Genomic DNA, 53,570 nt, shown 5'->3' with positions numbered 1-53,570 from the left:
CGTACTTTGATCGGCTGGGGGTGCCAAGGCTGTCCTGACCTCAAGCGCTCGAACCGCCCGGTGCGGACCCGCATGCCGGGTGGTGTGGCAGGGGTGCCTCCCATCAGGGAGGCCCCCTATGCCGATGTGCGTAGTTCGCATGGCTAAAGCCAGGTGCACGCGTCATGCGTACCTTGCCCGTGTCCCCCAAGCATCAGCCTGACAGGGCTGTGCCCGGTGTGTGGACATTACACTTCGGCCATTGCGGCGAGCCATGGCGGCCAATGCCGACGTTTGCAACAAATCGAGGTGTGCATGAAGTCTTACTGGATGAACATCAGCAACGGCCAGGGTCACATGGAACTGCGCGAGGTGGATGTGCCTGTGCCCGGTCCAGGCCAGGTACTGGTCAAGTTGCATGCCGCTTCGCTGAACCGTGGCGAGTTGATCGTGGGCCAAGGCTTGAATGGCCTTGGGGGCAGCAAACCTGCGGGCATGGAAGGGGCCGGACAGATTGTTCAGTTGGGCGGCGACACAGGTATCTGGCAAGTGGGCGACCGTGTCATGGGGCGTTGTCCAGGGGCCTTTGCTGAATACGCCTTGATGGATGTGCGTGAAATCATGCCTGTGCCGGCCCAGCTGTCTTTCGAAGAGGCCGCATCGATTCCGCTGACATTTTTGGTGGGCTATGACTTGCTGGTGTTGCAAGGGCATTTGCAACCCGGGCAATGGTTGCTGATCAATGGTGTGTCCTCCGGGGTGGGCGTGGCTTGCTTGCAGATGGCCAAGGTCTTGGGCGCGAAGGTCATCGGCACCTCGGGCTCGCAGGCCAAGCTGGACCTGCTGAAGCCCTTGGGGCTGGATGTGGGTTTGTGCACACGCGCTGCCGATTTCCATCAGGATGTGTGGCAGGCCACCGATCAAAAGGGTGCCAACTTGGTGGTGAACACGGTGGGGGGTACGGTGTTTGCCGAAAACATGCGTTGCATGGCTTTTCAGGGGCGCATGGGGTTTGTGGGTTATGTCGATGGCACCCTTGAAGCCAGCATTGACCTGCAAGCGCTGCATGCCAAACGCCTGTGTTTGTTTGGCGTGTCCAACAAGCTGCGCACACCGGCTCAGCGTGCAGATGGCATTGCGCAGTTTGCAGCGCAGATCCTGCCCGCTTTCGCAGATGGCCGCATCCGTCCGTTGATTGACCGGGTGTTCGCTTTTGACCAACTCGACCAGGCCAAGGCCCTCATGGAGAACAACCAGCACAAGGGCAAGATCGTGCTGAACATTGCAAACCATGCTTGATGGACTGAACAAATACCTCAAGGAGATGTCATGGTTGACAACGGATTTCTGAAAATCGAATCGATGCAACCGCGCTGCACGGCTGCCGAGTGGCAGGCCCGTGTGGACCTGGCTGCCTGTTACCGGCTGGTGGCCATCTACGGCATGTCGGACATGATGGCCAACCACATTTCTGCCCGGGTGCCGGGCGAAGACGGCGCATTCCTCATCAATGCCTACGGCATGATGTACGAGGAAATCACAGCCTCCAGTCTGATCAAGATTGACCACGATGGTCGCCTCCTGTCCAAGCCGGACTTTGGCGATTTGAACTACGGCATCAACAAGGCGGGCTACGTGATTCACAGCGCCGTGCATGCCGCCCGTCCCGAGGTGGACTGTGTGATCCACACCCACAGCTGGGCGTCCATGGCGGTCTCTGCGCTCGAGTGTGGCTTGTTGCCGATCACCCAAACGTCGATGCGTTTCCTCAAAATCGGCTACCACGATTACCAGGGCGTGGTGCTGGATCTGGACGAGCAGGCCTCGTTGGTCAAGGACTTGGGGCAGGGCGAGGCGCTGATCTTGCGTAACCATGGTGCGCTCACGGTGGGGCGCAGCATCGGTGAGGCCTTCAATTGGATGCACCGGCTGGAGTTGTCGTGCCGCGCCCAACTGGCCGCGATGGCCTGTCAAACCCCTTGGGTCAAAGTGGCTCCGGAGGTTTTGGAAGAGACTTGGAACAATTACCAGCCGAGCACCCGCAGGCCTTACGGCTTGATGGAGTGGCCGGCCTTGCTGCGCAAGCTTGACCGCCTGGACCCCAGCTACAAGACTTGATGCCCCGGATGAACCGAGAGCCAGCCCAAGCCTTGCGCATTCTGATGTCACCAGCCAGCCTGAAGCAGCTGGGGGGTGAGGTGGCAGATGTGATGGGTGTGCGGCCTTATGAATTGCTGGCATTGGATGAAGCGGTGGCCATGCAGCGCACCGATGCCGATGTGGCATTCATTTCCCGCGAAGTCACAGGCACGTCGACCAAACACGAAATTCATCCTGCTTTGCAGCAGGTGTATGACTTGCTGCGCCAATCGCCCGGTTTGAAGTGGGTCCATATCCATTCGGCCGGTGCTGATCGCCAGATTTACCAGGACTTGCGGGACAAAGGCGTGCAAATCACCACCTCGTCCGGGGCCAATGCGCAGGTGGTAGCGACGGTGGCGCTGGCTGGCGTCTTGGCGCTGGCCAGAAAGTTCCCCATGCTCTGGGCCGAGCAGCAAGCGCGCCAGTGGATTCCCATGATGGGCCCACGCATGCCGCGCGACCTGCCCGGCCAGACTGCCACCATCGTGGGCTGGGGCCCGATTGGCCAGCAACTGGGGCGATTGCTGCAGGCGCTGGGTCTGAACGTGGTGGCGGTGCGACAGAAGGTGTGCCCCCTTGTGTATGGGCAGTTCAACGCCCCGGTGCAGGCGAACACGGTTGTGCAGGTCACGTTCGATGATCTGCACGATGTCCTGCCGCGCACCGATTGGCTCATCCTGGCCTGTCCCCTGACCGACAAAACCCTTCAACTGGTCAACGCCCCTGCGCTGGCAGCGCTGCCCCCGGGGGCACACCTGGTCAATGTGGCGCGTGGCGAAGTGGTGGACCAGGACGCGCTGGTGTCAGCACTGCAAAGCGGCCACTTGGGCGGCGCATTTCTGGATGTGTTTGCGCATGAGCCCTTGCCGCCCGAGTCGCCCTTGTGGGCCATGCCCCAGGTGATGGTCACACCCCATGCGGCAGGGCATTCGGACGGCAATGAGGCGCGTGTGCGTCAGATGTTTCTGGACAATTTGCGCTGCTGGACCTCGGGGCAGCCGCTGTGCAATGCGGTGGGCTCAAACTGAGTCTGGTTCAGGTCAGCTTCAAAACTGCCCGGGAAACACCCAGAGCAGCAAGGCGGTCATGGTCAGGTAGCGGAAAAACTTGCCAATCGCCATGTACAAAGTGCAAGGCCACAGCGGCATCTTGAGCCAGCCGGCCACGGCGCACAGCGGATCGCCTACGCCGGGCAGCCAGCTGAGCAAACACGCTTTAGGGCCCAGTTTTTCCAGCCAGGCCAGGGCACGAATATGTGTGCCGGAGTCGCGCCATTTGTCCACCGCATGGTGCGTGCCCCAGCCCATCCACCAACTGAGCATGCCGCCCAAGGTGTTACCTGCGGTGGCCACCACAATGGCCAGCCAGAACATGTCGGGATTGAGTTTGACCAGGCCGAACACGGCAGGTTCAGAGCCCATGGGCAGCAGCGTGGCTGAAATGAAGGCCACCACGAACACGGTGCTCAGGCCGTGTTGCGGCAAGGCCAGCCATTGCAGTATTTCATTGAGCCAATTTTCCATGCAGGCAGTGTAGCGGGACGGGTCGCTCACTCCGGGCAAAGATTCGCTTCAAAAAAATGGGAGGGCGTCGCGATTCGGCAAGCAAGGTGCCTTGGGCAGTGAGTCACCGCAAAGCAGCGCTCCGGGTTGGGATGAACTGAAAAAAAGACAAGTTGTTGAAGACATTAAAATAAATCTTAAGAATATTAAAAAATAATAAATGTAGAATTTAATAGTTGATACTTCTGAACGCTGGTTTCATCCAAGGGGCAGGGCAGTGAAAAACATAAAAACGAGGCGAAGCAGTGTCTGGAAATGGTCATTGCTCGCGTGTGCCGTGCAAGCTTCATGCGCTTGGGCGGCAGGGGCCGACGAGTTTCTGGACATGTCCCTTGAAGAGTTGGTGGATTACCGCATCACCTCCATGTCGCGCAAAGAGCAACGCGTGGCCGACATGGCCGCAGCGGCCTACGTGATCTCCGCACAGGACATACACCGATCAGGGGCCCAGTCGATCCCGGAAGCTTTGCGTCTGGTGCCTGGCCTCAATGTGGCCCAAATCTCGCGCAGCCGCTGGGCCGTCAGCTCCCGCGGCTTCAATGACCGCTTCTCCAGCAAATTGTTGGTCCAGGTGGATGGCCGCAGTGTGTACTCGCCCTTGTTTTCGGGTGTGCTTTGGGAGTCACAGTACACCGTGATGGAAGACATCGAGCGCATCGAGGTCATTCGCGGACCCGGTGCCGCGCTGTGGGGAACCAATGCCATGAATGGCGTGATCAATATCGTGACGCGTTCGGCCGCTGCCAGCCAAGGCAGCATGGTGAGCGCCGTGTTGGGCACGGGCGCACTGGCCTCGGCGTCCATGACCCATGGCGGTGAACTGGCGCAAGGCGGACACTTCAAGGTCTTTGGCAAAACCAGCCGCATGGATGGTTCGCCGGTCCGCGCGACAGGTGAGCCCGGCAACGATTCGGCCACGCAGCAGCGGCTGGGTCTGAAGATCGAGCCTCGTCTTGACAGCGGTAAGTTGAACATCAAGGCCGAGGTGCACCAGGACCAATCCCATGACGTTTGGGTGACGCCCGCCTTGCTGGCCTACAGCGATCAAGGCACGCCTTTTGTGCGCGAGAGTTTTCTCAGCAGCAAAGGTCAGGGCATGGCCTTGCAGGCCCGATATCTTTGGAAAGACGATCAAGGTGCAGACAATGCCTTGCAAGCTTCAGTCGACCAGGATCGATCGACTTACGCGGGTTTGTGGGGTTCGGGCACAGGCACCGGTGCGAACAAGCCGCTGGGTGAGGCGCCACGGGTGCTGAGCATGGGCGGTCGCAAGACCGACATCGATCTGGATTTTCAGCAAAGGCGTGTGGGCGATGTGCACGATTTCATCTGGGGGCTGAACCTGCGCCACACCTCTGACAACCTGATGCTGCCCAGTGCGCCGTATTTGTTGCTGGATGGGCGCAGCAAGCGACTCAACTACAGTGCCTTTGTGCACGATGAAATCACACTGGCACCCGAGCGCTTGAAGCTGATCCTGGGCTCCAAGTTTGAAAAAGATGGCCTGACGGGTTTCAATATTCAGCCCAATGTGCGCATGCTCTACACCCCGGCCCAGCAAGAGGCTTACTGGGGCGCGCTGTCCCGCTCGGCCCGGTCCTTGCGACGCACCGAAAGCCTGGGCACGGTGGACATCAGCGCGCAAGATGCCAACGGGGTGATCCCCAGCATCCCGCCCCACCTGATCACGGCCGTGACGACCTTGTCGCCGTTGGCCGATGCGCCGCTCAAAGCCGAGGAGGCCATCAGCCTGGAAGCGGGTTGGCGCAAGCAGTTTTCCAATTTCCTGAGCATGGACGTGGCGCTGTTTGTGACCGATTACAAACATTTGCGCGGGGGGCGCGCTTTGCCCAACCCGGTGTCTGCTGCGGGTGTGCAGCAGGCCTTGGCCTGCCTGGCGGCATATGGGCCTGGTCTGTGTTATTTCACGTTGGACGCACACAACGCCAATGTCGAAAAGGCACGCGCTTATGGCGGTGAGGTGGCGCTGGAGTGGCATCCACAGGCCTGGTGGAAACTGCAAACGGCTTACAGCCATTTGCGTGTCAAAGGGGTGCACACCGATGATTTTCTGGGCCAAGCCCAGGTGCAGGCCTTTGAAAACAGTGCACCGAAACACCAGTTCTCGCTGAACAACAATTTCAGCCTGCCGCACCAATTCAACCTGGATGTCCGCCTGCGCTACAACTCGGAGACTGGCCATTTCACCTTGACCAGTTCAGGCTTGACCCGGTTGCCCTCCTACACAGGGCTGGACATGCGCCTGGCCTGGAAGATGGATCGTCATACCGAGCTGTCCGTACAGGGGCGTAACTTGCTCAAGCACCGACACAGCGAATTCATCAACATCTTCCCGGTGAGCCGCGCCCACGATGTGCAACGCAGTGCGCTGGTGCAAGCGGTTACCCGTTTCTGAAGGACATGACCATGCGCCTTCAATTTATATCTTTCTCACTGCGAACACGATCAGGGCGACGGGGCGTCCTGGCGGGTATGCGTCATTTTGTGTGTGTGTTGGCACTGGGCGTGTCTGGGTCGGCCTGGGCGCAAAGCCCGGCGCAGACGGTGGAGCGCATCAAGGTGGCTTATTTGTACAACTTTGCCAAATTTGTGGAACTGCACGGCACCGAAGACAAATCCATCAGGGTGTGCATTCTGGGCAAGGACGATCTCAACGGCACCATGCTCAGCCTGAACCGCCGCACCGCACAAGGTCGGGAGATCGTGGTTCGCAAGGATGTGGCGCTCGATCAGCTCAAGGATTGCAGCATGGTGTTTGTCACCGAGGCCGATGCCCGCCAGCTGCCCGCCGTGGTCCGCCAACTGGGCAATGCCCCGGTGTTGCTGGTCAGCGATGGCCGTCAAGCCGTTGACCAAGGGGCGCACCTGGCGCTGTTGCACAACGATGACCGTGTCGAATTTGATGTGAATTTGCTCAACTTGCAAAAGTCAAACATCCGCGCCAGCAGCCAGATGCTCAAGCTGGCCCGCGTGGTGGTTCGCTAGGGAAGAGCCAGATGTTGCTCTCTGTTTTTTGGCGTCGCGAGAAGTTGCTGCATGCGCCCATGCGGGAAAAGCTCAACCACATTCTGGGGCTGGGCATCTGGTGTGTGCTGATTTTGTTTTTTGTGGTGACCACGCTGTGGCAGGCCTCGCAAACCTTGCAAGCCACGAAGGCCGAAGCCAAAAGTCTGGCTGAGCTGGCGGCCGAGAGCAATGCCGCTGCCGTGCGCTTCGAAGACCGGGCGGGGGCCCAAAAGCAGCTGGAAATTTTCCGGCACATCCAGACCATCGAAACCGTGGATATCTACACCGAAACACCGAGCCAGCAGGCTTTTGCCCACTACCCGGTGCGCACGGATTCGGAGCGCCATCCAGAACCCCCGCCCGAGCTTGTTTCAGGCATCCAAACCGCCCAGCTGAGTCTGAGCCGTTATGCGATCCGTTTGCCCATCGTGCAGGACGGCGAGCGCATTGGTGTGGTGGTGGTGCAGACCCGGCTGGATGCCTTTTGGTGGAGCATTGTGGTCACCCTGTTGGTGGCTGTGGTCGCCATGCTCCTGGCCTATGCGGTGGTGCGCCAGTTCATGGGCCAGTTGATCGCCATCATTGTGCAGCCCGTGCTGGATTTGGCCGATGTGATGCGGCGCATCACCACTGTGCACGATTACAGTCAGCGCGCTCAACGTCAAAGTCAGGACGAAATTGGGGAACTGGTGGCTGGCTTCAATTCCATGCTTGACCAAATTGAGCACAAGGACAAGGCCTTGGGTCAATACAGCCAGCAGCTCGAATCCGAGGTGCAAACGCGCACGGCCGAGCTGTTGTTGGCCAAAGAGCATGCCGATGCTGCCAACCAGGCCAAGAGCCAGTTTCTGGCCAATATGAGCCATGAAATTCGCACGCCACTCAATGGCCTGATTGGCGTGTCCGAGTTGCTGGATTCGACCCATCCGACCGAGCAGCAGAAAAAACTCATCAGCATGATCACGTCCTCGTCCTCGACCTTGCTGTACTTGATCAACGATATTTTGGATTTTTCCAAGATCGAGGCGGGCATGCTGCACCTGGAAAAAGTGCCGTACAGCCCGGAACACGCCGCCCGCCAGGTGTGTGCCTTGTTCGAGTCGCATGCGCAGGACAAGGGCCTGCAACTCGTGTTCGAGCCACCCGTTGATGGCGTGCCCTGGATGATTGTGGGCGATCCGCACCGCTTTACCCAGGTGGCCAGCAACCTGATTTCCAACGCCGTCAAATTCACCAGTCAGGGGCAAGTCAGTGTGAGCCTGAGTTGCACCAGCGAGTCCGACGGCACAGCGCGTGTGCGTTGCATGGTGCGAGACACGGGCATCGGCATCAGCCAGGAGGACGGGCAGCGCCTGTTCAGCGCATTTTCGCAAGCGGACATTTCAATGGCCCGCCGATTTGGCGGGAGTGGTTTGGGCCTGGTGATCTCGCGCCAGTTGGCCGAGCTCATGGGCGGTCAGGTGGGTTTCAGCAGCCAACCAGGCAAAGGCTCTGTTTTCTGGTTTGAGGTGTGCGGCACCCGGCTCAAGGACATGCCATTGGACGCTTCCGCCCGCACGGCACCCGTACCGCAAAACCTCGATTGCACGGTGTTGATTGCCGAAGACAACGACGTGAACCGTGAAATTCTGGTGACCATGCTCAAGACCTCAGGCTGTCGCGTCTTGCAAGCCCGCAATGGGCTGGAGGCCGTGCACATCAGCGCCACCGAGCCACATGACATTGTGCTGATGGACGTGCAGATGCCCGAAATGGATGGCATCTCGGCCACACGCAGCATTCGGGCGCGCGAAATCACCCAAGGGCTGCAGCGAAAACCCATTTTGGCCCTGACGGCCAATGCCCTGGCCGACGACAAAGCCAATTGCCTGGCCGCTGGCATGGACGACTACCTGACCAAGCCTTTCATGCGCCGACAGATTCTGGAGTTGATGAGCAAGTGGCTCAGCCGTTGCCGCGATTAAGGCACTGCGGTTCGTCTCAGCCGACGGGACAAGCGGTTCCGGCAACCCGTACTTTGCTAACACACTCGGCTTTCATTTGCTGAAATATTAAGCAACTACAATCGGGCCTCCTGTTCAGGATCCCCCAAATTACAGCACCACCCAGTCATGCAGATTGGTCCTTACCTATTGCCGAACAACTTGTTTGTCGCCCCCATGGCGGGGGTGACGGACCGGCCTTTCCGCCAGTTGTGCAGGCAGTTCGGGGCGGGTTATGCGGTGAGCGAAATGGTCACGTCGCGTCCCGACTTGTGGGCGTCTTTGAAGACTTCACGTCGGGCGAATCACGATGGCGAGCCTGGCCCGATTGCGGTGCAGATTGCCGGCACCGAAGCGCAGATGATGGCCGACGCTGCGCGCTACAACATCGACCGTGGCGCGCAGATCATTGACATCAACATGGGCTGCCCGGCCAAAAAAGTCTGCAACAAATGGGCAGGTTCTGCCCTGATGCAAGACGAGCCGCTGGCGCTGGAGATCATTTCTGCCGTGGTGGAAGCCGCCTTGCCACACGGCGTGCCGGTGACCCTGAAGATGCGCACCGGCTGGTGCGATGCCGAGAAGAATGCCCTGAGCTTGGCCCGCGCTGCCGAAAGCGCTGGGGTGCAGATGGTCACCGTGCACGGGCGCACGCGTGAGCAGGGCTACAAAGGCATGGCCGAATACGACACCGTGGCCGCCGTCAAAGCGGCGTTGAACATCCCGGTGGTGGCCAACGGCGACATCGATTCGCCCGAAAAAGCCCGCGATGTGCTGAAGTTCACCGGGGCCGATGCCGTGATGGTCGGGCGTGCCGCGCAAGGCAGCCCCTGGATCTTTCGCGAGATCGGCCACTTTCTGGCCACGGGCGAACACTTGGCCCCGCCGCTGGTGGCCGAGGTGCGCCGTGCCCTGCTGGAGCACCTGCAAGACCATTACGGCCTGTATGGCGAATACACCGGTGTGCGCTCGGCCCGCAAACACATCGGCTGGTATGTGCGTGCGCTGCCTGGCGGCGATGCATTCCGTGAACACATGAACACCCTTGAGACGGCTGAGCATCAGCTCGCTACGGTGGCGCATTTTCTGGATGGCCTGGCCAGCCAGATGGACCGCCTGCCAGTGGCCAGCGCCCAGCCGCTTGTGGAGACATCCGAATGAGCGAACCCCAATCCATCGAAAACTGCATCCGGGCCAACCTGGAAACCTACTTCCGCGACCTGGACGGCACCGACCCGACGGGTCTGTACGACATGCTGGTCAAGCTGGTGGAAAAACCCCTGCTCGACGTGGTGATGACCCAATCGGGCCAGAACCAGTCGCGCGCTGCCGAATGGCTGGGCCTGAACCGCAACACCTTGCGCAAGAAATTGCTGGAGCACGATCTCCTCAAATGAATGTCGGTGGCCGGACAGATACCGGCCCATCTGGATAAACGCCGAAACCCTGTACCTCGGCCATTGGCTGAACACCCTGAATTTTGAAGAAAGTCCCCCTATGAGAGCCCTCATTTCCGTCTCTGACAAAACCGGCATCGTCGAACTGGCGAAAGACCTGCACGCACTGGGCGTGAGCCTGATCTCTACCGGCGGTACAGCCAAGCTCTTGGCCGAACAAGGCTTGCCTGTGATCGAAGTGGCCGAAGTCACCCAGTTCCCCGAAATGCTCGATGGCCGTGTGAAAACCCTGCACCCCAAAGTGCATGGCGGCCTGCTGGCCCGTCGCGACACGCCCGAGCACATGGCGGCTTTGCAAGCGCATGGCATCGACACGATTGATCTGTTGATCGTCAACCTCTACCCTTTCGAAGCCACGGTGGCCAAGCCTGGCTGTACGCTGGCCGACGCCATCGAAAACATCGATATCGGCGGCCCCGCCATGGTGCGCTCTGCCGCCAAGAACTGGAAAGACGTGGGCATCGTCACCGATGCCAGCCAATACCCGGCTGTGATGGCCGAGTTGAAAGCCAACGGCAAACTCAGTGACAAACTGCGCTTTGCCTTGTCCGTGGCCGCGTTCAACCGCATCAGCCAATACGACGGCGCGATCAGCAACTACTTGTCGAGCGTCAACTTTGAAGCCGAGAAGCTGAGCGAAGACTACGTGCCCGAGCGCGCCCAATTCAGTGGTCAGTTCAACGAGCAATACGTCAAAGTGCAAGACCTGCGCTATGGCGAAAACAGCCACCAGCAAGCCGCTTGGTACCGCGACCTGGCCCCTGCTGTGGGTTCATTGGCCACGGGCGTGCAGCTGCAAGGCAAAGAACTCAGCTACAACAACATCGCCGATGCTGATGCTGCTTGGGAATGCGTCAAGAGCTTTGAGACCTCTGCTTGCGTCATCGTCAAACACGCCAACCCCTGCGGCGTGGCCGTGGGCGCGAACCCGCTCGAGGCCTACAGCAAGGCTTTCCAAACCGACCCCACCAGCGCATTTGGCGGCATCATCGCCTTCAACCGCCCTGTGGACAAAGCCGCTGCCGAAGCGGTGAGCAAGCAATTCGTCGAAGTGCTGATGGCCCCCGACTTCAGCGCCGAAGCACTCGAAGTGTTCAAGAGCAAAGTCAATGTGCGCTTGATGAAAATCGCCTTGCCCGCCAACTATGGCGACGTGCGCAACGCGCTCGAAACCAAGCGCGTGGGCTCCGGCCTCTTGCTGCAAAGCGCCGACAACCACGAGCTGGCGCTGGCTGACTTGAAGATCGTCACCGTTAAACAACCCACACCTGAAGAACTGCACGACTTGTTGTTCGCCTGGAAAGTGGCCAAGTTCGTCAAGTCCAACGCCATCGTCTTCTGCAAAAACGGCATGACCATGGGCGTGGGCGCAGGCCAAATGAGCCGCCTCGACTCCGCCCGCATCGCCAGCATCAAGGCCGAAGCGGCCAAACTCAGCCTGCAAAACACCGTGGTCGCCAGCGACGCCTTCTTCCCCTTCCGCGACGGCCTCGATGTGGTGGTGGACGCAGGTGCGACCTGCGTGGCCCAGCCCGGTGGCTCCATGCGCGACCAGGAAGTGATTGACGCGGCGAATGAGCGTGGCGTGGCGATGGTGTTCACGGGCGTTCGCCATTTCCGCCATTGATGCGCACAACCGCTTATCCCTGTGGGAGCGAGCCCCCGCTCGCGAAGGGTTCGTTTCCGGCATCGATTGACACCCGCACCGAGCCCCTTCACCATTCGGCCGCAGGGGCGGCCTCCCACAAGAAAGCGTTATTGAGCTACCTGGATGGCCTCTGACAGAAAGATCGCATTGACATTTGACACTCTCGGCCTGACCCCCGCGCTCTTGCGCGCTGTGGGCGACATGGGCTTGTACGCCCCCACCCCCATCCAGGCCGAGGCGATTCCTGCTGCCTTGAAATCTGCCGATGTGTGGGCCACCGCGCCCACCGGCTCGGGCAAAACGCTGGCTTTTGCCTTGCCGCTGTTGCAGCACTTGCTGGCCGCGCCGCGCCAGACCAACTTTCGCCGCCCCGTGCGGACGCTGGTGCTGGTGCCCACGCGCGAGCTGGCGGTGCAAGTGGGCGATGTGCTGGCCAACTTGGCCTACAAGCTGCCGCAGTCGCTCAAGGTGAACACCGTGTTTGGCGGCGTTTCGGTCAACCCGCAAATGATGGCGCTGCGCGGCGGTGCCGACATCGTGGTGGCCACGCCCGGCCGCTTGCTCGATTTGATCGACCAAAACGCCGTGCGTTTGGCCGATGTGCAGCACCTGGTGCTGGACGAAGCCGACCGCTTGCTGGACCTGGGCTTTGCCGACGAGTTGCAACGCGTGCTGGCGTTGTTGCCGCCCAAGCGCCAGACTTTGCTGTTTTCAGCCACGTTTGCGCCCGAGGTGGAAGCCTTGGCGGCCAAGTTGCTGCACGATCCGGCGCGCATCACGGTGGAGGCCTTTGAAGGCCACCAACCCGACATCACCCAGCGCGCCATTGCGGTGGACGAAAAAAGCCGCACCGCTTTGCTGCGCCATTTGATCCAAGAAAACGGCTGGAAGCAGGTGCTGGTGTTTGTGGCCACGCGCTACGCCTGCGAGCATGTGGCGAACAAACTCTACAAAGCGGGCGTATTTGCCACGCCCTTCCATGGCGAGATGAGCCAGGGTGCACGTCAGGAAGTGCTGAGCGAATTCAAGGCGGGTCGCTGGGATGTGGTGGTCACCACCGACTTGGCCTCACGCGGCATCGACATCGCCATGCTGCCCGTGGTGGTCAACTACGACCTGCCGCGTTCGGCCACCGACTACACCCACCGCATTGGCCGCACGGGCAGGGCCGGGGCGCACGGGGATGCTGTGAGTTTTGTCACTGCCGCCGCCCGGACGCACTGGAAGTTGATCCAGAAACGCGAAAGCCTGGAACTCGCTTTGGAGCAAATCCCAGGCTTTGAGCCCACCGAAACCCCGCCACCGCCTTCGCCCGGCAATGGGGGCATCAAGGGTTCGCGTTTGAGCAAGAAAGACAAGCTGCGGGCGGCCAAAGCGCAAAATTCGTCAGACCCCGATCGCCATTAATGGCATCGGGGGAAACTGCAAACTGTCGATCTGATGGCATTTACAAAACCCGATGCTGCTGAATGATCTGGATAATGGTTATTGATTACTGAAAAGTAAGCAGATGTTTTTTGCTTTCTGAACGATCATTTTGTTGTATATTCCAATGATTCAAATAATTGATTGGGGTATTCACATGACACAAACCTATAAAGAGTTATTGCTTCAGCGTGAAGCTTTGGAACAAGCGATTGCACTGGCACGTAAAAATGAAATCTCCAGCGCTTTGGCACGGGTGCGTGAGTTGGTGGCTGAATATGGTTTGACAGCGCAGGATATTTTTCCTGGACGTGGTGCAAAATCTACAGCACCTAAAGCCGTGAGCAAAGTGGCTGCCAAATACCGTGATCCTGCAACCGGCCAGACGTGGACCGGCCGCGGTAAAGCGCCTAAATGGATCGAAGGCCGAGATCGCGAGCCTTTTGTCATCGCCTGAGGGCGGTTTCTGAATCCATCTGCTTGCACCGCCCATGGTGCAAGCAAGTTTGAGTTCAGACAAATATCGGGACCCTGGTGGTCCCGTTTTTATTTTTTGAAACTTTTCAATTATTCAATTGAAAATGAAATCCATCAGTGGGTCCAACGTGGGTCAAAGCGGTGCGGATGAACCAAATCGCCTGTCGCGTTTTGAAAACCATTGGATCGCTTGTTGGAGTTTTTCCTCGGTGAAATCTGGCCACAGGTCTTCACAAAAAAACATTTCCGCGTAAGCCGCTTGCCAAAGCATGAAATTGCTGATTCGCGATTCTCCACCGGTGCGCACCAATAAATCCACCTCGGGGGCATCCGCGGTGCTCAGGTAAGGTGCAAGGCTTTCTTCGGTCAAGGCATCAAGCGGCAAATCCGGGTGTGCCCGCTGCCACGCTTTGGTGGCTTGCACCATGTCCCAGCGTCCACCATAGTTCGCGCACACATTCAGCGTGATGGCTTGGTTGCCTGCCGTTTTTTCTTCGGCCATGGCGATCAGTGCCTGCAGGGGCGCGGAAAATCGCGAAGTATCCCCAAGCACTTTGAGCCGAACCCCGTTGCTGTTCATGCTGTGGATTTCTTTTTTCAGATAGATCATGAACAAGTTCATGAGGCTGCTGACTTCGTCTTCCGGGCGCTTCCAGTTTTCGGTGCTGAAGGCAAACAGACTCAGCTGGGCAATGCCCAGTTCAGCACACATCTTGACGATGTCGCGTACCCGTTGCGCCCCTGCTGCATGGCCTACAGCGGCGGGCATGAGCCGTTTTTTGGCCCAACGTCGATTGCCATCCATGATGATGGCAATGTGCTGAGGCAATACTGGGGAGGACAAGTTGGACAACGGGTGACTCAGTAGCTGATTTGTTTTAGATTTTAGTGGCTTTGGTGCACCTTTCTGATTTTTCCGTGTTGCTGTTGGGGTGTTTGGTCGTGGTGTGGGCCAATCGGGCCGTCGCGTCGCCGTTCATGACTTTTGTGCAGGAGCACTTCTGAAAAAATGAATGAGAACTGACTTCACACCCATTGCCGCGGGCAGGCTGAGCAAACCCCATCCCAAGGCAAGCCCCAAATAAGGCAGGGGCAATGGCGCGAATTGAAGTATTGCGGACAACCATGGCCAATAAATGGCCAAGAGCACCAGTGCCCCAGCTGAAGCGAGCAGCGCATAAGCCGTCCAGTTCGGTCGCTGCCAGATGGCCTTCCAGCCCGGGGTCCGCGTGCGGCTTGACAAATACAGCACAGCATTGCCAGTGAGCAAGGTGATGAAGACCATGGATCGGGTTTGCTCCAGGCTCAGCGCATTGCTGCCGCCTTGTTGTGCCCAGGCAAAACTCAAGCCCACACAGATGAACAAGCAAAGACCCAAGGCCAATGACTGCAGGATTTCTTGCGAACCCAATAAGCTGGTTTGAATGTTGCGTGGTGGGCTCTGCATCATGTGGGCTTGCTCGGGTTCATTCTCAAAGGCGATGGCACAGGTGGGGTCAATCACCAGTTCCAGCAAGGCCACATGCAGGGGCAGCATCAAGGGTGGCCAGCCCATCAGCATGGGCACCAAGGCCATGCCCGCAATCGGGATGTGGATGGCAAAGATGTACTGCATCGACTTTTGCAGGTTGCCAAAAATGCGTCGACCCAAGCGGATGCCCCGAACGATCGAGGCGAAGTTGTCGTCTACCAGCACCAGGTCGGCGGCTTCTCTCGCCACATCGGTGCCGCGTTCGCCCATGGTAATGCCCACGTGTGCGGCCTTCAGGGCGGGGGCGTCGTTCACGCCATCGCCCGTCATGGCCACCACCTGACCCTGCGCCTGCAGCGCCTGCACGATGCGCAGCTTCTGGTGCGGGGAGATGCGTGCGCAGACTGTGACGCGGCGCAGCCGCTCGCGCAAGGCCGCGTCATCCAGGCCTTCCAAGACATCACCGGTCAGGGTTTCACCCTCGGGCAGTCCGGCTTGCCGGGCGATTTCGCGGGCCGTGGCCGGGAAGTCGCCCGTGATCACGATGACCTGAATGCCGGCCGATTGGCAGTCGGCGATGGCTTGCGGAATTTCGGGGCGCAGGGGATCGGTCAGCCCGATCAGGCCCAGCCATTCAAAGTCAAAGTCGTGCGGGGTATCGGGGTAGCTTTGGCCGTCGAATCGGCCGTGTGCCACCGCGAGCACGCGCAAGCCCTGTGCGGCCATGTCTGCCACGCGGGCCAGCCAGTGTTGACGTGCGTCGGGACTCAGGTGACACAGGTCCATGATGGCTTCGGGTGCGCCTTTGGCCGAGACCACATGCGGGTCATCCGGCTCGAACTGCCAGACATGCGACATGGCTTTGAGGCTGGGGCTGAGGGCGTAGGTTTGTACCAGCTGGCCCTCACCGAAAGCCCGATCGGCCGCGTTCAGGTGGTGTTGGCCCATCGCGTGGAAGGCGGTCTCCATCGGGTCGAAAGGTGTGGGGGCACTGGCCAAAATGGCGTGTTCAATCAGGGGGTGAAAAGCCGCTTCCAGGGGCGTGTCGGGGTTGGGCGATGCCGATGGGGACGTGCCCAGTGCAGGCGTGCGCCATTGCAGGACCTCGCCGGGCTCTGCGCTGCCAGCCATCGGGGGAACCGCCAGTGCGGTCACGGTCATGCGGTTTTGCGTCAGCGTGCCGGTTTTGTCGGTGCACAGCACGCTGATGGCCCCCAGGGTTTCGATGGCGTTGATGTGCCGGGTGAGCACGCCCTCACGCGTCAGGCGACGCGCACCCATGGCCGGAAACAGCGTGAGGACCACGGAATACTCTTCGGGCAGGATGGCCATGGCCAGCGCGATGCCCGACAGCAAAGCGGGCACCCATTGACCGGTGCGCCAGACCAGGGTCAGCACCATCACCACGCAGAGCACCGCCACCAGAATGGCCAGCACCTTGACCAATCGGGCGGTCTGTTGTTGCAAGGGGGTGTCGGCTTCTTGTACCTGGCCCAATGACAGACCAATTTGTCCGATCTGGCTGCGCATGCCGGTGGCCGTGACCAGCACCTGGCCGCTGCCGCGCACAACAAACGTGCCGCCATGCACGCAGGCCTGGGGTAGCGGCTTGGGCATTGGCGACCCCGAGCCGCCTGGCTGTGGCTCCAGCGGGCTTTTGTCCACGGCCACCGATTCGCCCGTCAACAGGGATTCGTCCATTTGCAGGTTGTTGGCCTGCAGCAGCCAACCGTCTGCAGCCACCCGGTCGCCTTCTGACAGCAGCAAACAGTCGCCTGCCACGACCTCGCTGGCGGGAATCAGCTGTGTTTGGCCGTCCCGCAGCACACGGGCCTGGGCTTGTGTGAGTTGGCGCAGGGCCTCGATGGCGGCTTCGGATTTCCCCTCCTGGTAAAAGCTGAGCACCAGCACGGCCAAGACAAAGACCGACAGCGTCAGGCCTTCCGTCAGGTCGCCCAGCAGCACATACAGCAGTGCTGCCGCGACCAGCAAGGCAAACATGGGCTGGCGCAGCATGTCGGCCAGCCGTCGCCAAACGGTGCGACGCGTGCCCTGCGCCACTTCGTTGGGGCCATCTTCAGCCAGCCGTGTGCGGGCTTGGTCTGTTGTAAGCCCTTGGGGAGTGTTATGGTGATCGGGTGTCATGGTCATCGTTCAGTTTGCTGTCACGGATGACTGTAAGTCTTGACGAACATCAAGTGAAACCGACGATGTGGCCTTTTGTCCGCTTCAGTCTGTCCAAGGAGGCCCCATGAACCCCAAAATTCAGGAATTTTTGGACCGCATTCAGCAGCTGGAAGCGGCCATTGAGCAAGAAGCCAAGAGCCGCCGACAACAGTGGCAGGCCGATTTTGAAGAACACAAGGTGCGCTTTGAAAAAGAGGTGCTGGCGCAGCAAAAGCGCTTCAAGGAGGGCTTGCTTGGCTATGTGCTCACGGCCGAGTGGCGGCATGTGCTGTGTGTGCCCTTCATTTACCCGGTGCTCTTGCCCATGCTGCTGTTTGACGCGTTTGTCACGCTCTACCAATGGGTGTGCTTTCCCCTGTGCGGTATGCCCCGCGTCAAGCGCTCGGACTACTTTGTGTACGACCGCACGCACCTGGCCTATTTGAACTGGCTGGAAAAAATCAACTGCGCCTACTGCTCGTATGGCAACGGCTTGATGGCCTATGGCCGTGAGGTCGTGGGATTGACCGAAAAATACTGGTGCCCGATCAAGCACGCACGCCGCATGATGCAAACGCATGCGCATTACCACGGCTTTGCCGATTACGGCGACGCCGAAAACTACCGCGCCGAATTGGCCCGTTTGCGGGCCGAACTGATGCAGATGCGCAAGGACGCCTCGAACTCAGACCTCTGATGCTGCAGCAGGTGCTGGTGGCCGCAGGAACGACATAGGTTGTGTGCGGATGCGCTGCACAATGGCTTGGCGGATGCGCCCCCGGTTGGCCATGCTGACACTTTGTGAGGTCAAGGCCACGCGGAAGGCCAAGTAAAAACTCACGCCCAGGTTGAGCGGCCCGATCACCAGCAAACCCGCCAAGGCCCCGCCGAAAGCCGGTGTGCCGAGCGCGGGCAGGCCCAGCGTGAACGCTGCCGCGGCGATTTGACCGGCCGAGAGGGTCACGTGCCGGACGTCCAGACCCAGTCCAAAAAATTGGGCAATGACTGGCACCAGCCCGAGCATCAAGCCCAGCGAGATGTTGGCGGCCAAGCCTGAGATGTGGTTTTGCAAATACAGACCCAAGCGCGCTGCCCGCTGCACCCCGATCCCGCGGCGCAGGCGGGGGTGGTAGCGCAAAGCCGAGCCGAGCTGGTGGAGCACAAAAGCGTTTTCCACCCAACCCGCGACGATGCTGGAGACAAACAGCAGCACGCCTGTGAAGGCGGCGAACAAGGCCGTGGGGCCCAGCAAACTGACCGAAGACAACACATACCGGGCTTCGGCCTCGTTGGCCATGGGGGTCAGTCCGAGTTGGGACAGCGCCAAGCAAATCAGCAACACCATCGGCACCACAGCCAGCAGGTTGCCCAAAATGGCCGCGATCTGAGACCGGAACAGGTGAGCCACCTCGTTCACAAAGCCTTGCACGCCATCGTCGTTGTCGATGGATTTGAGTTTGGCTGCCATGGCGGGCGCTGTCACGGCCGGTTGTTTGGTGGCCACTGTCCAGTGCAGCAGCATGACCAGCACAAACGACACCGCGTAGTTGGTGCCTGCCGCCAGGCCTGCCCAGAAAGGGGAGAGGGCCAGACCCACGATCGCGAATTTGGCCCAAGTGGTCAGGCCGATGACCGCGCCACCGCCCAGAGCCTTGCCCAGCATGCGCCGGTATTCCACAGCGTTGCGGGTGATGTAGTGTTCGCCGTTTTCGGCGCTGCGCTGCGCCACTTTTTCGGCCAGCATGTGGCTGTTGGCTGCCCACAGGCTGCGGATGCTGCGGCTGTCATGGCAGACCTGCGCCAGGTGCGCCAGCAAAGCCAGCATGGCCGGGATGGGCTCGTGCGTGAGCAAGGCTTCCATCAGGTATTTGCAGCGGATCACCAGATGCCGCAATTGCCGCAGCCGGAACACGATGCCTACCGAAATGCCGTGTTCCTGCAGGTGGGCATACACGGTGTAGGCCGCATGCCTGCAATGGTCCAGTTGCAGCTTGAGGGCTTGTGCGGCCGTTTGGCAGGCTTCACTGTGCGGGCCGTGTTGCTGCAAGGCCTGGCGAAACACCTCCAGCGCCATGGGTAAATCGTGAAACGGCCGGGTGTTCTCGTCCCGGCTGCTCATGCGGGTGCGGATTTCGGCCGAGTGGCCGGTGGCATTGATCTGGCCCACGCAATAGGTCAGCGCGTCCATCAGATTCTCTTGCAATGCCGGCGGGGCTTGCACAGGGGCCTGGGGCAGCATCAGCCGCGTCAAACCGCCCAGCGTGTGCTCGTCCAGGGCTTGCAACCATTGCACATCAAAGGGTTCTGGCTGCAGAAACAGGAACAGTGCACCCAGATCGCCTGTATCGGGGGTGGCGGGCAACAGCTTCATGCGCAGGCGCTGGCCCAGGTCGCTGATGAACGCCGTGCGTGGTGCAAAACCCAAGTCGGCCAGCAAAGGCGTGGGATCGGTGTCGTCCAGAAACGCCCGCCACCAGCTTTGCCAGGCGGCCGTCAAGTCGGGGCGGGCCAGCAAGGCATCGACCAGCAGGCCCAGCCGGGCCGCCGCTTCCCCGGGCGATTGCCGGTCACCACGCACCCACTGGACCACATCGTTGAGCCACAGGTGACGGTCGACCCTGTGGGGCAGTTGCATCAGTTGTTGTGTCAGGCTCAGCAGGGTCGGTGGAGAGGGCATGCGGTAGAGGGGTGATGGTTGTCGTTTTTCACCATACCGCAAAGTGGTGTCTCTTCGTCGACAGCCCGGCTTTTGCAAGGTGAATAAAGTAACCGAATGAAAACATTTCAAACATTGGCCGATCTGGCCGCTTGCGTGGGCCAGGATGTGGCCGCGACCGAGTGGGTGACCATCACCCAGCAACAGGTCAACCAGTTCGCCGAAGCCACAGGCGATCACCAATGGATCCACGTCGATGTGGAGCGGGCCAAGCAGGGTCCGTTTGGCGCGCCCATTGCGCATGGCTTCCTGACCTTGTCCTTGTTGTCGCAGTTCTTTGACAAAACCATTGTGGTTTCGTCGGCCCGCATGGGGGTCAACTATGGCCTGAACAAGGTGCGTTTCATGGCGCCGGTGCCGGTGGGCAGCCGTTTGCGCGCGCACCTGCATTTGCACTCGGCCACGCCCATTGACGGCAACGGCTTGCAGCTGCAGTGGAATGTGACGGTGGAGCGCGAAGGCAGCGACAAACCGGTATGTGCGGCTGAGTCGCTGGTCCGCATTTACGCCTGAGGGGGCAGGCCCGTCTGCGGGCTGGCTCCGGCAAAGCCGTTTTGCCGCCAGGCTTCGAACACGGTCACCGCCACCGCGTTCGACAGGTTCAGGCTGCGCTGGCCCTCGCGCATGGGCAGTTTGATGCGCTGGGCTGGGGCGAACTGTTCACGCAACTCGGGCGACAGGCCCCGGGTTTCCGAGCCAAACACCAGCCAGTCGCCGGGTGCAAAAGCCACGCCGTGCGCAGCGCGGCTGCCGCGTGTGGTCAGGGCAAACATGCGCTCGGTGTCGGGTTGTTCGTGTGCCAGAAAACTGGCCCAGTCGGCGTGGCGGCGCAAGTCGGCGTACTCGTGGTAGTCCAGACCCGCCCGGCGCATGTGCTTGTCGTCCATCGAAAAACCCAGGGGCTCGATCAGGTGCAGTGTGCAGCCGGTGTTGGCCGCCAAGCGGATGACGTTGCCGGTGTTCGGCGGGATTTCGGGCTCAACCAGGACGATATGGAACATGGCCGGTATTGTGCCTTGGCGAACAGGGTGCCCAGACGCATGGCTCCGGTGGGCATTCAGGCGTCACTGCCTGCTTCGGTGCGTGCCAGTACCAGTGCGCTGACCTGCGCAGCACCCGCCTCGCGCAGCACCCGGGCTGCGGTGTGCAGGGAGGCTCCGCTGGTCATCACATCGTCCACCAGCACCACCTTTTTGCCGCGCAGCTGTGCGGCCCGCAAAGGCTCCACCGCGAATGCGCCCACCAGATTGGCCAGCCGCTCGGTCCGGGGCAAGGTGCGCTGTGAAGGCGTGTCGCGGGTGCGCAGCAACAAATGCGCGTCGGCTTTGCTCGGGCTGAGCCGGCGTGCCAACAGCCAAGATTGGTTGTAGCCACGCTCGGCCAGGCGCTGGGCCGACAGCGGAATCGGCAGCACCCAGTCGGCTGCGTCTAGCGTGTCTTCAGCCCAAGGGGCGCTTGCCATCAGGGTGGCCAAAGGCCCGGCCCATCCGGGCTGCTGCTGGAATTTGTAGCGGGCGATCAGGCCCACCCAAGGCCAGGCGTAGGCGGTGGCCGTCACGCACAGGTCCAGTGGTGGGGGTGTTTTCAGGCAAGCGCCACAGCGTCGGGCGGGGTGGGGTAAGGGCAGGGCGCAAGTTGGGCAGCGGTGTTGCGGCTGGGCAAAGCGGCTGATGCAGGTGTCACACAGCGGTGAATGCGGCCAGCTTTGGCACACCGCACAGCGGCTGGGCAGCCACGCCCAAACCCGGTCGGGGTGCGGCGACCAGAGCCTTGAGCCTATCCCTTGGAACCATTTGGGCCACATGAAATCAATATACTGCCGCCACCCCCCTGACCACAAGGCGAACCTGTCGTTCGGCTGAAGCGGGTGGTTATCTTTTTGCCTTGCCCATGTCTGTATCTGAACGCCCCCCCTCGCTTGACCCTGCTGCCGCTGCCCGCTGGTCGGCGCATCCGGTGGGCATGCCTTCGCCCTGGTTGCACGAAGAAGTGGCTTCCCGCATGCAGGAGCGGCTGGATTTCATCAAGCTGAAGCCTGCCCGCTGGGTGCATTGGGAGCCTTTGCGCGGTGGTGTTCAGGCGCAGCGGGCTTTGCAAAAGCGTTACCCGAAAGCCGAAGTCTGGTTCACCAGTGCGCAGCCTGCTGAGGCATTGGCGGTGCGAGCGGCCGCTCGCGGGCGTTGGTGGCAGGCCGGGCGCTGGTTCGGTCCCCGCATTGAGGTGGGCTTGCCGCCCCCAGGTCAGGCCCAGATGCTGTGGGCCAACATGCTGCTGCACACCTGCGCACAACCTCAACAAATTCTGAAAATCTGGCACGACACCCTGGCTGTGGATGGTTTTCTGATGTTTTCGTGTTTGGGGCCCGACAGCTTGCGGGAATTGCGCGAGGCCTATGCCTGCCAAGGCTGGCCCGAGCCTGCCCATGAATTCACCGACATGCACGATTGGGGGGATATGTTGGTAGAGGCCGGTTTTGCTGAACCGGTGATGGACATGGAGCGCATCAACCTGACTTACGAATCGCCAGATCGCATGCTGGCTGATTTGCGTGGCTGGGGCCGCAACCTGCACATTCAGCGTTTTTCAGGTTTGCGGGGGCGTCGTTGGCGGGAACAGCTCGATCAGGCATTGATGACACTGGCACGCCCCGAAGAAGGGGGGCGTTTGTCGCTCAGTTTCGAGATCGTGTACGGTCATGCGATGAAACCTCAGCCACGTGCCAAACTGAGTGCGCAGACGGAAATCGGACTGGACCAGATGCGCCAAATGCTGCGCAGCAGCAACGCGATATCCGACAAAGTTTGAGTTGAATCAAAACCCCCAGTTAACTCGGGTAAAATCCGCCCGGTTTTAGCCAGAATACGTGCCTTGCAGCATGTTAGGTTATTGAAAGTTGACGCGTGTCAAATCCAACTTACCAGTTTGCACAAGAGTCCGGGCCGGCCATTCAATGGCAGCTTCGTCGCAATTGCTCGGTAACGCCTGCCCAGTTGGGGTGGCTTTACCTGTCTTTGTGTGTCTTGTCGTTGGGCATTGGGCTGTTTTTCTGGATGCAGGGGGCCACTTTGGTTCTGGCTTTCGCCGGGCTTGAAATCGCTCTGGTGGGTTTGGCTTTTTTGGCCTATGCCCGGCACGCGACCGATGGTGAATGGATTTCATTGCAGGGCACCAGCCTGGTGGTGGAGAAAGAGTCTGCCGGACGCCGTGAACGTGCAGAGTTTGCGCGTCAATGGGTGAGGGTTGAGCCCAAATCCGGTGACCGCAGCCTGATCGAGTTGTCAGGCCAGGGTCGCTCGATCGAGGTGGGTCGCTTTGTGCGTCCCGAGCTGCGTCAGGTTTTGGCGCGAGAAATCAGAAGGGCATTGCGTTCCGCGTGATGTCTGGCGGCAGACAGGGCTGAGCCTGGTTTGCCAAAGGTGTGAGTTCAACAGAGTCTTGGAAGTTAGTGAGAACCATGAAGAATATTTCCAACCAATTGGCTTCGCTGCTATCCCGCGCGGGCATTTTTGCAGGCGCTTGGGTGGCTACGGCAGCCCATGCCGTCAATGATTTGCCGGGCGGCCCTGCGGTCAACCAGCTCAACTTCGCTCCTGCAGCGACCAAAATCGCGGAAGAGCAGCACTGGCTGCACTGGTTCATGCTGATCATTTGCACGGTGATTTTCATTGCCGTCTTTGCGGTCATGTTCTATTCCATCTGGAAGCACCGCAAGTCGGTGGGTCACAAACCTGCGACCTTCACCGAATCCATCACCGTGGAGGTCGTCTGGACCGCTGTGCCTTTCCTGATCGTGATCCTGATGGCGCTGCCCGCCACCAAGGTGCTGGTGGCCCAAAAAGACACCACCAACGCCGATTTGACCGTGAAGGTCACGGGCTACCAGTGGAAATGGGGCTATGACTACATCAAGGGCGAGGGCGAAGGCCTGAGCTACATCTCGACCCTGGATTCCACCCAGCGTGCCATGTCTGATGCGGGCAAGCCAGAAGGTGACAACTACCTGCTGAAAGTGGATAACCCTCTGGTGGTGCCTGTGGGCCAGAAAGTACGCGTCATCACGACCGCCAACGACGTGATCCATGCGTTTGCTGTGCCTGCTTTCGGCATCAAACAAGACGCCATTCCCGGTTTCGTACGCGACACCTGGTTCCGTGCCGAGAAGACCGGTGATTTCTACGGCCAGTGCCAGGAACTCTGCGGTAAGGAACATGCATACATGCCCATCCATGTAAAAGTGTTGTCTGCTGCCGACTACGCTGCCTGGGTTGACACCGAGAAGAAAAAGCAAGCGGCCAAAGCCGACGATCCAGCCAAGGTGTGGACGTTGGACGACTTGTCCAAGCGCGGCGAAAAAGTGTATGCCGCCAATTGCGCTGCTTGCCACCAAGCCAACGGCAAGGGCGCAGGCGCGATCAAGCCTGTTGACGGTTCTGCCGTAGTTCTGGATGCGGACAAGTCCAAACAAATCGCTGTTTTGCTCAACGGTCAAAACAATGGTGCCATGCCTGCATGGAAGCAGTTGTCGGACACCGAAATTGCTGCTGTGATCACTTACACCAAGAACAACTGGTCCAACAAGACCGGTCAAATCGTGCAACCGGCTGAAGTCCTGGCCGCTCGCAAATAAGCCGTACCGTATTCAAATCAAAGGAAATCAAGATGAGTGCCGTTCTAGACCATCACGATCACGCCCATGACGATCACGGTCACGCGCCTGCGGGCTGGCGTCGCTGGGTGTATGCCACCAACCACAAAGACATCGGTACCTTGTACCTGTTGTTCAGCTTCACCATGCTCATGATCGGTGGCATTTTGGCGCTGGGTATCCGTGCCGAGCTGTTCCAGCCCGGTTTGCAGGTGGTCAACCCCGAGTTGTTCAACCAGTTCACCACCATGCACGGCATCATCATGGTGTTCGGCGCGATCATGCCTGCGTTTGTGGGCTTCGCGAACTGGATGCTGCCTTTGCAAATTGGCGCCTCTGACATGGCCTTTGCCCGCATGAACAACTTCAGCTTCTGGCTGATGATTCCTGCCGCATTGATGTTGGTGGGATCGTTCTTCATGCCTGGCGGCGCACCCGCTGCGGGCTGGACGCTCTATGCACCCTTGACCCTGCAAATGGGTCCCTCGATGGACGCTGGTATTTTTGCCATGCACATCCTGGGTGCTTCTTCCATCATGGGCTCGATCAACATCATCGTGACCATCCTGAACATGCGCGCCCCCGGCATGACCTTGATGAAGATGCCCATGTTCGCCTGGACTTGGCTCATCACCGCTTACCTGCTGATCGCCGTGATGCCCGTGTTGGCTGGCGCGATCACCATGACGCTGACGGACCGCCACTTTGGCACCAGCTTCTTCAACCCCGCTGGCGGTGGTGACCCTGTCATGTACCAGCACATCTTCTGGTTCTTCGGTCACCCCGAGGTGTACATCATGATCTTGCCGGCCTTCGGCATCATCAGCCAGATCGTGCCTGCTTTCGCCCGCAAGAAACTATTCGGCTACGCCTCCATGGTGTACGCGACGTCTTCGATCGCCATCCTGTCTTTCATTGTGTGGGCGCACCACATGTTCACCACCGGCATGCCTGTGACCGGTCAGTTGTTCTTCATGTACGCCACGATGTTGATCGCGGTGCCTACTGCTGTGAAGATTTTCAACTGGATCGCCACCATGTGGCGCGGCTCCATGACGTTTGAAACCCCCATGCTGTTTGCTGTGGGCTTCATCTTCGTGTTCACCATGGGTGGCTTCACCGGCCTGATCCTGGCCATGGCCCCGATCGACATCCAGTTGCAAGACACTTATTACGTGGTGGCTCACTTCCACTATGTGTTGGTGGCCGGTTCCTTGTTCGCTTTGTTTGCCGGTTTCTACTACTGGGTGCCCAAGTGGACCGGTGTGATGTACAACGAAACACGCGGCAAGATCCACTTCTGGTGGTCGCTGATTTCCTTCAACGTCACTTTCTTCCCGATGCACTTCCTGGGTCTGGCTGGCATGCCACGTCGCTACGCCGACTATCCCATGCAGTTCACCGACTTCAACATGATCGCTTCGGTGGGCGCCTTCTTCTTCGGTTTTGCCCAGGTGTATTTCTTCCTGTTCGTGGTCCTGCCGACCATGCGCGGCCAAGGTGAAAAAGCGCCCCAGAAGCCTTGGGAAGCCGCTGAAGGTCTGGAGTGGGAAGTGCCTTCGCCAGCACCTTTCCACACCTTTGAAAATCCACCCAAGCTGGACGCCACCGCGACCCGCGTGATCGGTTGATCGACATGGCCATGACACCCGAGCAAAGAAAAAGCAACGTGCGCCTGGGCCTGATTCTGGCCTCGGTCGCACTGGCGGTGCTGTTGGGTTTTGTAGCCAAGTTGCTGTTGCTGAACACCTGAAAGACCCCAGATGAACCTGCGCGGTGAAAATCTGAAGATGGTGGGCAAGCTGGCGGTGGTGACCGCCGGCATGTTCTGCTTTGGTTACGCGTTGGTGCCCATGTACAAGGCCATTTGCGAAATCACGGGCATCAACATCCTGTCGATTTCCGAAACCCAGATCCCTGGCAATGCCAAGGCGGGTAAAGCGGCCGAGGTCTTGCGCAACAGCCAGGTGGACACCACGCGCACCATCACCGTCGAATTCGATGCCAACGTGCGCGGTCCTTGGCAGTTCAAGCCTGAAAAGCGATCCATGCAGGTTCACCCCGGTGAACTGAGCACCGTGATGTACGAGTTTCAGAATGTGCAAAATCGCCGCATGGCAGCCCAAGCCATTCCCAGCTACGCACCACGACAGGCGGCCAACCATTTCAACAAGCTCGAGTGTTTCTGTTTCAACCAGTACACCCTGGAGCCCGGTGAAAAGAAGTCTTGGCCCGTGGCCTTTGTGATCGATCCCAAGTTGTCCAAAGATGTGACCACCATCACGCTGTCTTACACCTTCTTTGAAGTGGGCGGCAAGACACCCGCCGCACCGACAGCGCCTTTGGCCGCTGCCGTGCAAGCGTTGCCGGTCAAAACAGGATCGGGTTCATGAACACGCCCAAGCCGCCTGCACAACGCAAAGCTTCTTGGTTGCGCACCATCCAGGCCGTGCTGTGGTCCTTTGTCGGTCTTCGCAAGAATTCCGAGTACCAGCAAGACATTGAAAAGCTCAACCCGTTCCACATCATTGGTGTGGCCATCGGCGCGGCATTGTTGTTTGTTCTGGGGCTGATCGCCCTGGTCAATTGGGTTGTGGTCCAGCCAACTGGTCTGTAATCCGTCAAATTAGATTTCGAAAGAAGAGAGAGCAGGAGTCCCCATGAGTTCAGCAGCACACGGCACCACGCCTTATTACTACGTCCCCCACGAGTCGCGCCATCCTGTCATGGCGGCGATCGGCTTGTTTTTCCTGATTCTGGGTGCAGGTCAGTGGATCAACGGTGCGGATTGGGGCATGTATTGCCTGTTTTTCGGCATGGCTTGGTGGTTGATCGTTTTGTACCAATGGTTTTCCGAGGCCGTGGCTGAAAGCGAGGGCGGCATGTACGGCCGCAAGATCGATCTTTCTTACCGTTGGAGCATGACCTGGTTCATCTTCTCCGAGGTCATGTTCTTTGGAGCCTTTTTCACCGCCTTGTGGTGGGCTCGCTCGCATTCGGTGCCAGCACTGGGCAGTCTCGAAAATGCCTTGTTGTGGCCTGACTTCAAAGCCGCCTGGCCCAGCTTGGTCGCCGGTGCCACGACATCGCCTGCCGGCATCATCGAGCCTTTCCAGACCATGGGCCCTTTCTGGTTGCCCACGATCAACACCGCTTTGCTGTTGACATCGGGCGTGACCCTGACCATTGCACACCACGCCCTCCAGGTGGGTGATCGCAGCAAGACCATCAAGTTCATGTGGATGACAGTACTTTTGGGCGTAACGTTCCTGTTTGTTCAGGGTTATGAATACGCCCACGCTTGGAGTGATTTGAACCTGAAGTTGTCGTCCGGCATCTACGGCTCGACTTTCTACATGTTGACCGGCTTCCACGGTTTCCACGTTCTGGTGGGCATGTTGATGCTCTTGTTCATCACTTTACGCCTGCAAAAAGGCCACTTCACCAAAGACCGCCATTTCGGTTTTGAAGGTGCGGCCTGGTACTGGCACTTTGTGGACGTGGTCTGGCTGGGCTTGTACATCCTGGTGTACTGGATGTGATTGGCCGATGGCTCAACAAAAAAGCGCCTTTGGGCGCTTTTTTGTTGCGGGCTGCAAGGGCCCATGTAGGTCGCACAGGGCATCACGCCTGTGGCCTTGGAAGGTTCGAGCTGTCAAGCGCCTGGCGGAATACCCGTCGGCTGAATCCAACCCATCTTCCAGGACACCAGCACGCAAATGAAGAGGACAATCGAAAAGCCCACCCGAAAAGCCAGTGCGGTGGCCATGTTGCCTTTTTTGGGCGCCTGACCTTCGGCAGGTGGCGCGCTGCCTCGCATCATGTACATCAGGGCCGCACCCAGACTCAACAAAATGGCAACGAAGGCGATGGCAACCAGAATTTTCATGGACACATTATCCAATGACTGAGAAAACCCCGAGCTGGCAAAGATGGCTGGTGCTTGGCATGGCGGTGCTCGGCGTGGCCGTGACCTTTTCCCTCGGTTTGTGGCAGCTGGGTCGGGCGGCCGAGAAAACAGCCTTGCAAGACGCCAGAACGCAGCAATCTGCGATGGCCGCACTGGACGGCCGTAGCTTGCGGCCTGCATCAAGCGACGAAGCCTCGCGTGCGGCGCTGATCCACAGGCGCATGGTGCTGACAGGGCATTGGCTTCCCCAGCACACGGTGTACCTGGAGAACCGGCAAATGAATGGCAAGCCCGGCTTCTTTGTGCTGACCCCGCTGCAAATCGAGGGCACCGGCGCGGTGATGCTGGTGCAGCGCGGCTGGGCGCAGCGCGCCTTCACCGACCGCACCGCATTGCCCCCCATCGAGACCCCGGCCGGGCAAGTCGAAGTGCCAGGGCATTTGGCCCCATGGCCATCAAGGCTCTATGACTTTGGCGGGACTGAGCAAGGCCCGATACGGCAAAATCTCGACCTGCAAGCATTTCGGCGCGAAACGGCGCTGCCTTTGCTCGAAGTCACCTTGTTGCAATCGGGTGCAGCGTCTGAAGGCTTGCTGCGCGAGTGGCCTGTGGTCGCCAGTGGTGTTGAAAAGCACCACGGATACGCTTTTCAATGGTTTGGCCTGAGTGGCCTGATCGCTCTACTTTATGTCTGGTTCCAAATTGTCCAACCCCGCCGCCAAAAACGACCTGCCTGACAGTCCCCTGGCCATGACCGTGCACGAGATGCCCCGCCCGGGAGATGTCGTGCAGGCCGATGCACAGCGCACGCGCATGGGCCGCTGGAAGATGATCGCCATGCTGCTGATCTGCGCTTCGCCGGTCATTGCTTCGTACTTCACCTACTACGTGGTGCGCCCGGAAGGACGCCGCAACTATGGTGAACTGATCCAGCCCCAAAAAGACATGCCCAAGGCTTCAGCACAAAATTTGCAGGGCGAGGCGGTGCCCCTGGCCAGCCTGAAAGGCCAGTGGCTGCTGGTGAATGTGGGCTCGGGTGCGTGCGCCGAGCGTTGCCAGCAAAACCTGTACTTCCAGCGCCAGCTGCGCGAAATTTTGGGCCGTGACAAGGACCGTCTCGATCGCGTCTGGTTGATCACCGACGATGCCCCGGTGTCCGAGAGCTTGCTGCCGGCCCTGAACATGGCACACGTGCTGCGCCTCGATGCCGCCAAGGTGCAAAGCTGGATCAGCCCGGCCCCAGGCCAGCAACTGCAAGACCATTTGTACGTGGTTGACCCGATGGGCAACTTCATGATGCGTTTCCCCGCCAACATGGATGTGCCCAGCGCGTCCAAAGCCAAACGCGATCTGGAGCGGCTGCTCAAGGCCTCATCGTCCTGGGACCAAGCGGGGCGCTGACACATGACCGAAGTGGACCTGTACAACCTGGCACCTGTTTTCCAGTTGATGGCCGTGGGCCTGGCCGTGGCAGCCTTGCCCCTGGCCTGGTGGTTTTGGCGGCAGCGCAGTGCCACGCCCGCCAGCCGTTTGAAGGCCTTGACCCTGATCACCTTGTTCCTGACCTTCGATTTGGTGCTGTTTGGCGCTTTCACGCGCTTGACCGATTCCGGTCTGGGATGCCCCGATTGGCCGGGCTGCTATGGCAGTGCCACACCCCTCGGGGCCAAAACCGAAATCACGGCGGCGCAGACCGCCATGCCCACCGGGCCCGTGACGCACGGCAAGGCCTGGATCGAGATGGTGCACCGCTACCTCGCCACAGGCGTGGGGGTGTTGATCATGAGCCTGGCTGCCATGACCTGGTGGCAGCGTCGTCACAGCCGCGTGCTCAGCCCCTGGTGGCCCACTTTCACACTGGTCTGGGTGTGCTTGCAAGGGGCATTCGGGGCGCTGACGGTGACCATGAAGCTGTTTCCCGCCATCGTGACCTTGCACCTGATGTTCGGCATCGGCTTGTTGGCTTTGCTGATGGCGCAGGCAGTGCGTTACGAAGGGGCTGCATCCCGGCCCATCCCGTTGGCCTTGCGCAGTGGTTTGTGGTGGGGCTTTGGCTTGCTGTGGCTGCAAATCACTTTGGGCGGCTGGGTCAGCACCAACTATGCGGTGCTGGCCTGTCCTGACTTTCCGACCTGCAACGGCCAGTGGGTGCCTGACATGAACTGGCAGGGCTTCAGCCTCTGGCGTGAACTGGGTCTCACGCCGAATGGCCAGGTCCTGCCATTTATAGCCCTGTCGACCATCCATTTTGTGCACCGCTCGGCGGCCTGGCTGGTGTTGGCGGTGTTGCTGTGGTGTGGCTGGCGCTTGCGTCAGCAAACGAATTTGCAGACGGCAGGCCGACTCTTGCTCGGCCTGTCGGCCCTGCAGTTCTTCACAGGTTTGAGCAATGTGGTGTTTGACTGGCCCTTGTTGGCCGCTGTGCTGCACACCGGGGGCGCTGCGGCGATGGTCGTCACGCTGACTTGGGTGCTCTCCATCAGTCGGGCCGATAATGCCCTGCGTATTTCCTCCCTTTCAAAGTCTGCCGAATGACCGCCGCCACCGCCCATTTGCCCTTGTCTGCCTGGCAACAGTATTACGCGCTGACCAAGCCCCGCGTGGTTCAGCTGATCGTCTTTTGTGCCCTGATCGGCATGGTGCTGGCCGTTCCCGGCGTGCCCAGCCTGGCCGAGTTGAAGTTGGGACTGTGGGCCTGCATCGGCATCTGGTTGGTGGCGGGTGCGGCAGCGGCCTTCAACTGTCTGGTCGAAAAAACCATCGACGCCAAAATGAAGCGCACCGCCTGGCGACCCACCGCCAAAGGCGAATTGAGTGACCGGCAGGCCTTGCTGTTCTCGGCCCTGCTCTGCGCGGTGGGCTCGGCGGTGCTGTACGCGCTGGTCAACCCGCTGACCATGTGGCTCACCTTTGCCACCTTTGTGGGCTACGCCATCATCTACACGGTGATCCTGAAACCGCTCACACCGCAAAACATCGTGATCGGCGGCGCCAGCGGGGCCATGCCGCCTGTGCTGGGGTGGGCCGCCATGACGGGCCAGGTCGGGCCTGAGGCGCTGATCCTGTTCCTGATCATCTTCCTGTGGACACCGCCGCACTTCTGGGCGCTGGCGCTGTACCGGGTGGAGGACTACCGCAAGTCGGGCCTGCCCATGCTGCCGGTGACACACGGCAACGAATTCACGCGCCTGCAGATCCTGCTGTACACCATCGTGCTGATGGCGTCCTGCCTGATGCCCTTTGTGTACGGCATGAGCTCTTGGTTGTACCTGGCCGCGGCGGTGGTGCTGAGCATCGGCTTCATCGGCTATGCGGTGGCTTTGTACCGCGAATATTCGGACGAGCTGGCTCGCAAGACCTTCCGTTTTTCGCTGATTCACCTGAGCGCCTTGTTTGCCGCTTTGTTGATCGACCATTACATTTTTTGAGACCCCAGCATGTTGCAACGCAGAGTTTTTTCACGCGCCGCCTTGGCTTTGGGTCTGGCTGCCATGGTCGGTGGCCTGATGGCTTGCGGTCAGGACAAACCGGCGTTCCGCGCGGTGGACATCACGGGTGCTGACTACGCGCAGGGCTGGGCGCTGAGCGACCAGGACGGCCAGGTGCGCACCCTCAAAGACTTCGCGGGCAAAGCCGTGGTGGTGTTTTTTGGCTTCACCCAATGCCCCGACGTCTGCCCCACCGCTTTGCAGGAAATGGCGCAGGCCAAACAATTGCTGGGGGCCGATGGTGCCAAGCTGCAGGGCATCTTCATCACAGTGGATCCTGAGCGCGACACACCGGAGTTGCTCAAGGCCTACATGGCCAATTTCGGGCCGGATTTTGTGGCCTTGCGCCCCACGCTGGAGCAGCTGCCCAAAGTGACCAAGGACTTCAAGATCTATTACAAAAAGGTCGAAGGCAAAACCCCCACCAGCTACACCATGGACCACTCGGCGGGCAGCTTCACCTTTGACCCGCAAGGGCGCATTCGCTTGTACAACCGCCATGCCAGCGGAGCGGAGGCGTTGGCCGCTGACGTCAAGATCCTGCTCAAGGGGCAGTGATTTGCACAGGCAAGGCAGGGTGCGGCCATCTCATCTGGCCGCAGACTTGCCGGGTACGTGTAAAGGCTTGAGAACCCTCAGTTCAACTCGATTTTCTGGCTGCGGATGATGTCACCCAGCGCTTTCGTGTCAGACTGAATGCGGTTGCGCAAACCTTCGGGCGACGAACCCACCACCTGCCAGCCTTGCTGGAACAAGCGGGCACGCATCTCGGGCGCACGCACGATGTCGCTGACCACGGCGGACAGCTTGTTGGCCACGGCGGTGGGCATTGAGGCGGGTGCTGCCACCGCGTTCCAGATTTCCAGCTGGTAATCCTTCACACCTGCTTCGGCCAAGCTGGGCACTTCCGGCGCGACCGGGCTGCGGCCGGTGCTGGTGGTGCCGATGGCCCGCAACTTGCCACTGCGCACCTGGGTTGCGGCCATGGCGGGAGGCAGCAAGGCCAGCTGCACTTGGCCGCCCAGCATGGCGGTGATGATTTGCGGGTTTCCAGGGTAGGGCACATGCACCGGCGCAATGCCCGCTTTGGTTTTGAGCAGTTCCATGCCCAGGTGCGCCACCGTGCCCACACCAGGCGAGGCATAACTGAGCTTGTCACCCGCTTTTTGGGCCTGGCTCAGCCATTCGGTGGCAGTTTGGCCGGGGGCCACGCCGGTCCCTGACGCGGGCACAGTCAGCACCAGCGGCGCTTTGCCGATCAGGCTGATAGGTGCCAAGTCTTTGAGCGGGTCATAAGGCACTTTGGGATTCAGAATGCGGGCAATGGTCATGTTGCCGTTGATCATCAGGCCCAAGGTGTGGCCGTCGGTGGACTTGGCCACCAAGTCTGCGGCGATGTTGCCGCCCGCCCCCACTTTGTTTTCCACGATGACGTTTTGACCCAGTGCCTTGGCCAAAGGTTCTGCCAAGGCCCGGGCGGTCAGGTCGGGGCTGGAGCCAGCAGGAAAGCCCACCACCAGCTTGATGGTTTGTGAGGGCCATTGACTGGGGCTTATTTGGCCAAAAGCCAGTGTAGTGATCATGCCACTGAGCGCGGTCAGGGCGAAGCGACGAGGCCAATGCGATTTCATGGGGGTGTCCTGTTCAATGGTCAGGTGAAGCGTTGTTGGCCTTGATCTTAGGTCATCCCTCCCGTCTGGCTGGCGGTTGACACATTCGTCGGCGGTGATGTAGAATTTATTTATATTGACACTTTTTTAATAAATGAAAGGTAATAATGATTAAATTAACATCATTGATGGCTGCTCTGGCTTTGAGTTGGAGCGGCATGGCTGCAGCCCAGACCAGTGATAAAAATTACGTCATCCGCTTCAAGGAAAGCGCCATGACGGTCGTCAAACCGGGATCGGTGCGTGACGAACGCATGGCTGCGGACCCCGCCGGCTGGGCTTATGTGGGCGAACGCGTGGTGGGCCATGTGCAGTCAATGGAGAAAAAGCACAACATCCGGGCCAACACGGTATTTGGCCGGGTTTTCAAGGGCATGTCTGCCCGCCTGACACAGGCTCAATTAGACGCCTTGCGTGCGGAACCTTCTGTGGACTTGATCGAAGAAGAACAAATCTTCAAGGTCGATGCGCGACCCGGCTCTGGTTCAACCACGGCCGTCAGTACCCAGTCGCTCCCGTGGGGCATCAGCAAAACACAGGCCACGCAAAGTTACACCCTGGCTGGCAATGGCGCGGGCACAGTCTCTGGTGTGCGTGTTTACGTGATTGATACCGGTGTGGACACCAAAAATGCAGACCTGAATCGTCCAGGGCACGTGAATTTTGTGGGCGATCTGCGCAACACCGATTGCAATGGCCATGGCACCCATGTGGCGGGCACGATTGGCGCTTACGACAACACAGCCGCTGTGGTGGGCATGGCCCCCGGCGTGCCCGTTTATGGTGTGAAGGTACTGGACTGCAACGGTTCGGGCACCACCACCTCGGTGATCAAGGGTGTGGACTGGGTGGCCGCCAATGCCATCCAACCCGCAGTGGCCAACATGAGTTTGGGCGGTGGTGCCAGCCAGATGCTCGACGACGCAGTGCGTGCCGCAGCAGCACGCGGCATCGTGTTTGCCATCGCGGCAGGCAATTCGGCGGCCAATGCCTGCACCGCATCGCCTGCCCGCATTGGCGGCGGTACGCCAGGCGTATTGGTCACAGCGGCGACTGACAGCAACGACCTTGAGGCGTCTTTCAGCAACTACGGCAGCTGTGTGGACATCTGGGCACCCGGCGTGAGCATCCCTTCGTTGAAACTCGGCGGTGGTGTGGTCAGCATGTCGGGCACATCCATGGCCAGTCCGCATGTGGGCGGAGCCGCTGCTTTATTTTGGGCACGCAATCCAGGTGCGACCTACGACACGGTGACCAGCACTTTGCGTCAGATGGCGCAGCCGACTGCCAACGTCAGCAAGGACGGCCGTGTCATCTACCGTTTGTTGGCCAACATCCAGTAAGTTGAAACGCGTGCCACTCATGAAAAAACCCGCCTGGGCGGGTTTTTTCATGGCCGTGAATCGTGTCGGGCGGTGCTTGCCTCAAGGACAAGTAACCACCCTGATGACACAGAAGCCGGGCCAAACGACCGGCTTCGGCGATTCAAGACGATCTCTTGGCGGTCTCAGGCAAATTCAACCAGTGCCTTTTTCATCTTTTTCATGGCCGCCACTTCGATCTGGCGGATGCGTTCGGCGCTCACGCCATATTCGGCCGCCAGATCGTGCAGCGTCATGCCGCCCGAGCCGTTGTCATTGACCTTGAGCCAGCGCTCTTCCACGATGCGGCGGCTGCGCGCATCCAGCACATTCAGCGCGCTCGCCAGACCATCGCTGGCCATCACATCGCGCTGGTGCGCTTCGATCATGGCGGTGGGCTCATGGTTCACATCGGCCAAGTAGGCAATGGGGCCAAAGGCCTGTTCGCCATCGTCCGATGGGGCCGGGTCCAGCAGCACATCGCCGCCGGACATGCGCATTTCCATCTCCAGCACCTCTTCGCGCTTGACGTTCAGGCTGTTCGCCATCGAGTCGACCTGGTCCGGCGTCAGGGTGTCGCGGTGCGTGCCCTCGTCGGCTTCGGATTTGAAGCCCTGTTTCATGGAGCGCAGGTTGAAGAAAAGCTTGCGCTGGGCCTTGGTGGTGGCCACCTTGACCATGCGCCAGTTTTTCAGGATGTACTCGTGGATTTCGGCCTTGATCCAGTGCAGCGCGTAGCTCACCAAGCGCACGCCCTGCTCGGGGTCAAAGCGCTTGACGGCCTTCATCAAGCCCACGTTGCCTTCCTGGATCAGGTCGCCGTGTGGCAGGCCATAGCCCAAGTATTGGCGCGACACCGACACCACCAAGCGCAGGTGCGAGAGCACCAGTTTGCGGGCGGCTTCGAGGTCGTCGTTGGCTTTGAGTTGGCGGGCAGCCTCTTGCTCTTCCTCGAGGGTGAGCATAGGCATGCGGTTGACCGCAGAAATGTAGGCGTCGAGGTGGCCGAGCGAGGGCACGACCGCCCAAGGGTTGCTCAGCGCAATGGCTGTGGCGGGCGAACCAGTTTGAATGTTCATACCAGAACTCCTTTCAGAATACTTGGATATTAGCACTCTCTCATGAGGAGTGCTAATGAGGGTCAATGTCGTATAAAGACTAGGGTTTTCCCGTATTTTGAGGGGTTGGCACTGGGCTGTCTGTGCGCTGACGGACATGCCCGCGCCGGGACTCAACCCAAGAGGGCTTGGGCAAACTCGCGGGCGTTGAAGGTTTCGAGGTCTTCCAGCTTCTCACCCACCCCGATGAAATACACCGGGATCGGCTTTTCGCGGGCTATGGCACACAGCACCCCGCCCTTGGCCGTGCCGTCCAGTTTGGTCACGATCAGGCCCGTGAGGCCCAGGGTGTCGTCAAACGCCTTGACCTGGGCCAGAGCGTTCTGACCGGTGTTGCCGTCGATCACCAGCAGCACCTCATGAGGGGCCGTGCCGTCGGCTTTTTGGACCACGCGCTTGATCTTTTTCAGCTCTTCCATCAGGTGCAGCTGGGTGGGCAGGCGGCCCGCCGTGTCCACCAGCACCACATCGCGCCCCCGTGCGCGGCCAGCGGTGACGGCGTCAAAGCTGACGGCGGCCGGATCGCCCCCCTGCTGGCTGACGATTTCGACCGTGTTGCGGTCGGCCCAGACGGCCAGCTGCTCTTTGGCGGCAGCGCGGAAGGTGTCGGCCGCCGCCAGCAACACACTCAGGCCCTCGTCGGCCAAGTGCTTGGTCAGCTTGCCGATCGAGGTGGTCTTGCCAGCGCCGTTGACACCCGCCACCATGATCACGGTGGGTTGGTGGTCGCCAATGGCCAGGGGCTTTTGCAAGGGCTGCAGCAGGTCGGTGACGGCATCGGCCAGCAAAGTCTTCACCTGTGAGGGGTCGGTGGCCTTGGTGTCTTTGACCCGGCGCTTGAGATCTTGCAGCAAATGTTCGGTGGCCTTGACACCGGTATCGGCCATGAGCAAGGCGGTTTCCAGCTCTTCGTACAGTTCGTCGTCGATGCGCGTGCCCGTGAAGACGGTGGTGATGCTGGAGCCGGTTTTGCGCAAGCCAGCCTTCAGGCGGTCCATCCAGCTTTGGCGCTCGGGCGGGGCCGCATCGGTGTGAACGGGCTGTGCGTCGTGGGCTTTGTCAGCTTGGGCTGCAGCCCTTGTCACCGGCACAGGCGCTGGCTGCGGCGCAGGGCTTGTGGCCGATTGGGCCTCGGAGGCTGGGGATTTTTTTTTGAAGAAACTGAACATGGTGTGGATTTCAAGGATCATGCATTCTATGAAACCGAACTTTCTTCTGGATATTTCTTTGGCCTTGGCCTTGGCGGCAGTGCCTTGGGGTGTAGGGGCACAAACCCCCGCAGGTGCATCCGCTTTGGCGGGACAAACTGAAAGCACTCCGGCCAGCGCCGCAGCCAAGACCCACACTTTTACCCTGTCCAACGGCATGACGCTGTGGGTCAAGCCCGACCGGCGGGCCCCCACGGCTGTGCACATGGTCTGGTTGCGCGTGGGCTCGATGGACGAGGTGGATGGCACCAGTGGCGTGGCCCATGTGCTGGAGCACATGCTGTTCAAGGGCACGCCCACGCTGGCAGCTGGCGAATTTTCGCGCCGGGTGGCGGCTTTGGGTGGGCGCGAAAACGCTTTCACGTCGAAGGATTACACCGGTTATTACCAGCAGATCCCGTCCAGTCAGCTGGAGGCGGTGATGCGGCTGGAGTCGGACCGTTTTGCCAACAACCAGTGGCCTGATGCCGAATTTGCCAAAGAGCTGGAAGTGGTCAAGGAGGAGCGCCGCTTGCGCACCGACGACAACCCGCGCGCCCAGTTGTACGAGATGCTGTCGGCCACCGCCTTGGCAGCCTCCCCCTACCGCCGTCCCATCGTGGGCTGGATGAGCGACCTGCAAGCCATGACGGCCCAGGACGCCCGCGATTTTTACCGCAAGTGGTACTCGCCCGCCAATGCCGTGGTGGTGGTGGCCGGTGATGTCGAGCCGTTGCAGGTCAAAGCCCTCGCCGAGAAATACTATGGCGCCATTCCTGCTCGCCCTGTGGCCGATCGCAAGCCTCAGCAAGAGCCCGCGCAGCAGGGTTTGCGGCGTTTTGAATTCAAGGCTCCCGCCGAGCAGTCGTATGTGGCGCTGGCCTTCAAGGTGCCGCGTTTGGCCAGCATGCAGGTCACGCCAGATCACGAGGACGCGCTGGCGCTGACGGTGCTGTCTGCGGTACTCGATGGTTACAGTGGTGCCCGTCTGGAGCGGGCGCTCACCCAAGGCGAGCAGCGCCTGGCCGACAGCGTGGGTGCCCACAACGGCCTGATGGGCCGCGGCCCGCAGTTCTTTTATCTGGAAGGGGTGCCGGCCAAGGGCCAGCCTCCCGAGGCCCTGGAAGCCGCCTTGCGAGCACAGATCCAGCGCGTGGCCGATGAAGGTGTGACCGACGCTGAACTCAAGCGCGTCAAAACCCAGTGGGTGGCCAGCGAAATCTACAAACTGGACTCGGTTTTTAACCAAGCGCGTGAACTGGGCGTGGCCTGGACCTTGGGTTTGCCGCCGGACCATGGTGAGCAGCTCATCGCTCGTTTGCGCCAGATCACCCCGGTGCAGGTGCAAGCGGTCGCGAAAAAATATTTTGGTGACGACAAGCTGACGGTGGCCATCTTGCGGCCTCAGCCGCTCTCGGGACAGCCCCGCCCTCGGCGTGCGGCCGTCGGGGCACGCCATTGACAGCGCTGGGGCCATCGCTCCATTTTTTGCCGCGCCATCGCCACACCGCGAAAGTGAACACGCCATGACTTTGATTTCTTCGGGTTCTATGAGCCCGTTTCCTGCCCGATCTTCAGCTCAGCCTGCGTGTCACGCTGCGGGCAGCCGCGGGGCCCAACGGACTGCTTTGTCGGGCCTTGCCCGCTCGGCCTTGCTGGGTGCCTGCCTGTTGGCCAGCAACTGGGCACAGGCGGCCTTGCCCATCCTGCATTGGACGCAGCCCAGCGGGGCGCGCGTGTACTTGGTGGAAAGCCATGCCATTCCCATGGTCGATGTGCAGATCGATCTGGACGCGGGCAGTCGCCGCGATCCATCGCTTCAAGCGGGCCTGGCCTCGGTCATGGCCGGGCAAATCGCCAGCGGCATGCGGACCAGTCCGACAGGCCAAGGGCCGTATGCCCAGGCCATGGATGAAAACGCGATCGGTGAAGCCTGGGCCGACCTGGGGGCCAGTTTTGGCGTCAGTGCCAGCGCAGACCGCATGAGCTTTTCCTTGCGCAGCCTGAGTTACCCCGATTTGCTGAACCAGGCCGTGGCGCTGGCTGCCCGGCAAATGGCGCACCCGTCCTTTCCCGAAGCCATCTGGCTGCGCGACCGTGAACGCATGAGTGCGGCCATCCGCGAGTCGCTGACCAAACCCGGTACGCAGGTGCAACAGCGTTTCGCCACGGCAGTGTATGGCGCGCACCCTTATGGATTTCGAGCCACGCCCGAAACCCTTTCGCGCATCGGGGCGCAAGACTTGCATCAACTGCATGCCCAGTCACTGCGCGCTTGCCGCGCTTCGGTGAGCGTGGTGGGGGCGCTCAGCCGCGCGCAGACCGATGCCCTGGTCCAGCGATTGCTGGCGCTGTGGCCCAGCGACTCGGGGTGCCAGCCATTGCCGCCAGTGGCCGAAGTGGCCAGCTTGGTCGATGCACAAAAACTGAGCGTGCCTTTTGACTCGGCCCAAGCCCATGTGCTGATGGGCCAGCCCGGCTACAAGCGCAACGACCCTGATTTTTTTGCGCTGCTGGTGGGCAACCACATTTTGGGCGGCGGTGGTTTTGTGTCGCGCCTGACCGAACAGGTGCGTGAAAAGCGCGGCCTGAGCTACAGCGTCTACAGCTATTTTTCACCGGGCCTGCACGCGGGGGCTTTCACTGTTGGCCTGCAAACCCGGCCTGACCAAGCAGAGCAAGCGGTCGCGGTCGCCAAAGATGTGGTGCAAGCCTTTGTGCGCGAGGGCCCGACCGAGGCCGAGTTGCAAGCGGCCAAATCCAATCTGGTGGGCGGGTTTGCGCTGCGCATCGACAGCAACCGCAAGCTGCTCGACAACGTGGCCAACATCGCCTGGAACCGGTTGCCGTTGAATTACCTGGACACCTGGACGCAACAAATCGAGCGCTTGGGTGTGGGCGACGTGCGCCGGGCCATGGCTCGGGTGCTGCAACCCGAGCGCATGGTCACCGTGGTGGTGGGGGTGCCTGCGCCCTGAGTGTCAAATGTGGGCCGCGAAATGCGGCACATGCCGCATGTGCAAGCTCAGGCCCAGGGCCGCCAAGTGGTTGTCGTTGCGCCCGAGAATGGACTGGGCCAACGGTAAAAAATCTTGTTCCTCAAGCCGGGCATGCGCCTGGTAACGGTCCACCATGGACTGCAATGCCAGCACATCCAGCGTGGTGTCCTGGCCCTTGGCCACTTTGCGCAAACCGGGCTCCAGCGATTCCCACAGTTTTTCGAGAGCGCGGTGGTCGTGCGTCAATTGCTCGGTCAGGCCCTCGACACTCAAGCGTTCTTCACCAGCGACAGCACTTTGACGCACGGCAGGGAACAGGTCCAGTTCTTCTTCGCTGTGATGGCTGTACATGGCTTGGCTGAAGAAGGCCAAAGACTCTTCGGCAATTCTTCGGGCTTGAGCGGCCGGTCCCAGCAAGGCCGGCAAGCCCCCCATGCGCGACAACTGGGCAAAGATGCCTAGGTGGCAGTTGGAGAAGTGTGAAATCGGGGCTTCGGTGTTGGAGGTGGTCATGGCGTTTCGCATCAAGGTCTGTATCCAGTGGCCACTCTAGAGGGCTTGGGTCCTTGGCTCCAGCGTGATCTGCTGGGCATTTGATGTGCGTCATGTTCGCGTCGTCAAAATGCCCGGCAGTGGATGGACATGGGCGATGTGCCTGCGGCCCAGGCAAGGTGGCGGGGAAACACATGGCGTTACAACTGCATGTCTCTTGGGGTCATCAGCGGCGTGTCGGGCCGCGTTGTAGTTGCAAGTCCAGCAAGGTGTTGGACTGACAACCTGAATCAAGGACCCTTCTCATGAACAAGCTGCTCGCCACCCTCGTCGCCGGTTTCTTTGCTGCCGGTGCATTCGCCCAAGCCCCTGCGGCTGCGCCCGCTGCAGCTGTGGCTGCACCTGCTGCGGCAGTAGCCACGGCCAAAACAGAGGTCAAAGACGCCAAAGCCGATGCCAAAGCCAAGGCGGAGAAAAAAGCCGCTGCCAAAGCGGAAAAGAAAGCGGCCAAAGCAGCCGCCAAGGCTGATGCCCCAGCGGCCAAGGCCGAAGCCAAAGCGGATGCCAAAGCCGCTCAACCCAAGTGAGCTGAATGGCCAGGCCTCGGCCTGGCTCATGGCCTCAGAAAAAACCAGCTGCGTGCTGGTTTTTTTCTGCCTGTGTGTCGTGCAGGGTGCGGGTCTTCTTGGATGAGCCGGCAAATCGCTTGGCTTCATGGCCTTTACACTTGCTGCCTATGCCCTCATCCAAATCTTCACGGCAGTCGCCCAGCGGCAATGCCCGCAAACCAGATGCCAAAAAGCCGGTGCACCGTGCGCCCAAAGGCCCGCCTTCGCACGAGATCCGCATCATCGGCGGGCAGTGGCGCCGCACCCGGTTGAAGGTGATTGACAAACCGGGCTTGCGCCCCACGCCCGATCGCGTGCGTGAAACGCTGTTCAATTGGTTGGGCCAAGACTTGAGTGGCTGGCGCTGTGTGGATGCGTTTGCTGGCACCGGCGTGCTGGGTCTGGAAGCCGCTTCGCGTGGCGCAGCCCATGTGCTGATGGTCGAGCAAGACGCTGTGCTGGTGCGTGATTTGCAAGAGAATGCTGCGCGCCTCAAAGCCGACAGGGTCAACGTCCAGCGGGGTGATGCTGTCACGGCTTTGGGCCGCTTGCCTGCGGGCAGCGTGGACCTGGTCTTTCTCGACCCACCGTTTGACGGACCCTGGTTTGAGCCCGCCCTGAAAGCAGCGGCCAAGGCCGTGCCTGCGGGGGGCTGGATTTATCTGGAAGCGCCTGTGGCCTGGACCGCTGAAGCACTGGGTGTTTTGGGGCTCCAATGTGAACGCCACCTCAAAGCAGGTGCCGTGCATGCGCATTTGTTGCAACGGACCGCATAATTTGCCGGCCAAGCTACCTAAAACCCGTCCCCGTTTTTCAAGGACCCCACCATGAGCCGATCTGCCAACGCCGCTGTGACCGCCGTGTATTCAGGCACCTTTGACCCGCTGACGCTGGGGCACGAGGACGCGATTCGCCGCGCCGCTCAGCTCTTTGACCAAGTCATCATCGCCGTGGCCCGGGCGCACCATAAAAACACGATGTTCTCTTTGGACGAGCGGCTGGCTTTGGCGCAAGCCGCGCTGGCCGATTGCCCCAACGTGAAGGCACTGCCATTTGATGGCTTGATTGTGGAGTTTGTGCGTTCGCAAAACGCCCAGGTCATCGTGCGCGGCCTGCGCTCGGTGACCGATTACGACTACGAAACGCAAATGTCGGGCATGAACCGCCATCTGGCCCCCGAGGTGGATACGGTGTTTTTGCACACCAGCGCGGGCGTGCAGCACATCAGCAGCACCTTGGTGCGCGAGATCGCCAAGCTGGGCGGCGATGTGTCGGGGCTGGTGTCGGCTCCGGTGCTCAACGCCTTGCAGGCCAAGGTCGCGACCAAGCACTGAGAGACATGTCGGGGCTGAAGCCACCGACCTGCCAAAGACGCTCCCTGTAGGTCGGACCTTCAGGTCAGACGTTCCTCAAAGCTCCGCGCCTTCCACCAAAAACCGCACCCGCTTTTGGCCCTGCCATTCGTCTGCGTCGAGCCGATAAGCCAGTTTCACCCGCGCAGGCAAAGGCTCAGTCCGGCCAAACCAGATGCCCTCGACCGGCTGGCCTTGGTGCTTCATCTTGAGCGACAGGTGTTTTTCGCCCACCAGACGCTGCGACACGATCTCGATTTCTTCGCAAAACACGGGCGGTGCAAAGCCTTGGCCCCAGACCTTGTGGTGCAGCATGTCCACCAGGTCTACCCGGCGGTATTCGGCAGGCAGCGGGCCATCGGTTTCCAGTCGGCGTTGCAGGGTGGCGGCGTCCAGCCATTCCATGGCGACTTGGTTGAGCGTTTCTTCAAACACATCCAGGTGTTCTTCGGCAATGGTGCAGCCCGCCGCCATGGCGTGGCCGCCAAAGCGCAGCAGCACGCCGGGCGCGCGTTTGGCCACCAAGTCGAGTGCATCGCGCAAATGAAAACCCGCAATGGAGCGGCCCGAGCCCTTGAGTTCGTGCTCCTTGCCAGGCGCGCTGCTGGCCGCAAACACAAAGGTGGGGCGGTGCAGCTTGTCCTTGATGCGCGAGGCCACGATGCCCACCACGCCTTCGTGAAAATCCGGGTCGAACACACAAATGGCGGGCGGCGGCTCGTCGCCCTCGTCAAACAGCGATTCGGCCATTTCCATGGCCATCTCGCGCATGTCGCCCTCGATCACGCGGCGTTCGCGGTTGATCGCGTCCAGCTGCTTGGCCAGCTCGTCGGCGCAGCCCGCGTCGTCGGTCAGCAGGCATTCGATGCCCAGCGTCATGTCGGCCAGACGGCCTGCGGCGTTGATGCGTGGGCCCAAAGCGAAGCCAAAGTCAAAAGTCGTGGCCTTGGCGGTTTCGCGGCCCGCTGCGCGCATCAGCGCCGACATGCCGGGCGGCAGTGCGCCTGCACGCACGCGGCGCAGGCCTTGGGCCACCAGGCGGCGGTTGTTGGCGTCGAGCTTGACCACATCGGCCACGGTGCCCAAAGCCACCAACGGCAGTAGGGCGTCTAACCTGGGTTGATTGCTCGCGTCAAAAACACCACGCTGGCGCAGCTCGGCCCGCAGGGCCAGCAGCACGTAAAACATCACGCCCACGCCCGCGATCGATTTGCTGGTGAAGCTGCAACCGGGCTGGTTGGGGTTGACGATGACTTCGGCGGCAGGCAGTTCGCTGCCGGGCAAATGGTGGTCGGTCACCAGCACCTGCAGGCCCAGCGCTTGCGCGGCTTGCACGCCCGCCACGCTGGCGATGCCGTTGTCCACGGTGATCAACACATCCGCGCCTTGCTTGTGCACGCGTTCGGCAATCGGGGGCGTGAGGCCGTAGCCGTCCACCACGCGGTCTGGCACCAGGTAGCTGACGTTGTGTGCCCCCAGCATGCGCAGGCCACGCACGGCCACGGCGCAGGCGGTGGCCCCGTCGCAGTCGTAATCGGCCACGATGCACAGGCGCTTGTTGTCAGCCATGGCGTCGGCCAGCAGTTTGGCGGCCTCGTGGGTGCCCAACATGCCGGCCGGGGGCAGGAGCAGGTTCAGGGCGTCGTCGAGTTCGTCTTTGGATTGCACGCCACGGGCGGCATACAGGCGGGCCAGCAGGGGGTGGATGCCCGCTTGTTCCAGCGCCCAGGCGCTGCGGGGGGGCACATCTCGGGTGAGCAAATTCATGGGGTGATGAGGGCTTGAAGAGCCGCTGCAGGTGTGGCTTTGTTGAAGAGTCGTTGGAATGCGCGTGTTGTGCGCTGGTGCCAGCCAGCAGGCGCTGCCGTGTAAGTGTGCGCCGCGTGTTCGCTGCACAGGCTCAGCGTGGCCTGGCCGGTGGCTTTGAAGTGGGCCAGCAAGTCGGCCATGGCGGTGGCGTCGAGTTGTTGCCAGGCTTGTCGCCAGGCCTGCACATCGCCGCGCAAAGCACTGTGACGCAGGGCGTCGGGTATTTTCAGATGGGGTGTTGAGATGGCCGCATCAACGGGCAGCGTGCCCGCCCCGTGCGGCCAAAAAGAATTGACGGCGATTTGCCTGCGTGCGTCGCGGGCATTGTTCACTGGGTGGTTGTACAGCAGCATTTGCATTTCGCTTTGCAGGCGTTGCAAGGGGCGTGCGGCCGTGCCGGCAGGCATCCAGTCTTTCACGTTTTGACCGATCACCCGGTCGAGCGAGGCGGTGGCCAGTTCGGCCAGCATGTCACCGCTGGCGTGCCACAGCAAGGCGCTGTGCCAAGTCACCTGCAAGCCGTCTTCCAGCAAAAACGGCTGCATTGCCTCCAGCAGTTGCTGCGACTCCTCGTCCGACAGCTGCAAATGCGCCGGGTCGGCCATGACCACTTGATCCATGCCCACTTGCCAGTGGCAGGGCGTCATCCAGGCTTGGTGTAAGGCGTTGGTGGTGACTTGCCTGGGGTTGTTGCATGCGTTGTGCCAGGCGGCCCAGGGCAAGCTCGCGTGGGTGTCGGCGGTGTTCCAGCCCAGGGCGCTGGCATGCAGACGCTCGTGGGGCATGTACAGCGGTGTGGTGTCGGTGTCTTGCATGACCTGTTGGCGCTGCAAAAGGGCCAGCAGAGCCTGTAAATTTGGCAGCTGCAAGCCCGTCAAAGCCTCTTGGCCGAAAAAGCCATGACTGGCCGCATAAGGAATGATCAGGTGCATGGGGCCTGATTGTCGCAGGCCCCACCTTTGAAAATTGAAGGGAAGTGATGAACTTCATGCGCTGCGCAAATGGCGCAGCGACATGCGCTCGATGAGCTTGTCTTTCAAAATCCATTGATGGCCCAAGGCGGCGGTGATGTGCAGTCCGATCAGCCAATAGCTGGCCACACCGAGGGTTTCGTGCAAACCTTTGATTTGCTTGGAGAGGTCTTTGTCCGGCACCATCAGTGCAGGCAATTCAAAACCCAAAAACGGGATGGGTTTTCCGGCTGCACTCAAGGACAACCAGCCCAATAATGGCATGCCAATCATCACGGCATAAAGTCCAATATGGGCCAGCTGAGCCATGCCCTTGATCCAAGGGCCCCCCGGAATATGGGCAGGCTTGGGCTGCGGGCTCAGGACCCGGTTTGCTGCGCGCAACAAAACCAGGGCCAGCACGACAAGGCCGAGCATGAAATGCACGGTTTTTATCATCTCGCGTGGTTCTGTGCCTTTTTCAAAGAGCACTCGCAATTCAATGCTGGCAAACACCGCGATCAAAAGTCCAAACATGATCCAATGCAGTGCGATCACGGTACCGCGGTAATGCGTTGGGGTGGGCGGGTTTGTGGGTATAGAGGTTTTCATGGTGAAAATGAGATAAAAACAAAAAAGGGCGATGACACGCAAGAATTATTCTTGGCTGCGCTGAAGACAGCCTGAAGCTGCAGGTCTCAGGAAACTTGGCCAAGGTGCGTCAGTCGATCAATGTGTCCCGCCGCTAACCGTGCCGGCACGGGCCTTTGGTTGACGCGGGATGAGTCGTTGGGTTCATTCGTCACAATACGGGTCTATGTCTTTTTTCAAAAACATTCCCTACGAGCTGGTGCTCGGCTGGCGCTACACGCGTGCAGGCCGCGCCACACGGCGCAATGGCTTCATTTCCTTCATTTCGGGGGTGTCCATGATGGGCATTGGCCTCGGGGTGGCCGCGCTCATCATCGTCCTGAGCGTGATGAACGGGTTTCAAAAAGAAGTGCGCGACCGCATGTTGGGCGTGGTCTCGCACATCGAGGTTTATGCGGCCGATGGTGCGGCTGTGGCCGAATTGCCTGCTTTGCTGGCCCGGCTGAAGGCGCATCCGCAAGTGGTGGGTGCTGCGCCTTTCATCACCGCGCAGGCTCTGCTGGCGCGGGGCGACGACATGAAAGGTGTGCTGGTGCGCGGCATCGACCCGGCGCTGGAGCCCGAAGTCAGCGATTTGTCGAACGATACGCAAGCCGGTGTGCTGCAGCATCTGCAGCCGGGCGCGTTCAGCCTGGTGCTGGGCCGCGATCTGGCCAACAACCTGGGCGTGCAGACCGGTGACCCAGTGACCTTGGTGTCGCCGTCTGGTCAAGTCACGCCTGCTGGGGTGGTGCCGCGCATGAAGCAGATGGGTGTGGTGGGCACGTTTTCATCGGGGCACTACGAATACGACTCGGCGCTGGCGCTGATGCATGTGGACGACGCTGCCCGCATGTTCCGGCTGGAAGGCCCGAGCGGCGTGCGCCTGAAACTGCGTGATTTGCATCTGGCGCGTGAGGCGGCGCGTGATCTGCAGCTGGCATTGGGCCCGCAGTTCTTTGTGCGCGACTGGACGCAGCAAAACCGCACCTGGTTTGCCGCCGTGCAGGTCGAAAAACGCATGATGTTCATCATCCTCACCCTGATCGTGGCGGTGGCGGCCTTCAATCTGGTCAGCACGCTGGTGATGACGGTGACCGACAAGCGCGCCGACATCGCCATCTTGCGCACGCTGGGGGCCAGCCCGCGCAGCATCATGGGCATTTTTGTGGTGCAGGGCGCCACGGTGGGCGTGATCGGCACCCTGAGTGGTTTGTTGCTGGGCCTGCTGGTGGCTTTCAACATCGACGTGATCGTGCCCGCCTTGGAAAAGCTGTTCAACGCCAGCTTTTTGCCGCGTGACATTTACCTGATCAGCCGCATGCCCAGCGAGCCGCTGGCCAGCGACATTTTGCCGGTGGCCATCATTTCTTTGGTGTTGGCCTTTGTGGCCACGCTCTACCCCAGCTGGCGCGCCAGCCAGGTCAACCCGGCGGAGGCGCTGCGTTATGAGTGATACGAAAAATCCCGTGGTGCTTCAGGCCCAGGGCCTGACCAAGCGCTTCACCGAAGGGCGGCTGGATGTGACTGTATTGCAGGGCGTGGACCTGGCCGTGCACGCGGGTGAGACGCTGGCCATCGTGGGTGCCTCGGGTTCGGGCAAAAGCACCTTGTTGCATTTGTTGGGCGGGCTGGATGCGCCCACGCAAGGCGCGGTGCAGCTCAAAGGGCAGTTGCTGTCGGCCTTGAGTGCGGCCGAGCAAGGCCAGTGGCGCAACCGCTATCTGGGTTTTGTCTACCAGTTTCACCACTTGCTGCCCGAGTTCAGCGCCCTGGACAACGTGGCCATGCCGCTGTGGATTCGCCGCCAAGACCGCACCGAAGCCGCCGCCGTGGCCACGCAGTGGCTGCAGCGTGTGGGACTGGGTGAGCGTCTGCATCACCGGCCGGCCGAGTTGTCGGGTGGTGAACGCCAGCGCGTAGCGCTGGCCCGCGCCTTGGTGAACGACCCGGCGTGCGTGCTGGCCGACGAGCCCACGGGCAACCTGGACCGCGAAACGGCGGACGGTGTGTTTGCGATGATGTTGCAACTGGCCCGCGAGCGCGGCACCGCCTTTGTAGTGGTCACACACGACCAAGCGCTGGCTGCACGTTGCGACCGTCAGCTGCACCTGGTCAAGGGTGTGTTGCAAGCGCCTGTCTGAATTTTCGAATGTGGATCGACACGCATTGCCATCTGGACGCGGCCGAGTTTGATGCCGACCGCGAAGCGGTGCGTGCAACGGCCCGCCAGGCCGGTGTGACGCGCTGTGTGATTCCGGCGGTGCACGCCAAGCACTGGGCCGAGGTGGCGCAGCTGGCTCAGTGGCACGGCGACGCTTACGCCTTGGGCATCCACCCTTTGTTTGTGCCGCATGCGCAGGACGGTGACTTGCTGGCGCTGGACCAGGCCCTGAGCGAGCGCGCAAGCGACCCGAGGCTGGTGGCGGTGGGCGAGATCGGGCTGGACTTTTTTGTGCCCGAACTGTGCACCCCCGCCATGCGTGAACGCCAATGGTTTTTTTACACCGCGCAACTGAAGTTGGCCCAAAAGCACGGCCTGCCCGTGATCCTGCATGTGCGGCGCTCGGCCGACCTGTTGCTCAAAGGCCTGCGTCAGTGCCCGGTGCTTTCAGGCATCGCGCACGCCTTCAATGGCAGCGCCCAGCAGGCGCAGGCCTTTGTGGACATGGGCTTGGCGCTGGGTTTTGGCGGCACGCTGACCTATGAGCGGTCTTTGCAGCTGCGCAGCCTGGCCTGCCATCTGCCACTGACCCATATCGTGCTGGAGACCGATGCGCCCGACATCCCGCCGCAGTGGCTCTACCGGACGGCCGAGCAGCGGGAGCAGGGCGAGCCTCAAGGTCGCAACAGTCCGACCGAATTGCCCCGCATCGCGCAGGTCCTGGCCGATGTGCGGGGCGTGTCCTTGAACGATCTGGCTGCGGCCACCACGCGCAATGCATTGCGGGTCTTGCCGAAGTTGGCGCGCACATGAGTGGTCAGGTGAGTCAGCAGATGAGCGGGCCTGTGCAGACCGATGCTTCGGCGTCCCTTCGCCTGCAGGGCTTGCCTCCAATGGTGTGCGCTGACACCCGCGTGCTGGTGTTGGGCAGTTTTCCGAGCGTCAAATCATTGCAGTTGCAGCAGTACTACGCCCACCCGCAAAACCATTTCTGGCGCATCATGCAGGCCCTGTGGCCCGATGCGCCCTGGCCCGCTGACCGCGACTACACCCTGCGCTGTCAGTGCCTGCTGGCCCAAGGCGTGGGTGTGTGGGATGTGTACGCGCAATGCGAGCGCGAGGGCAGTCTGGACAGCGCGATCCGTGCTGCGCAACTCAATGATTTCCCGGACCTGTTGCAGCGCTGCCCACGGCTGAGTGGCATCGCCCACAATGGGGCAGAAAGCTTTCGCCATGCCAAGGCGGTCAAAAAATCACTGATGCAGGCCGGTTTGGCCGAGCAAGTCACGCTCCATCGCCTACCATCGACGAGTCCCGCCCATGCGTCGTGGACCTTTGAACAAAAACGCGCTGCCTGGTGCGCGGTCATGCAAACGCATGGCCTTTGGCCCGGCACTGCAGCTGGCGCAGCCTCACTCGCGCGCGCCCATGGAAACCCTGAATGACCCGCAAAAAAGCCGCCAACAAAGCCATTGAACTGCCCGAAGTCAATTTCTCCGAAGACGGCGAAATCCGTTATCTGCACCTGGGCACCGAATGGATTCAGGGCTCGATGTTTCTGGACCGGCCCTTTGACATCGAGTTGGAATACGTGCAGCGCATGTTTGGCTGGCTGCTGTTTTTCCCGCATGCCGAGGTCAAGGGTGCACACGCCATGCAGCTGGGGCTGGGGGCGGGCACCATCACCAAGTTTTGCTACAAGAAACTCAAGATGACCTGCACCGCTATCGAACTCAACCCTGGTGTGCTGCACGCCTGCCGGGGCTGGTTTCGCCTGCCGCCCGACGATGAACGCTTGCGTGTGGTGTTGGCCGATGCGGCGCAGGAAATCCAGTCGGACGAATGGCGTGGCACGGTCGATGCGCTGCAGGTGGATTTGTACGACGAAGAAGCCGCAGCCCCGGTGCTGGACACGCCTGACTTCTACCGCCATTGCCGTGATCTGCTCAGCCCACAAGGCTGCATGACCGTGAACCTGTTTGGCCGCTCGTCCAGCTACGGTGAAAGTGTGGAAAAAATTTGCGCCGCCTTTGGCGAAGATGCGGTCTGGGCTTTCAAGTCCACGCGCGAGGGCAATGCCATCGTGCTCGCGCAGCGCACCGCCAGCCGACCCTCACGCGATGCCTTGCTGGCGGCAGCCAGCGCCATCGAAGAAAAATGGGGCCTGCCTGCACCGAAATGGCTCAAGGTTTTCAAGCCCTTGAGCAAGTGAGTGTTGTCAGCGAAAACCTGCATCTTTGTGGGGTGTGTATCAGGGTAAACCATGTGCTCGTCACCCCGGCGACATAGGTGTAACCCACATCACTGAAAGCGCAATGTTCACGCAAAATCTCGTCAACTCAAATCAGAGGAGATATCTCGTGAACATCAAAAGTCAAAAAGACTTTTTCTCAGGACTGTTTTACCTTGTGGCAGGCGGCGCCTTCGCATTTGGCGCTACGAACTACAACGTGGGTACAGGTGCCCGCATGGGGCCAGGCTACTTCCCGCTTTTGCTGGGCATTTTGTTGGCCATCATCGGCGCGTTCGTCATGTTCAAGTCCTTGACAGTGGAAACCCAGGGCGGCGACAAAATCGGCTCATGGGCCTGGAAACCTTTGTTTTTCATCATCGCCGGCAACTTGTTGTTTGGCATTTTGTTGGGGGGCTTGCCGAGTATGGGCTTGCCTGCCATGGGATTGATTGCGGCCATTTATGGCACCACTTTGGTGGTCAGCCTGGCCGCAGACAGTTACAAGCTGAAGGAAGTTCTGATTCTGGCCACGGTCCTGTCGATTGGCAGTTATGCAGCCTTCGTGTTGCTGCTGAAACTGCAGTTCCCTGTCTGGCCCACATTCATCACCGGTTGAGGATTAAAAAATCATGGAATTGTTTGACAACCTCGCCCTGGGTTTTGGGGTGGCCTTCACCTTCCAGAACCTGATTTATGCGTTCATCGGCTGCCTGCTCGGGACCCTGATCGGCGTCTTGCCTGGTGTGGGCCCTGTGGCCACCATTGCCATGCTGCTGCCTGCCACCTACGCTTTGCCCCCAGTGGCTGCGTTGATCATGTTGGCCGGTATCTACTACGGCGCCCAATATGGTGGCTCCACCACCGCCATTTTGGTCAACCTGCCGGGAGAAGCCTCCTCGGTGGTGACCATGATCGATGGCTATCAGATGGCCCGCAAAGGCCGGGCCGGTCCTGCTTTGGCAGCGGCGGGTCTGGGCTCTTTCTTTGCCGGTTGCGTGGGTACCTTGATTTTGGCGGCCTTTGCAGGTCCGCTGACTGAAGTGGCCTTCAAGTTCGGCCCGGCCGAATACTTCTCGCTGATGGTGCTGGGCCTGATCGGCGCTGTGGTGCTGGCTTCGGGTTCCCTGATCAAGGCCGTGGGCATGATCGTGCTGGGTTTGCTGATGGGCCTGATCGGCACCGACGTGAACTCGGGTGTGGCCCGTTTCAGCTTTGACATTCCTGAACTGACCGACGGTGTGGGTTTCATCACCATCGCCATGGGTGTGTTCGGTTACGGCGAGATCATCTCCAACCTGTCCAAGCCTGAAGAAGACCGCGAAGTCTTCACAGCCAAAGTGACTGGCTTGATGCCCAACGTCGAAGATTTCAAGAACATGGTGCCTGCTGTGTTGCGCGGTACCGCCTTGGGTTCGGCCTTGGGTATCCTGCCCGGTGGTGGTGCCTTGTTGGCAGCTTTTGCGGCTTACACCATCGAGAAGAAAACCAAACTCCGTCCAGGCGAAGTGCCTTTCGGTCAAGGCAACATCCGTGGTGTGGCCTCGCCCGAGTCGGCCAATAACTCGGCTTCGCAGACTTCCTTCATCCCTCTGTTGACGCTGGGCATCCCGCCCAACGCCGTCATGGCCTTGATGGTGGGTGCGATGACCATCCACAACATCCAGCCTGGCCCCCAGGTGATGACCAGCAACCCCGAGCTGTTCTGGGGTCTGATCGCCTCGATGTGGATCGGCAACGCCATGTTGATCATCCTGAACCTGCCGCTGATCGGCATCTGGATCAAGCTGCTGACGGTGCCTTACCGCTGGTTGTTCCCGGCCATCGTGTTGTTCTGCGCCATTGGTGTGTATTCGACCAACAACAACACCTGGGACATCTGGATGGTGGCCATGTTCGGTGTGGTGGGCTACACCTTCATCAAACTCGGCATGGAGCCTGCGCCTTTGCTGCTGGGCTTTATTCTGGGCCCCATGATGGAGGAAAACCTGCGTCGCGCCATGCTCTTGTCGCGTGGCGACTGGAGCGTGTTTGTCACGCGACCCTTGTCGGCAGGTTTGCTGGCGGCGGCTGTGTTGCTGCTGGTCATCGTGGCCTTGCCGTCCATCAAGTCCAAGCGTGAAGAAGCTTTCGTCGAAGAGTGACGAACGCTTGATCACAGCGCACAACGGCCTCTTCGGAGGCCGTTGTCATTGGTGCTTTGCCCAGATAGCCGTCTTCGTGGTTTTGTCGCTTGGGTGCAGCAGGGCCGCAGTGCGTCTGAGAAAATAGACGTTTTCTTGCTTGCAAGATGGTTCTATCTGGAGTGTTCCCATGAACAAAACAAACTGGCTCCGTGGCCTGTGCGCTGCGGCTGCGGTGCTGATCGGCTGCGGCACGGCTCAAGCCCAGAACTACCCCAGCAAACCTGTGCGCTTGATCGTGCCGTTCCCGGCGGGCGGGGCCACCGATTTGTTTGCGCGTACTTTGTCGCAAAAGCTCAGCGAAAAAATGGGCGCTTCCCTGGTGGTGGAAAACCGCCCGGGTGCTGGAGGCACGCTGGGCTCCGATCTGGCGGCCAAGGCCAGCCCGGATGGCTACACCTTGTTGCTGTCCACCTCCAGCACCCACTCGATTGGCCCCAACTTGAACCCGCGCATGCCCTACGACGCGGTCAAGGATTTCACCCCCATCAGCCAGGTGGGCAATGCGCCCAGCATCATGCTGGTGCCCAACAGCTCTCCGGCCAAAACGGTCAAGGAGTGGATCGACTACGCCAAAAAGAACCCCGGCCGTTTGAACTACGCATCGAGCGGCAACGGCACCATCGTGCAGTTGTCGGCGGAGCTGTTCAAGGCGCAGGCCGATCTGTTTGTCGTGCACATCCCCTACAAGGGCACAGCCTTGGCCATTCCCGATCTGGTCA

Annotated in this window: 54 protein-coding genes (1 of these 54 cut by a window edge); 40 read left to right on the top strand and 14 right to left on the bottom strand. The window is 60.4% G+C overall.

Annotated elements, in window-relative coordinates; all coding sequences use genetic code 11:
* Positions 1 to 294 precede the first annotated feature (294 nt).
* Genes B9Z47_RS10520 through B9Z47_RS10510 form a run of 3 tightly spaced genes read left to right on the top strand, consistent with a single transcriptional unit; the run spans position 295 to position 3,149 of the window.
* Positions 295 to 1,278 (top strand): zinc-binding dehydrogenase, encoded by a 984-nt coding sequence (locus B9Z47_RS10520; RefSeq protein WP_233253752.1) that lies wholly within the window; start codon positions 295 to 297, stop codon positions 1,276 to 1,278.
* 30 nt (positions 1,279 to 1,308) lie between these two features.
* Positions 1,309 to 2,097 (top strand): class II aldolase/adducin family protein, encoded by a 789-nt coding sequence (locus tag B9Z47_RS10515; RefSeq protein WP_108331165.1) that lies wholly within the window; start codon positions 1,309 to 1,311, stop codon positions 2,095 to 2,097.
* 8 nt (positions 2,098 to 2,105) lie between these two features.
* Positions 2,106 to 3,149 (top strand): D-2-hydroxyacid dehydrogenase, encoded by a 1,044-nt coding sequence (locus B9Z47_RS10510; RefSeq protein ID WP_108331164.1) that lies wholly within the window; start codon positions 2,106 to 2,108, stop codon positions 3,147 to 3,149.
* Between the two features lie 18 nt (positions 3,150 to 3,167).
* Here B9Z47_RS10510 and B9Z47_RS10505 read toward each other — a convergent pair whose 3' ends face one another.
* The gene (locus tag B9Z47_RS10505; RefSeq protein WP_108331224.1) at positions 3,168 to 3,644 is read right to left on the bottom strand and encodes a YqaA family protein; all 477 of its coding nucleotides are present in this window, start codon (positions 3,642 to 3,644) and stop codon (positions 3,168 to 3,170) included.
* Between the two features lie 316 nt (positions 3,645 to 3,960).
* Between B9Z47_RS10505 and B9Z47_RS10500 the strand changes: the two genes are divergently transcribed.
* The 8 genes from B9Z47_RS10500 (at position 3,961) to B9Z47_RS10465 (ending at position 13,679) form a co-directional block, all read left to right on the top strand.
* Positions 3,961 to 6,099 (top strand): TonB-dependent siderophore receptor, encoded by a 2,139-nt coding sequence (locus B9Z47_RS10500; RefSeq protein WP_108331163.1) that lies wholly within the window; start codon positions 3,961 to 3,963, stop codon positions 6,097 to 6,099.
* 77 nt (positions 6,100 to 6,176) lie between these two features.
* Complete coding sequence (locus tag B9Z47_RS10495; RefSeq protein ID WP_158271669.1) at positions 6,177 to 6,689, top strand: YfiR family protein; 513 nt, start codon at positions 6,177 to 6,179, stop codon at positions 6,687 to 6,689.
* Between the two features lie 11 nt (positions 6,690 to 6,700).
* Positions 6,701 to 8,674 carry an ATP-binding protein gene (locus B9Z47_RS10490; protein ID WP_108331161.1) on the top strand — a complete coding sequence of 658 codons (1,974 nt, stop codon included), beginning with the start codon at positions 6,701 to 6,703 and terminating at the stop codon, positions 8,672 to 8,674.
* A 147-nt stretch (positions 8,675 to 8,821) separates the two neighbouring features.
* The gene (gene dusB, locus B9Z47_RS10485; RefSeq protein WP_108331160.1) at positions 8,822 to 9,853 is read left to right on the top strand and encodes a tRNA dihydrouridine synthase DusB; all 1,032 of its coding nucleotides are present in this window, start codon (positions 8,822 to 8,824) and stop codon (positions 9,851 to 9,853) included.
* On the top strand, positions 9,850 to 10,089 hold the full coding sequence (locus B9Z47_RS10480) for a Fis family transcriptional regulator (protein WP_108331159.1): 240 nt from the start codon (positions 9,850 to 9,852) through the stop codon (positions 10,087 to 10,089). The genes dusB and B9Z47_RS10480 overlap by 4 nt, the downstream gene beginning before the upstream one ends.
* A 100-nt stretch (positions 10,090 to 10,189) precedes the next feature.
* A complete protein-coding gene (purH, locus tag B9Z47_RS10475) occupies positions 10,190 to 11,776 on the top strand; it encodes a bifunctional phosphoribosylaminoimidazolecarboxamide formyltransferase/IMP cyclohydrolase (RefSeq protein ID WP_108331158.1) in 1,587 nt (528 codons plus the stop codon).
* A 168-nt stretch (positions 11,777 to 11,944) separates the two neighbouring features.
* Positions 11,945 to 13,204, top strand: a complete 1,260-nt coding sequence (locus tag B9Z47_RS10470; protein WP_108331223.1) for a DEAD/DEAH box helicase — start codon at positions 11,945 to 11,947, stop codon at positions 13,202 to 13,204.
* A gap of 175 nt (positions 13,205 to 13,379) precedes the next feature.
* On the top strand, positions 13,380 to 13,679 hold the full coding sequence (locus B9Z47_RS10465) for an H-NS histone family protein (protein WP_108331157.1): 300 nt from the start codon (positions 13,380 to 13,382) through the stop codon (positions 13,677 to 13,679).
* Positions 13,680 to 13,832: 153 nt separating this feature from the next.
* Here the strand turns inward: B9Z47_RS10465 and uppS are convergent, their stop codons facing one another.
* Together uppS and B9Z47_RS10455 are read right to left on the bottom strand one after the other, a co-directional pair.
* Positions 13,833 to 14,552 (bottom strand): polyprenyl diphosphate synthase, encoded by a 720-nt coding sequence (gene uppS / locus B9Z47_RS10460; protein WP_255418455.1) that lies wholly within the window; start codon positions 14,550 to 14,552, stop codon positions 13,833 to 13,835.
* A gap of 123 nt (positions 14,553 to 14,675) precedes the next feature.
* Positions 14,676 to 17,315: a cation-translocating P-type ATPase gene (locus B9Z47_RS10455; protein ID WP_108331222.1), complete on the bottom strand. Its 2,640-nt coding sequence runs from the start codon at positions 17,313 to 17,315 to the stop codon at positions 14,676 to 14,678.
* A 106-nt stretch (positions 17,316 to 17,421) separates the two neighbouring features.
* On the opposite strand from B9Z47_RS10455, the gene B9Z47_RS10450 reads away from it, so the two are divergent.
* Complete coding sequence (locus B9Z47_RS10450; RefSeq protein ID WP_108331155.1) at positions 17,422 to 18,033, top strand: hypothetical protein; 612 nt, start codon at positions 17,422 to 17,424, stop codon at positions 18,031 to 18,033.
* On the opposite strand, the gene B9Z47_RS10445 is transcribed toward B9Z47_RS10450, so the two are convergent.
* Positions 18,022 to 20,013, bottom strand: coding sequence for a site-specific recombinase (locus B9Z47_RS10445; protein WP_108331154.1), 1,992 nt, complete (start codon positions 20,011 to 20,013; stop codon positions 18,022 to 18,024). The two genes, B9Z47_RS10450 and B9Z47_RS10445, sit on opposite strands and share 12 nt — an antisense overlap.
* 96 nt (positions 20,014 to 20,109) lie before the next feature.
* Between B9Z47_RS10445 and B9Z47_RS10440 the strand changes: the two genes are divergently transcribed.
* A complete protein-coding gene (locus B9Z47_RS10440) occupies positions 20,110 to 20,565 on the top strand; it encodes a MaoC family dehydratase (RefSeq protein WP_108331153.1) in 456 nt (151 codons plus the stop codon).
* On the opposite strand, the gene trmL is transcribed toward B9Z47_RS10440, so the two are convergent.
* Both trmL and B9Z47_RS10430 read right to left on the bottom strand, forming a co-directional pair.
* A complete protein-coding gene (trmL, locus tag B9Z47_RS10435; protein WP_108331152.1) occupies positions 20,556 to 21,053 on the bottom strand; it encodes a tRNA (uridine(34)/cytosine(34)/5-carboxymethylaminomethyluridine(34)-2'-O)-methyltransferase TrmL in 498 nt (165 codons plus the stop codon). The two genes, B9Z47_RS10440 and trmL, sit on opposite strands and share 10 nt — an antisense overlap.
* Before the next feature lie 56 nt (positions 21,054 to 21,109).
* Complete coding sequence (locus B9Z47_RS10430) at positions 21,110 to 21,856, bottom strand: ComF family protein (RefSeq protein WP_108331151.1); 747 nt, start codon at positions 21,854 to 21,856, stop codon at positions 21,110 to 21,112.
* Between the two features lie 86 nt (positions 21,857 to 21,942).
* Here B9Z47_RS10430 and B9Z47_RS10425 point away from each other — a divergent pair, with 86 nt between their 5' ends.
* From B9Z47_RS10425 to B9Z47_RS10395, 8 genes are all read left to right on the top strand, one after another.
* Entirely contained in the window at positions 21,943 to 22,857 is a 915-nt protein-coding gene (locus B9Z47_RS10425; RefSeq protein WP_108331150.1) for a biotin synthase, read from the top strand.
* 95 nt (positions 22,858 to 22,952) lie between these two features.
* The gene (locus B9Z47_RS10420) at positions 22,953 to 23,429 is read left to right on the top strand and encodes a DUF2244 domain-containing protein (RefSeq protein ID WP_108331149.1); all 477 of its coding nucleotides are present in this window, start codon (positions 22,953 to 22,955) and stop codon (positions 23,427 to 23,429) included.
* Between the two features lie 77 nt (positions 23,430 to 23,506).
* Entirely contained in the window at positions 23,507 to 24,679 is a 1,173-nt protein-coding gene (coxB, locus tag B9Z47_RS10415) for a cytochrome c oxidase subunit II (RefSeq protein ID WP_108331148.1), read from the top strand.
* Between the two features lie 32 nt (positions 24,680 to 24,711).
* Positions 24,712 to 26,328: a cytochrome c oxidase subunit I gene (gene ctaD, locus B9Z47_RS10410; RefSeq protein ID WP_108331147.1), complete on the top strand. Its 1,617-nt coding sequence runs from the start codon at positions 24,712 to 24,714 to the stop codon at positions 26,326 to 26,328.
* 5 nt (positions 26,329 to 26,333) lie between these two features.
* The gene (locus tag B9Z47_RS18940; RefSeq protein WP_369912069.1) at positions 26,334 to 26,450 is read left to right on the top strand and encodes a cytochrome oxidase small assembly protein; all 117 of its coding nucleotides are present in this window, start codon (positions 26,334 to 26,336) and stop codon (positions 26,448 to 26,450) included.
* A gap of 10 nt (positions 26,451 to 26,460) precedes the next feature.
* Positions 26,461 to 27,090 (top strand): cytochrome c oxidase assembly protein, encoded by a 630-nt coding sequence (locus B9Z47_RS10405; protein WP_108331146.1) that lies wholly within the window; start codon positions 26,461 to 26,463, stop codon positions 27,088 to 27,090.
* Positions 27,087 to 27,314, top strand: a complete 228-nt coding sequence (locus tag B9Z47_RS10400; protein WP_108331145.1) for a DUF2970 domain-containing protein — start codon at positions 27,087 to 27,089, stop codon at positions 27,312 to 27,314. The genes B9Z47_RS10405 and B9Z47_RS10400 overlap by 4 nt, the downstream gene beginning before the upstream one ends.
* Before the next feature lie 43 nt (positions 27,315 to 27,357).
* Complete coding sequence (locus B9Z47_RS10395; RefSeq protein WP_108331144.1) at positions 27,358 to 28,239, top strand: cytochrome c oxidase subunit 3; 882 nt, start codon at positions 27,358 to 27,360, stop codon at positions 28,237 to 28,239.
* Positions 28,240 to 28,352: 113 nt separating this feature from the next.
* Here the strand turns inward: B9Z47_RS10395 and B9Z47_RS10390 are convergent, their stop codons facing one another.
* Complete coding sequence (locus B9Z47_RS10390; RefSeq protein WP_199226350.1) at positions 28,353 to 28,586, bottom strand: twin transmembrane helix small protein; 234 nt, start codon at positions 28,584 to 28,586, stop codon at positions 28,353 to 28,355.
* A gap of 14 nt (positions 28,587 to 28,600) precedes the next feature.
* Here B9Z47_RS10390 and B9Z47_RS10385 point away from each other — a divergent pair, with 14 nt between their 5' ends.
* Genes B9Z47_RS10385 through B9Z47_RS10365 form a run of 5 tightly spaced genes read left to right on the top strand, consistent with a single transcriptional unit; the run spans position 28,601 to position 32,653 of the window.
* Complete coding sequence (locus B9Z47_RS10385; RefSeq protein WP_108331142.1) at positions 28,601 to 29,344, top strand: SURF1 family protein; 744 nt, start codon at positions 28,601 to 28,603, stop codon at positions 29,342 to 29,344.
* Positions 29,295 to 30,008 carry a hypothetical protein gene (locus tag B9Z47_RS10380; RefSeq protein ID WP_108331141.1) on the top strand — a complete coding sequence of 238 codons (714 nt, stop codon included), beginning with the start codon at positions 29,295 to 29,297 and terminating at the stop codon, positions 30,006 to 30,008. Before B9Z47_RS10385 ends, B9Z47_RS10380 begins: the two co-directional genes overlap by 50 nt.
* A gap of 3 nt (positions 30,009 to 30,011) precedes the next feature.
* Entirely contained in the window at positions 30,012 to 31,142 is a 1,131-nt protein-coding gene (locus B9Z47_RS10375; protein WP_108331140.1) for a heme A synthase, read from the top strand.
* A complete protein-coding gene (gene cyoE / locus B9Z47_RS10370) occupies positions 31,139 to 32,035 on the top strand; it encodes a heme o synthase (protein ID WP_108331139.1) in 897 nt (298 codons plus the stop codon). Before B9Z47_RS10375 ends, cyoE begins: the two co-directional genes overlap by 4 nt.
* Positions 32,036 to 32,044: 9 nt before the next feature.
* Entirely contained in the window at positions 32,045 to 32,653 is a 609-nt protein-coding gene (locus tag B9Z47_RS10365) for an SCO family protein (RefSeq protein ID WP_108331138.1), read from the top strand.
* Between the two features lie 77 nt (positions 32,654 to 32,730).
* Here the strand turns inward: B9Z47_RS10365 and B9Z47_RS10360 are convergent, their stop codons facing one another.
* Entirely contained in the window at positions 32,731 to 33,726 is a 996-nt protein-coding gene (locus B9Z47_RS10360) for a tripartite tricarboxylate transporter substrate binding protein (protein ID WP_108331137.1), read from the bottom strand.
* A gap of 197 nt (positions 33,727 to 33,923) precedes the next feature.
* Between B9Z47_RS10360 and B9Z47_RS10355 the strand changes: the two genes are divergently transcribed.
* Positions 33,924 to 35,108 (top strand): S8 family peptidase, encoded by a 1,185-nt coding sequence (locus B9Z47_RS10355; RefSeq protein ID WP_233253751.1) that lies wholly within the window; start codon positions 33,924 to 33,926, stop codon positions 35,106 to 35,108.
* A gap of 164 nt (positions 35,109 to 35,272) precedes the next feature.
* On the opposite strand, the gene rpoH is transcribed toward B9Z47_RS10355, so the two are convergent.
* Entirely contained in the window at positions 35,273 to 36,205 is a 933-nt protein-coding gene (rpoH, locus tag B9Z47_RS10350; RefSeq protein ID WP_108331135.1) for an RNA polymerase sigma factor RpoH, read from the bottom strand.
* Between the two features lie 152 nt (positions 36,206 to 36,357).
* Entirely contained in the window at positions 36,358 to 37,413 is a 1,056-nt protein-coding gene (gene ftsY / locus B9Z47_RS10345; protein WP_108331221.1) for a signal recognition particle-docking protein FtsY, read from the bottom strand.
* 28 nt (positions 37,414 to 37,441) lie between these two features.
* Here ftsY and B9Z47_RS10340 point away from each other — a divergent pair, with 28 nt between their 5' ends.
* Together B9Z47_RS10340 and B9Z47_RS10335 are read left to right on the top strand one after the other, a co-directional pair.
* Positions 37,442 to 38,893: a pitrilysin family protein gene (locus B9Z47_RS10340; RefSeq protein WP_108331134.1), complete on the top strand. Its 1,452-nt coding sequence runs from the start codon at positions 37,442 to 37,444 to the stop codon at positions 38,891 to 38,893.
* A 64-nt stretch (positions 38,894 to 38,957) separates the two neighbouring features.
* Entirely contained in the window at positions 38,958 to 40,409 is a 1,452-nt protein-coding gene (locus B9Z47_RS10335) for a pitrilysin family protein (RefSeq protein ID WP_233253750.1), read from the top strand.
* A 3-nt stretch (positions 40,410 to 40,412) separates the two neighbouring features.
* On the opposite strand, the gene B9Z47_RS10330 is transcribed toward B9Z47_RS10335, so the two are convergent.
* Entirely contained in the window at positions 40,413 to 40,943 is a 531-nt protein-coding gene (locus B9Z47_RS10330; RefSeq protein WP_108331132.1) for a hemerythrin domain-containing protein, read from the bottom strand.
* Positions 40,944 to 41,227: 284 nt separating this feature from the next.
* Here B9Z47_RS10330 and B9Z47_RS10325 point away from each other — a divergent pair, with 284 nt between their 5' ends.
* The 3 genes from B9Z47_RS10325 to coaD all read left to right on the top strand — a co-directional run bounded on the left by B9Z47_RS10325 (position 41,228) and on the right by coaD (position 42,864).
* Positions 41,228 to 41,509 (top strand): cell envelope biogenesis protein TolA, encoded by a 282-nt coding sequence (locus B9Z47_RS10325; RefSeq protein WP_108331131.1) that lies wholly within the window; start codon positions 41,228 to 41,230, stop codon positions 41,507 to 41,509.
* A 149-nt stretch (positions 41,510 to 41,658) separates the two neighbouring features.
* Positions 41,659 to 42,306: a 16S rRNA (guanine(966)-N(2))-methyltransferase RsmD gene (gene rsmD / locus B9Z47_RS10320; protein WP_108331130.1), complete on the top strand. Its 648-nt coding sequence runs from the start codon at positions 41,659 to 41,661 to the stop codon at positions 42,304 to 42,306.
* A 51-nt stretch (positions 42,307 to 42,357) separates the two neighbouring features.
* Positions 42,358 to 42,864 carry a pantetheine-phosphate adenylyltransferase gene (gene coaD / locus B9Z47_RS10315; RefSeq protein WP_108331129.1) on the top strand — a complete coding sequence of 169 codons (507 nt, stop codon included), beginning with the start codon at positions 42,358 to 42,360 and terminating at the stop codon, positions 42,862 to 42,864.
* Positions 42,865 to 42,939: 75 nt separating this feature from the next.
* On the opposite strand, the gene recJ is transcribed toward coaD, so the two are convergent.
* From recJ to B9Z47_RS10300, 3 genes are read right to left on the bottom strand one after another with little or no spacing between them, the layout of a single operon-like run.
* Positions 42,940 to 44,649: a single-stranded-DNA-specific exonuclease RecJ gene (gene recJ / locus B9Z47_RS10310; RefSeq protein ID WP_108331128.1), complete on the bottom strand. Its 1,710-nt coding sequence runs from the start codon at positions 44,647 to 44,649 to the stop codon at positions 42,940 to 42,942.
* Entirely contained in the window at positions 44,646 to 45,623 is a 978-nt protein-coding gene (locus B9Z47_RS10305) for a hypothetical protein (protein ID WP_108331127.1), read from the bottom strand. The genes recJ and B9Z47_RS10305 overlap by 4 nt, the downstream gene beginning before the upstream one ends.
* A 54-nt stretch (positions 45,624 to 45,677) precedes the next feature.
* Complete coding sequence (locus B9Z47_RS10300) at positions 45,678 to 46,253, bottom strand: cytochrome b (RefSeq protein WP_108331220.1); 576 nt, start codon at positions 46,251 to 46,253, stop codon at positions 45,678 to 45,680.
* Between the two features lie 205 nt (positions 46,254 to 46,458).
* Between B9Z47_RS10300 and B9Z47_RS10295 the strand changes: the two genes are divergently transcribed.
* The 8 genes from B9Z47_RS10295 to B9Z47_RS10260 form a co-directional block, all read left to right on the top strand.
* A complete protein-coding gene (locus tag B9Z47_RS10295; RefSeq protein ID WP_108331126.1) occupies positions 46,459 to 47,727 on the top strand; it encodes a lipoprotein-releasing ABC transporter permease subunit in 1,269 nt (422 codons plus the stop codon).
* Complete coding sequence (gene lolD / locus B9Z47_RS10290) at positions 47,720 to 48,415, top strand: lipoprotein-releasing ABC transporter ATP-binding protein LolD (RefSeq protein ID WP_108331125.1); 696 nt, start codon at positions 47,720 to 47,722, stop codon at positions 48,413 to 48,415. The genes B9Z47_RS10295 and lolD overlap by 8 nt, the downstream gene beginning before the upstream one ends.
* Positions 48,416 to 48,423: 8 nt before the next feature.
* Entirely contained in the window at positions 48,424 to 49,248 is an 825-nt protein-coding gene (locus tag B9Z47_RS10285; RefSeq protein ID WP_108331124.1) for a TatD family hydrolase, read from the top strand.
* Positions 49,245 to 49,880, top strand: a complete 636-nt coding sequence (locus B9Z47_RS10280) for a DNA-deoxyinosine glycosylase (protein ID WP_233253749.1) — start codon at positions 49,245 to 49,247, stop codon at positions 49,878 to 49,880. Before B9Z47_RS10285 ends, B9Z47_RS10280 begins: the two co-directional genes overlap by 4 nt.
* The gene (locus tag B9Z47_RS10275) at positions 49,877 to 50,647 is read left to right on the top strand and encodes a spermidine synthase (protein WP_108331123.1); all 771 of its coding nucleotides are present in this window, start codon (positions 49,877 to 49,879) and stop codon (positions 50,645 to 50,647) included. The genes B9Z47_RS10280 and B9Z47_RS10275 overlap by 4 nt, the downstream gene beginning before the upstream one ends.
* Before the next feature lie 148 nt (positions 50,648 to 50,795).
* Positions 50,796 to 51,284 carry a tripartite tricarboxylate transporter TctB family protein gene (locus tag B9Z47_RS10270; RefSeq protein WP_108331122.1) on the top strand — a complete coding sequence of 163 codons (489 nt, stop codon included), beginning with the start codon at positions 50,796 to 50,798 and terminating at the stop codon, positions 51,282 to 51,284.
* A 13-nt stretch (positions 51,285 to 51,297) separates the two neighbouring features.
* Positions 51,298 to 52,809 (top strand): tripartite tricarboxylate transporter permease, encoded by a 1,512-nt coding sequence (locus tag B9Z47_RS10265; RefSeq protein ID WP_108331121.1) that lies wholly within the window; start codon positions 51,298 to 51,300, stop codon positions 52,807 to 52,809.
* A 169-nt stretch (positions 52,810 to 52,978) separates the two neighbouring features.
* Positions 52,979 to 53,570, top strand: the 5' portion of a protein-coding gene (locus tag B9Z47_RS10260) for a tripartite tricarboxylate transporter substrate binding protein (protein WP_108331120.1). 383 nt of this gene lie beyond the right edge of the window; the window shows 592 of its 975 coding nt (coding positions 1-592); it begins with the start codon at positions 52,979 to 52,981; its stop codon lies off the right edge, out of view.

This window comes from Limnohabitans sp. 2KL-1, from assembly GCF_003063435.1.
Taxonomy (GTDB): Bacteria; Pseudomonadota; Gammaproteobacteria; order Burkholderiales; family Burkholderiaceae_C; genus Limnohabitans_A.
This window is presented reverse-complemented; position numbering and strand designations above follow the sequence as displayed.

What these genes read in the sequence shown, in the direction of transcription:
- B9Z47_RS10520 (WP_233253752.1), top strand. Translation starts at nt 295, where the DNA reads ATGAAGTCTTACTGGATGAACATCAGCAACGGCCAGGGTCACATGGAA.
- B9Z47_RS10515 (WP_108331165.1), top strand. Translation starts at nt 1,309, where the DNA reads ATGGTTGACAACGGATTTCTGAAAATCGAATCGATGCAACCGCGCTGC.
- B9Z47_RS10510 (WP_108331164.1), top strand. Translation starts at nt 2,106, where the DNA reads ATGAACCGAGAGCCAGCCCAAGCCTTGCGCATTCTGATGTCACCAGCC.
- B9Z47_RS10505 (WP_108331224.1), bottom strand. Translation starts at nt 3,644, where the DNA reads ATGGAAAATTGGCTCAATGAAATACTGCAATGGCTGGCCTTGCCGCAA.
- B9Z47_RS10495 (WP_158271669.1), top strand. Translation starts at nt 6,177, where the DNA reads ATGCGTCATTTTGTGTGTGTGTTGGCACTGGGCGTGTCTGGGTCGGCC.
- B9Z47_RS10490 (WP_108331161.1), top strand. Translation starts at nt 6,701, where the DNA reads ATGTTGCTCTCTGTTTTTTGGCGTCGCGAGAAGTTGCTGCATGCGCCC.
- dusB (WP_108331160.1), top strand. Translation starts at nt 8,822, where the DNA reads ATGCAGATTGGTCCTTACCTATTGCCGAACAACTTGTTTGTCGCCCCC.
- B9Z47_RS10480 (WP_108331159.1), top strand. Translation starts at nt 9,850, where the DNA reads ATGAGCGAACCCCAATCCATCGAAAACTGCATCCGGGCCAACCTGGAA.
- purH (WP_108331158.1), top strand. Translation starts at nt 10,190, where the DNA reads ATGAGAGCCCTCATTTCCGTCTCTGACAAAACCGGCATCGTCGAACTG.
- B9Z47_RS10465 (WP_108331157.1), top strand. Translation starts at nt 13,380, where the DNA reads ATGACACAAACCTATAAAGAGTTATTGCTTCAGCGTGAAGCTTTGGAA.
- B9Z47_RS10455 (WP_108331222.1), bottom strand. Translation starts at nt 17,315, where the DNA reads ATGACACCCGATCACCATAACACTCCCCAAGGGCTTACAACAGACCAA.
- B9Z47_RS10450 (WP_108331155.1), top strand. Translation starts at nt 17,422, where the DNA reads ATGAACCCCAAAATTCAGGAATTTTTGGACCGCATTCAGCAGCTGGAA.
- B9Z47_RS10445 (WP_108331154.1), bottom strand. Translation starts at nt 20,013, where the DNA reads ATGCCCTCTCCACCGACCCTGCTGAGCCTGACACAACAACTGATGCAA.
- B9Z47_RS10440 (WP_108331153.1), top strand. Translation starts at nt 20,110, where the DNA reads ATGAAAACATTTCAAACATTGGCCGATCTGGCCGCTTGCGTGGGCCAG.
- trmL (WP_108331152.1), bottom strand. Translation starts at nt 21,053, where the DNA reads ATGTTCCATATCGTCCTGGTTGAGCCCGAAATCCCGCCGAACACCGGC.
- B9Z47_RS10430 (WP_108331151.1), bottom strand. Translation starts at nt 21,856, where the DNA reads ATGTGGCCCAAATGGTTCCAAGGGATAGGCTCAAGGCTCTGGTCGCCG.
- B9Z47_RS10425 (WP_108331150.1), top strand. Translation starts at nt 21,943, where the DNA reads ATGTCTGTATCTGAACGCCCCCCCTCGCTTGACCCTGCTGCCGCTGCC.
- coxB (WP_108331148.1), top strand. Translation starts at nt 23,507, where the DNA reads ATGAAGAATATTTCCAACCAATTGGCTTCGCTGCTATCCCGCGCGGGC.
- ctaD (WP_108331147.1), top strand. Translation starts at nt 24,712, where the DNA reads ATGAGTGCCGTTCTAGACCATCACGATCACGCCCATGACGATCACGGT.
- B9Z47_RS18940 (WP_369912069.1), top strand. Translation starts at nt 26,334, where the DNA reads ATGGCCATGACACCCGAGCAAAGAAAAAGCAACGTGCGCCTGGGCCTG.
- B9Z47_RS10405 (WP_108331146.1), top strand. Translation starts at nt 26,461, where the DNA reads ATGAACCTGCGCGGTGAAAATCTGAAGATGGTGGGCAAGCTGGCGGTG.
- B9Z47_RS10400 (WP_108331145.1), top strand. Translation starts at nt 27,087, where the DNA reads ATGAACACGCCCAAGCCGCCTGCACAACGCAAAGCTTCTTGGTTGCGC.
- B9Z47_RS10395 (WP_108331144.1), top strand. Translation starts at nt 27,358, where the DNA reads ATGAGTTCAGCAGCACACGGCACCACGCCTTATTACTACGTCCCCCAC.
- B9Z47_RS10390 (WP_199226350.1), bottom strand. Translation starts at nt 28,586, where the DNA reads ATGAAAATTCTGGTTGCCATCGCCTTCGTTGCCATTTTGTTGAGTCTG.
- B9Z47_RS10385 (WP_108331142.1), top strand. Translation starts at nt 28,601, where the DNA reads ATGACTGAGAAAACCCCGAGCTGGCAAAGATGGCTGGTGCTTGGCATG.
- B9Z47_RS10380 (WP_108331141.1), top strand. Translation starts at nt 29,295, where the DNA reads ATGTCTGGTTCCAAATTGTCCAACCCCGCCGCCAAAAACGACCTGCCT.
- B9Z47_RS10375 (WP_108331140.1), top strand. Translation starts at nt 30,012, where the DNA reads ATGACCGAAGTGGACCTGTACAACCTGGCACCTGTTTTCCAGTTGATG.
- cyoE (WP_108331139.1), top strand. Translation starts at nt 31,139, where the DNA reads ATGACCGCCGCCACCGCCCATTTGCCCTTGTCTGCCTGGCAACAGTAT.
- B9Z47_RS10365 (WP_108331138.1), top strand. Translation starts at nt 32,045, where the DNA reads ATGTTGCAACGCAGAGTTTTTTCACGCGCCGCCTTGGCTTTGGGTCTG.
- B9Z47_RS10360 (WP_108331137.1), bottom strand. Translation starts at nt 33,726, where the DNA reads ATGAAATCGCATTGGCCTCGTCGCTTCGCCCTGACCGCGCTCAGTGGC.
- B9Z47_RS10355 (WP_233253751.1), top strand. Translation starts at nt 33,924, where the DNA reads ATGGCTGCAGCCCAGACCAGTGATAAAAATTACGTCATCCGCTTCAAG.
- rpoH (WP_108331135.1), bottom strand. Translation starts at nt 36,205, where the DNA reads ATGAACATTCAAACTGGTTCGCCCGCCACAGCCATTGCGCTGAGCAAC.
- ftsY (WP_108331221.1), bottom strand. Translation starts at nt 37,413, where the DNA reads ATGTTCAGTTTCTTCAAAAAAAAATCCCCAGCCTCCGAGGCCCAATCG.
- B9Z47_RS10340 (WP_108331134.1), top strand. Translation starts at nt 37,442, where the DNA reads ATGAAACCGAACTTTCTTCTGGATATTTCTTTGGCCTTGGCCTTGGCG.
- B9Z47_RS10335 (WP_233253750.1), top strand. Translation starts at nt 38,958, where the DNA reads ATGACTTTGATTTCTTCGGGTTCTATGAGCCCGTTTCCTGCCCGATCT.
- B9Z47_RS10330 (WP_108331132.1), bottom strand. Translation starts at nt 40,943, where the DNA reads ATGACCACCTCCAACACCGAAGCCCCGATTTCACACTTCTCCAACTGC.
- B9Z47_RS10325 (WP_108331131.1), top strand. Translation starts at nt 41,228, where the DNA reads ATGAACAAGCTGCTCGCCACCCTCGTCGCCGGTTTCTTTGCTGCCGGT.
- rsmD (WP_108331130.1), top strand. Translation starts at nt 41,659, where the DNA reads ATGCCCTCATCCAAATCTTCACGGCAGTCGCCCAGCGGCAATGCCCGC.
- coaD (WP_108331129.1), top strand. Translation starts at nt 42,358, where the DNA reads ATGAGCCGATCTGCCAACGCCGCTGTGACCGCCGTGTATTCAGGCACC.
- recJ (WP_108331128.1), bottom strand. Translation starts at nt 44,649, where the DNA reads ATGAATTTGCTCACCCGAGATGTGCCCCCCCGCAGCGCCTGGGCGCTG.
- B9Z47_RS10305 (WP_108331127.1), bottom strand. Translation starts at nt 45,623, where the DNA reads ATGCACCTGATCATTCCTTATGCGGCCAGTCATGGCTTTTTCGGCCAA.
- B9Z47_RS10300 (WP_108331220.1), bottom strand. Translation starts at nt 46,253, where the DNA reads ATGAAAACCTCTATACCCACAAACCCGCCCACCCCAACGCATTACCGC.
- B9Z47_RS10295 (WP_108331126.1), top strand. Translation starts at nt 46,459, where the DNA reads ATGTCTTTTTTCAAAAACATTCCCTACGAGCTGGTGCTCGGCTGGCGC.
- lolD (WP_108331125.1), top strand. Translation starts at nt 47,720, where the DNA reads ATGAGTGATACGAAAAATCCCGTGGTGCTTCAGGCCCAGGGCCTGACC.
- B9Z47_RS10285 (WP_108331124.1), top strand. Translation starts at nt 48,424, where the DNA reads ATGTGGATCGACACGCATTGCCATCTGGACGCGGCCGAGTTTGATGCC.
- B9Z47_RS10280 (WP_233253749.1), top strand. Translation starts at nt 49,245, where the DNA reads ATGAGTGGTCAGGTGAGTCAGCAGATGAGCGGGCCTGTGCAGACCGAT.
- B9Z47_RS10275 (WP_108331123.1), top strand. Translation starts at nt 49,877, where the DNA reads ATGACCCGCAAAAAAGCCGCCAACAAAGCCATTGAACTGCCCGAAGTC.
- B9Z47_RS10265 (WP_108331121.1), top strand. Translation starts at nt 51,298, where the DNA reads ATGGAATTGTTTGACAACCTCGCCCTGGGTTTTGGGGTGGCCTTCACC.